We start from the raw sequence: 50,491 nt of genomic DNA on the forward strand, positions 1-50,491 counted from the left end.
CCCGCAGGTAGCACTCCGGGGCCGGCTTGAACGCGCCGAGCGTGTCCGGGGTCAGGACGACCTCCATGCGGTCCATCAGCCCCAGGCGGCGCAGTTTGGCCTCCTGCTGCACCGGATCGCCGTTGCTGAGCACGCCCAGCGTCAGCTCGTCGCCGAGCGCCGCGAGGGTCGCGGCCACGTCGGGGAAGGCGGCCCAGGCGTCCTCGTAGTGGGTCAGGAAACCGGCGAAGGCCGTGTCCGGATCGGCCGGCGCGGGCATGCCCAGCCGGTCGCAGAACTCCCGCAGCCGCCTGCGCCGCTGCTCGGCGAACGAGCACTCGCCGGCGTGCCAGGCCGGAAGATGCTTGTCCTCCAGGTCGAGCCACAGCGCCGGCGCCTCCGGCAGCAGCTCATGGCCGGGGCAGACCGTCTCCATCCAGCGGGTCGCGGCGAGGGCGACGGCCCGGCGGTGGTCGAAGAGGGTCTCGTCGAGGTCGAACAGAATGGCCCTGATCACGAGTCCCCATCCTCGGGGGGATGTGTTTCCGGTGCGTTTCGGAACCGTGAAAGCCTGGGTGAAGATCGCAGTCAAGTTCCGGCCTTTGGTGGATCGAGTAGGAAATTTCCTACTCGAAGATGACGGGTAGGATATTTCCTACGTATTATGCAGTGCGTGGACACCACTCCCGCCGCTCGGGCGGAAGACGCGATCTTCGCCGCGCTCGCCAGCCCGGTGCGGCGCGAGGTCCTGCGCCTGCTGCGCGAACGGGGCCCCCAGTCCGTGCAGGACCTGGCCTCCGGCTTCGCGATGGCCCGGCCCAGCTTCTCCGAGCACCTGCGGGTGCTGCGGGAGGCGGGCCTGGTGAGCGAACGCCGCGACGGCAGGCGCAGGCTCTACCGCCTGGAGGCCGTCCCGCTCGTCCGCGTCCGCGACTGGCTCGACCCGTACGAGCGGTTCTGGCGCGGCAGGATGACCGGTCTGCGCGACCTGCTCGACGACATGGAAGACGTGAACGACAGCCGGGACGCGGCCGCCCTTGGCCGCGCCGGAGACCAGGAGACGACATGAACGGCGCCGACGACCCGACCGTGCTGCGGCTCGACGAGTTCCTGGCACACCCGCCCGCCCGCGTGTGGCAGGCCCTGACCGACCCCGGGCTGCTCGCCCGGTGGTTCATGCCGGGAGACTTCCGCCTGACCGTGGGTCACCGGTACACCATGACCGGCATGGCGATGCCCGGCACCGGGTTCTCCGGCACCGTGCAGGCCGAGGTGCTGGCCTTCGAACCCGAGCGCATGCTGCGCCTCGGCTGGCGCGACGCCGACCCCGCCAGCCCCGCGGCCGCCGACTGGACGATCACCTGGACACTCGAACCCGAAGGCAGGGGCACCCGGCTTTTCCTCACCCACGAGGGCTTCGATCCGGGCAGCGAACTGCAGCGGCGGGCCCGCTCCATCATGGACGGCGGGTGGCGCCACCTGCTGACGGACCGCCTCCCCGCCGTCCTGTGACCACCGGTCCCGGCCCGGGTGGCGGAGGGACGGCCGGGTGAAACTTTCCGGCCCTGACCGCGGCCGAGCAGGGGCGACGCGGCGGCATTAGTTTGGACGGTTGACTTATTCCGGCCGGCGATCTTAACGTGCGGAGGCTCTCGCTCCGCGTGCGGTGCGAGCAGCGGCTTTCCGTCCACGATGGCCCGTCCCGAAGGAGCGCAGAATGCCCGACACCACGCCCGGGACGGCGGTTCCCGGACCGTACGGCGGCCGTCGCGGCGGCACCGCGGCTCTGGCGGCCGCGCTGGTCGTGGGCGGCCTCGTCGCCGGGGCCCCGGGAACGGCGACCGCAGCGACCGGCTGCGCCGTCACCTACACCACCAGCGACTGGCCGGGCGGCTTCAGCGCCGCCGTCACCGTGCAGAACCTGGGCAGCGCCATCGACGGATGGACGCTCGCGTTCACCTTCCCCAGCTCCGGCCAGAAGGTGACCACCGGCTGGTCGGCCACCTGGAGCCAGAGCGGACAGAACGTCACGGCCACGAACGTGGACTACAACGCCGCCCTCGCCACCGGCGGGTCGGTCTCGATCGGGTTCAACGGCTCGTGGTCGGGTTCCAACCCCAAACCGACGGCTTTCACGCTCAACGGCGTGACCTGCACCGGGTCCACCACCACCTCGTCACCCACCCCCTCGGTGACGCCCACCGTCACACCCACCATGACGCCCTCGGCGACTCCCACAGTGACGCCCACAGTGACGCCCACCATGACACCCACGGTGTCGCCTTCCGCGACGCCGACGGCGACGCCCACGACCGGGAAGCCCACCGTCGCCGCCGACGGCACCGGCACCTACCGGACGGTGCAGGCCGCGATCGACGCGGTGCCCACCGGCAACTCCAGCAGGAAAGTGATCACGATCAAGCCCGGCACCTACCGGGAGATCGTCACCATCCCGGCGAACAAGCCGTACATCACCCTGCAGGGACTCGGCACTTCGGCCAGGGACGTCCTGATCGTCAACAACCACGCGGCCGGTGCGTACGGCACGTTCAACAGCGCCACCGCGTTCGTCAACGGCCACGACTCCGCCCTGACCAACCTGACGGTCTCCAACGATTACGTCGAGGACGGCTCCACCGTCAACCAGCAGGCCGTCGCGCTGAACCTCAACGCCGACCGGGCGATCCTGTCGAACGTACGACTGCTGGGCGACCAGGACACCTTCCTGATCAACGCCTCCGCCCGCGCGTACGTCAGAAGCTCCTACATCGAGGGCACGGTCGACTTCGTCTTCGGCGACGGCACCGCCGTGCTGCACGACTGCGACATCTACGAGAAGCGCAGCAGCGGCGCCCCCATCACCGCGGCCAGGACCGACGCCGCCAAGCCCTACGGGTTCCTCATCTACAAGTCCCGGATCAGCGGCGCGACCGGCGACACCACCCAGCTGGGGCGCCCCTGGGGGCCCAACGCGCAGGTGCTCTACCGGGAGTCCACCCTCAGCTCGACCATCAAGACCTCCCAGCCCTGGACCGACATGTCCGGCAACTCCTGGAAGAACGCCCGCTTCTTCGAATACCGGAACACCGGCGCCGGGGCCACGGTCAACGCCAACCGCCCGCAGCTGAGCGACGCCCAGGCCGCCAACTACACCCCGCAGAAATACCTGGCCGGCTCCGACGGCTGGAACCCCGTGAGCTGACCCCCTGAGCTGACCCCCTGAGCTGAGTGTCGTGAGCTGAGTGTCGTGAGCTGAGCCTGCCCGGCCGACGCACGGCCCGGAGGGAGCGGCCCAGAAGAGCGAGCCGGGGGAGCGGCGCGCAGTTCAGCCCTCCCCGGGAACGCTCTCCCCGCCGTGGGCGGTGTGCCCGGCCGGGCCGCCGCCACGGCGGCGCAGCAGCGGGTGCGACCCCATCGCCACCTCCAGCTCCCCGGGCAGATCGTCGCGGTAACGACCGAGCGTCGACAGGTCGCTGTGCCCCAGCACCCGCCGCACCGCGTCCATGTCCGTGCCGTCGGCCAGCAGGTGCGTCGCCGTCGTGTGCCGCAACCCGTGCGGCGTCACCTCCCTGCTCCGCCCGGGCTCCACCCGCCGCCGCACCCGGTCGATCACCGCCTGCACGTCGCCCCGCGCCAGCCGCCTGCCCCGCCACGACAGCAGCAGCGCCTTCTCGCCGGCCCCGGCCGCGCGCACCGCGAGGTACGCGTCCAGCGCGGCGGCCACATCACGGGGGAGCGGAACGTCGCGGGTACGCCCGCCCTTGCCGAAGATCCGCCAGTAGCGCATCCCGTCGTTGGTGTAGAAGTCCTCCACGTTCGCCCGCACCAGCTCAGACACCCGCGGCCCCAACGCGGCCAGCAACATCACCACCAGCGCGTCACGTACCTCGGTCCGCTGGTCGGCCCGGCGGCGGCGCCCGTCCGAGCCGCCCGGCTCAGGCGGCGGAGCGGGGGAGCGGGCCGCCTCGATCAGGCCCTCGGCCTGCTCCCGCGTCAGCGCCCGGCGTTCCGGCCGCAGCCCGCCCCGCTCCCGCGCCCGCACCGACGAGGCGGCCATCGGGTCCAGATGCACCCACCCCGCCGACGCGGCATGCCGGAACAACGCCGACACCGATCGGCGGAACCTGGCCTGCGACGCCGCGCTCTGTCCCGGACCACCCCGTGGCGCCGGCCCGCGCGTCCCGCCTCCGCGGGGGACACCGGCACGAGCAACGCCGTCGCCCGCCACGCTTCTGCCGGCCGTGCCGTCTCCCGCCGCCGCGCCGCTCTCCCCGCTCCGCCGGCGTTCGTCCGGCTTGCGCGCGAACGCCAGCAGCACCGCGTCCACGTCCTCACCGGTGAGGTCGTCCAGGACCCGGTCGTCTCCCGCCAGCCGTACGAACGTGGCCACGTCCCGCGCGTACACCTCGGCGGTGGCGGGCGACAGTGCCCCGGTCACGGTCTTCGCGCGGACCAGCTCCACATAGCGGTCCGCGGCCTCCTGCACGGTCAGCCGGTTCACCTGCGGGGGCAGCATGATCGACACCGTACCGCCCGGGACCGACAACAATCACCCGGCCCGGCAGCGGCACGGAACCGGCGCGGCCGCCCCCCTCGACGCAGGCGCCGTTTCTACTCCACGACGAGCGAGTCGACGAACCGTTCCGCCTCGCTCTGGCTCATGCCGGTCTCACCGCGCACCAGGAAGACCGCCTGCTCCACCCGGCCGGCCGCCTTCATCTCCCGCGCCCGCGCGGCCAGGTCGTACCCGTGATGCGCCGTCGCCACGGGCAGCGACCGGCCCGCGCCGATCCCGTCGGCCAGATCCTTGGCCTCCTTCAGTCCCAGCCCGGTCTCCTCGCGGATCAGCTTGATCGCCTCGACCTTCTTGTTCTCCGCGTACAACTCCCGGACGCGCTGCTGCAGAGCGGCCGAAATCGGCGGCACCATGCCGGGACTACGCCAGGCGAGCGGCCCGGCGGGCCGCGCACCGGCCCGCGCGGCCGCGAAGACGACACCGAGCAGCGCGACCACGATGATGGCGAGGACCAGTAACTCGAACGGACCCACATCAGGCATGCGGTGATCGTAAAACGCGCGTCAACGCCACGGTGGTCTCAGCCGGAATTCCGGTACACATCGCCGCCGCGCGGAGCCCATGGTCGCGTCCGATGGTTCCGCGGCAGGCTGCCGACGTCCGGTTGGCCGGCCCTCCTCCCGCTTCACCGTACGAGAGGAGGGCCGGCCGTACGTTCAGCTGTAGGAGACAGACTGCACGGTGCAGTTGGTCTGCCACGGCCCAGGGTAGACCGGGGCGGTGGTGCAGGCCCAGGTGCCGGTGACGGTGGTCGTCCCCGCGGGGATGCTGGCATAAGCGGACGAGCCGAAGAAGTCGTACTGGTGTCCGCCGCTGCAGATGCCGCCGGCGCCGACGGCCGTGGTCCCGCTGGGCACCGTCTGGGTGAACCGCCACGAGTGCGTGGCAGGGACGGCGGTCGCGCTGCTGTAGGGCACCGACCCGCCGCCGGAAGGAATGGCGCCGAACCACAGGTCGGTGGCGTACCAGTCGGAGGTGTCCCCGAAATAGTTCACGTTGAGGCAGTCGACCGTGAACTGCACCGTGATGCCGGACGCCATGGCCGGCTGAGGTGCGGACACCAGAGCCAGCACCCCGGTCGTGACCAGCGCAGAACCGAGCGCCAGCGCCCGCCGAGCCGATTTCGCAGCGAACATGTCTATCCCTTCTCCGGCCACACCTGTGCCACCGCGAATTCATCATCGCCGCCGGGAACGGTCAATCACCGAGATTTTCGGCGCAGACCGAAAGTTCTCCCGAAACGGCGAGTGAAATTACCGCTGCGGAGAATACGGAGTCCGAAACTGCGGGGGTGCTCACCTGCGGGCGCAGTACATGCAGCAGCGATCAATTGGTCGCCTGTCGGCGCCCATCCGGAAACGTGATTTCTGGATGGGCGACCAGTCCGGAAAGATGACCTGTCGCCCTCGTGAAAAGTTCACTCCCGCAAGCGCGTGCTCACCTCGACAGGAGGCGACGGCGCAGCAGGAGCCCGGCGCCGGCCGCCAGGGAGATCGTGAGGCCGGCCAGCACGTACATCCGCCCGTCCGGCCCGGCCTCGCCGCCGCCTCCGGTCGCGGCCGCGCCGATCGGAGTCGCGACCGCGACCCGGGCCGCCGGGGCCACCTCGTCGTCTTCGTCGGGTACTGCGGCGGTCACCGTGGCCGTCACGGTCCGGGTCGGCCTGGGGCTGCTGCCGGTGCCGGCGGTGGCGCTCGCCGAGGAAGTCGAACTCGGGGAGGGAGTGGCGCTCGTCTGCCCGTCGCGGGTGACGGTGAGGGTGTAGGCGGTGAGCTCGTCCACGTTCCGCACCTCGCACTCGATCGTCGGCGAGGTCGGCAGGGGGCCGATGTTGACGGCGGCCGGCCGCACCGAGGCCGTGCCCGCGTTCGACGAGGTCGTCTTCATGTTCACCACGGCCGTCGGCAGCGGGATGATCTGCCCGCCGCCGACCGTGCTCAACGGCTCGCTCACGCCGGTGGCGGATGTCAGGTTAGCGATCCCGGTCAGGGCCGCGTACGCGTAAAGCTTGACGCCGGAGAGCCCATCGGCCGGCGCCCGCAGTTCGCGGCCGGTCACGTACGTCCCGCGCCAGCCGATGGACATCTGCCTGCCCGTCGTGGCGTCGTCCGGCATGGTCAGCTCGACATTGATCTGAACGTTCTGCTTCTCGGTCACGCCTTCGGTGGTGCACTCGTACTCGACGACCTCGGCGGCCAGGCGCAGGCCGCGCTCCGCGGCCGGCAGGGGAGCGGCCTGAACCGGGTGACACAGCAGCGCGAGGCAACCCGCGAAGACGAACGAGACCACCGCACGCATACGCAACGCCGGCTCCTGACGGGACTCATGGGACGTCGGGGACCTACATGAGACGTGGCACGGCGAAGATCGGTTGCCAGGCGATCAGCGGATCAGCGAACCGGATGATCGTGGGGGAGGGGACGCGCGGCCTCGGCGCGCAGACCGTCGAGGAAGAACGCCAGGAAGCGGCGCCACGTGTCCGGAGCGGTCTCCATCGACTCCCGGATGACCTGGGACATCGCCCAGACCAGGGTCACCAGGTCCCCAGCCTCGAAATCGGCGCGCAGGCGGCCCGCGGCCCTGGCCCGCTCGATGATGCGCTCGACGTCGAGGAAGCCGCGGTGGCACGCCTGGCTCATGTCCGTCGCCAACGAGAAGCTTTGCGTCAGGGCGTCGTTGAGGCCGTGGTCCTCGGCCTGCAGGGTGAACAGCCCTTCGAGGAAACCGGCGAAGCCCGCCCAGGGGTCGGGGTCGGCCAGGGCCGCCGCGGCGATCTCGTCGAGGGCGGCCATCCGCTGGGGGAGGATCGCGCCGAGCAGCGCCTCCCGGGTCGGGAAGTGGTTGTAGAGGGTCCCGATGCTGACGCCGGCACGGCGGGCGATGTGCTCCAGCGGAGCGTCGAGTCCGCGCTCGGCGAGGACCTGGGTGGCCGCGACCAGCAGTTTGTCGCGGTTGCGCGCGGCATCCGACCGCAGCGGTTTCGATCCGGCTGCCATGCCTCCCATCATACGAACATGAGGGCTGCCTCAAGTTTGTGGTAGCGTCCCGAACAAGTTGAGAAGACCCTCAACTTTTCTCGCCTGGAAAGGTGCCTCATGCCTGCAGCAGCGCGCAAGACCGTCGTCGTCCTCGGTGCCGGGCCCGGGCTCGGCATGTCCATAGCGCATCGGTTCGGGCGCGAGGGATACGCCGTGGCGCTGATCTCCCGGACGGACGCCCGGCACCCCGGATATCTGGCCGCCCTGGCCGAAGCGGGGATCGAGGCGGCGTCCTTCGCCGCCGACGTACGCGACCGCGACCGGCTCCTGTCCGCACTGGACGCGATCACCGAACGGTTCGGCACGATCGACGTGCTCTACTACGGCCCGGGAGCCGCTGACCTGGACGCCCCACGCCGGCCGATCACCCAGACGACCTCCGACGACGCCAGAGAGGCGATGAACATCCTGTATCCGGCCGTCGACGCGGTCGGCGCCGTACTGCCCGGCATGGTCGAGAGAGGGGAGGGCGGGCTGCTGTTCGCCGGCGGGCTGAGCGCCGTCATGCCGATGCCCGCGCTCGGCGACCTGGCGCTGTCGGCGGCGGCGCTGCGCAACTACGCCCTGACCCTCAACGCCGCGCTGGCGGGGGAGGGCGTGTACGCCGGGAGCCTGATCATCGGGGGACTGGTCGAACGGGGCGACATCTATCGGCTGGTGACCTCCCAGCCCGAGCGCTTCGGCGATGTGGGGAGCAGGTCCCTCGACCCGGACATGATCGCCGACACCGCCTGGGACCTCTACGCCAAGCGCGACCGCCCCGAGGCGACCTTCAGCGCCTTCCAGTAGGGCGGGGCGTTCTGGGGAGCTGCCAGGCGGTGCAGGTGATGGCCGAGGGCGGTTCGGCGGCGCGGCCGGGCAGGGCGGCCTGGAACCCCGACGTCAGGGAACGGGCGGGATCCGGATGATCCGGTCGGGCGGGAACGGCGTCCACGTGCCGTTTCCGGGGTTCGTCCCCGCGCCGTCGTGGTTGCTCGTCGTCACCCAGAGCCAGCCGTCCGGGCCGACGGCCACCGTGCGCAGGCGGCCGTACGTTCCCTGCAGCGCGGCCACAGGCGTGCCCGATCCGCCGGTCGCCGGCACCGCCCACAACCGCGTTCCGCTCCGCCGGCCGCCGCGCCTTCCAAGGCGGTTTCTTATACCCAACAGAATCCACCTTCTGTCCGGTATATGACGATTTGCGGCTTTCTGGAGAGAAGGGGTGACGGGGAGGCGAGGTGCGGGTTCGCCAATGGACGGGGCCCGGCGCGGGGCGAGGCGACGCTGTCCGGTGATTTCCGCCGGTCCCGTGGAGGGTCGAAGCCGGTGACGCCTCGGATCGGCGTCCGAGGGCGGAAATGCCGGCCAAGTGCCGTGGCCTGATCCGGCGTGATCATGGCGCGAGGCCGGCATGTCCACGACATTGGGCCGCGTAGTTCTCGCCCGATGTCGTGACGCATCACAGACGACGGTGAGACTCGTCGTGCCGGGTTCGGTGTTCCCGTTTGTGGCGAGTGTCGGCGTTCGCCTGACGTCGTGGAGACGGTGAACGGATGCGGCTGGCGCAACCGGCCCAATCAACCCCTTCCCGCACCGATGGTTCGTTGCTCGATAATGAACATTATGTCAAGTAATCGAGATCGGGCCGTCCCCCGAGAGGGACGACGACGATCAGGCGGCTCCCCTTGCCCGGCGCCGCCGGCGCGAGTCCGGCCTTCATGTCGGCTCCGAATCGACCATCTCTGCCTCCTTACCAGATGCGGAGCGATCCGAAGGCGCTTACAACACCATCCGCCTACGATCGATGTATGGATTGGGATGCCATAGGCGCCATTGCATCGATCGTTGGTATTCCCGTTGCGGTGGTCGCCGGTTTCATCCAGTTGCGCATCGAATCACCACGAAAACGTACCGAAAAAGCTGCCGCCGCCCCTGCCGAAAGAGATCACTCGGCTCATGTGGCGGAGCCTCCGGCGGCTTCGATCCACCCGCCCTTGGGCCGCCTGCCGTCGCACGTGCACGGACGCGCGGAAATCCTGGACCGACTGGGCCGCGCCATAACGCCGGGGTCCGGAAGAATCCAGGTGATCGTGGGATTGGGAGGTGTCGGAAAGACGACACTGGCTCTGAAGCTCGCCGAGGACTCGCGAAATCGGTTCTCAGCGGTCTGGTGGGTGAACGGTGCGGATCGCGTGACCTTCATGACCTCCATGCTGGGCATCGCGCAGCACGAGCTGAACGTGCCGGAACCGGCCGTTCGCGAGGCCATGTCCGGTCGCAGGAACGCCGCGGATCTCTTCTGGAACGCGATCGAGCGGACGCCGGTCGACGGCGGCCGTCTGCTGATAATCGACAATGCCGACGATCCCCAGTCGGTGCTGACCATGGCCGGAGACCAGGTCGCGGACGGGACCGGCTGGATTCGGGTCAGCCGGGACTGCTTCGTCGTCGTGACGTCCCGGGACAGGGCACCGGCAACATGGGGGCGACTGTGCGAGCTGCACCTTCTCGGTCCGCTCTCCCCCGATGCCGCCGCCGACCTTCTCATGGACCTCGTCCCAGGAGACGACGATCGTGCCGCCGCGCTGGCGGTGGGACATCGCCTGTTCGGACTGCCGCTGGCGCTGCACCTGGCCGGCATCCACATCAGCGCGAAGAGCAGCCGGCACCAGACCTTCAGCGCGTACCTCGACGCCTTGTACGGCGACTTCGCGTCCACAGTGCGCGAACAGCCCGTCACGCCGGTGCGGCAGGGGGCGAGCGACCGTCACATGATCACGCGCACGTGGGAGCTGTCCCTGAGTACCCTCGCTGACCAGGGGATCGAGCATGCCCGGGCGGCAGCGGGGACGCTGGCCGAGCTCGCCGGCGGTCAGGTGGTGCCGATGGAGATGCTCCGCGCGGAGCTCCCCGCCAGGGGCAGGCGAGGCTCGAGGACGCCTGCCATAGATGCCGCCGCGCTGGAAGGCCTGGACAGGACGGGGCTCGTCGACTGGTCCTCCCCTTCCGAACCCCGGGGCATCAGGATGCACGATCTGGTCGCGACGACCATACGCCGGCAGACCCCTGCGCCCCGGCGACGGAGCAGGTCTTCCTGGAACACGGCTCTGCACATGCTCACTGCGGCGGCCGAGGCGCTGGACTTCCGCCTCCCCGGCCACTGGCCCGTCTGGCGCCTGTTGGTCGCCCATTTCGAGGCGCTCCTCAGCACCTCGGCCACGCAACCGAAACGCGACCAACGGCGACTGCTCGAACTGGCGCCGCGGTTGGTCGCGATGCTGCGGCTGAGCAACGCCTGGCAGGAGGCCGAACGTTTGGGCGAGGTGGCCATCGCCGCCGCCGGCAAACTTGAGCGGAGCGGGGCCATCGTGGTCGGCGTGCAGCACAACCTGGCCACCATCTTGCAGTGCCGCGGCCTGTATCGGGAATCGGAGCACCTGCTCCGCGACGTCCTGCGCAAACGCGAGAAGATTCTCGGAAGGCACCATAGAGAGACCGCCCACACGAGAGGCAACCTGGCCATCGTCCTCTCCCTGCAAGGGCGCCACGGCGAAGCTCTGTCCATCATGAAGAGGGATTTCCGTGAGCGCACGAGACTTCTGGGTCCGGAACATCCCGACACCTTGCGCGCGGGCCTCAATCTGGCCGACATCTTGCGCGAAAGCGGAGACCTGGACGCGGCCGAATTGCTCATGCGTAGGACCTTGGTGGCGCAGGAACGCACCCTCGGCAGCACATATCCGGACACCTTGATCAGTCGCCACAACCTGGCGCGTCTCCTGCACGTACGCGGCGACTTCGCCGCTGCCGCCGACGCGTACCGCGACGTCCAGGGACCGTTGGAAGAAGTGCTCGGCGTGAGTCACGAGGTGACGCTGGGCAACCTGCATCACTGGGGCGTGCTGCTCTTCGATCAGGGACAGCAGGCCGCAGCGGTGCACCTGCTCGAACAGGTGCTGGACAGCCGGAGGCAGGCGTTGGGACCTGACCATCCCGACACCCAGGAGACGGCGGAGGCTCTGCTCGCGGCGAACGACCTGCCTCCCTGTGGAGACTCGGCTGGATCCCGGTGATCGAGCCGGGCCCGGGCCGGTCGCCCGCGGTGGGCCGCCTTCTCCCCCGGCTCGCGTGCGGAGCCGGGGCGCGGGTGACAGGGCTGTGCCGTCCCGGCCGTACGGGAAAGGTGGTGCGTGGTGACGGCCGGGACGGTGACTGGGTCGAAGCGCCGGGTCAGCCGGTGGTGTCGGGCAGGCAGAGGGTGACGGCCTCGGGCACCACCTTGACCGTGATGCGCTTGACCCGGTCGCGCGCTCCCCCATCGAGTTCGTACGCCATGGGGGTCTGCAGCTTGACCGACACCTTCCTGGCGCGGGTGATGCGGACGAAGGGCGATTTCTCGGCGTTGCCGGCGCTCATCCGGCCGAGCGTGCGCGCCCACTGGATGGGCCCTTCGGCCGTGGAGACGCCGACCTCCAGCCAGCCGTCGTCGTAGCGGGCGTCCTCGAAGACGTCGATGCCCCCGGTGACGGTGCCGACGTTGCCGACGAGCACGCAGCTGGCGTCGCCCTCGAACCAGTCGTTGCCGTCGACCTTGACCTTCATCGGGGTCACGGAGCCGCCGACGTGCCGCAGGCCGGTCCAGATGTAGGCGAGGCGGCCGAGGCGGTCCTTGAGGCCCCGGTCGGCGTCGGCGATCATCTCGGCGTCCAGGCCGACGCCCGCCATGACCGCGAAGTGCTCGCCGTTGATCTTGCCGAGGTCGAGCCTGGCGCGGCGGCCCTCGAAGCCGATCCGTACGGCCTCGGCCAGGTCCTCGGGGATTTCGAGGTTGCGGGCCAGCAGGTTGGCGGTCCCGGCGGGAACGATGGCGACGGCGGCGTCGCTGCCGGCCAGGGCGTCGACGCAGCGTTGCACGGTGCCGTCGCCGCCCCAGACGAAGAACAGCTCGGCGCCTTCCTTGAGCGCCTGGCGGACCTTCTTGGGGGCCTTCTTGCTCTTGGGGACCTCGTACCACAGCAGGTCCTCGACCTCGTAGCCCGTGATGAGCTTGCGCAGTTCGTCGAGGCCGCCGCCGATGGTCTTCTTGCGGTGCGCGATGACCGCGACGCGCGGGGCCTTGGTACGTGAGGCTTTGGTATCGAGGTCCTTGGTCGCGGGGGCCTCGGTTGCGGGGGCCTCGGTTGCGGGGGCCTCGGTGCGGGCGGCGCCCGGCTGCTCGGCGCGGGAGGTGTCTGTGCGGCGCGCCACGGTTCGGGGGGCGGCGGGCGCGGGGGCGGCCGGGTCCGGCGCGGCGACCGCGCCCGCGGGCTGCCGATCAGCGGATTTCACCATGGGTCCACGGCTACCCAGCCGGGGACCGATTAGGCCTCGGGCAGGGTGTAGTCGAGGGTGTAGTGGTGGCCGTTCTCGACGCGGATGGTGCCCTCCCCTGTGAGGCCGGTCAGTTCGCCGGTGCCGGTCGCGGGGACGATCTGCCACTTCATCCACTGTTCGCCGTTGTGGCTGGCGGCGCTGTGCTGCAGGACGAAGGTGCCCTTGCGTCCGTGCAGGGTGCCCTCGACGTGCTCGACGCCGACGTAGGCGGCTGGGCCGTCGGGGGTGACGACGGTCAGGATCTCGGTGGTGCTGGTGCCGGTGAGGTCGCCCTGGAAGGTCTTGGTGAGGCGGTTGCGGCCGAACGTGGCGCCCTGCTTCTCCTCGGTGGCCAGGTCGTTCCAGCTGGTGACGTCGAATGTGCCGGTGGCGTGCGCGTGCATGGGACCAGGGTGGCGGTTGTTCCTGTCATCTTCTGTCAGGTACGCGGCGAGTTCCTGGGGTGGCTTTCCGAGATGACTTTTCAGTGAGGAGTCGGAGAAAGTTCGACGAATGCGGTCAAGGCTCCCGCTTTACCGCCGGGCATGACGGATGATCGGAGACATGCCTACTCCCCCAGTGGCCGCGCCGTCCGCCGCAGACCGGTCCGTCCAGGGCCGCTCCGCGGGATGCTGACCTCCCCCTTCCCCGCGCGGGAAGGCCGCAGGGTCGCGTACCGGGTGTTCGGGTCGGTCGCGACCGCGCCGCGGCGGGCCCGCGCGTTCGTACGGTGCCAGCTGCGGGGGTGGCAGCTCGGGCATCTGGCGGACACGGCGGAGCTGGTCGTCTCGGAGCTGGTGACGAACGCGGTGCGGGCGACGGACGCCGTGGTGAGCCCGCCCGTGGCGTCGTCGATGTTCCCGGTCGCGCTGCGTACGGTGGCGTTGCGGGTGCGGGAGGCTCCCGGGCCGCGCAGTCTGTTCATCGAGGTGTGGGACGGCAGCGAGCACGAGCCGGTACCCGGCGGTGACGCGGGGGGCGAGCCGGGCGAGAGCGGCCGGGGGCTGGTGCTGGTGGGGAGCCTGGCGCGGCGCTGGGGGCACTACACGGCGCCGGACCGGGGGAAGATCGTGTGGTGCGAGCTGGCGATCGCGGCGGCCGATGCGGTGGCCTTCGGCCTGCCGGAGGACACTCCCCCGGCCGTGGTGCGGGGGCCGTCGTCCGGGATGTTCTCGGCGGTCGTGACGGGCCTCGCGTCCGGGGTGTCGTCGGCGCTGGCGCCGGTGGCGGGGTCCGCCGGGGCGCTGCCGCGGCGGGAGCGGCGTCATCCCGTGGGAGTGCTCGCGGACGGCCCGGACGAGGCGACGCTGCTGCGGGTGCTGGAGGGATTGCGCGCCCTCGACGTGTCCGGCCCGGATCACCGCTGAGCGGCGCTGAAATAATGGTTGCCGGGGCGGTCAGGGCACGACGGTGACGGGCCATCGGCCGGCGCGGACCAGGCGGAGCGCGACCGAGCCGATGAAGCGGTGCCCGGCCTGGGTCGAGGCGCCCACGACGACCGCGTCCGCCCTGATCTCGTCGGCGATCTTGGCGAGGGCTCCGGCGGCGTCGCCGTACTCAGTGCGGAAGGTGTAGCCGACGTGGGAGTGGAGGGTCCGGGCGTAGTGCTCCACCTGTTCGCGGAGCTCGGCGGCGACCTGCTCCCCTGCCTCGACGACGGACGCGGAGGCGGTGGGCATCATCGTGCTGATCATGCCGGGGTCGGTCACGTGGACGAGCACGACGTGGGAGCCCTGGCGGCGGGCCAGTCCCCAGGCGTAGGCGGCGGCGCGGAGCGAGGTGTCGGAGCCGTCGATGCCGACGAGGATGACCCGCGGGCCGTCGGTGCCCAGTTCGAACGTGCTCACGCACGTCAGCGTACGACCTGCGCGGAGCACGCGTGCGGGGGCCTGCGTCCCCGCTTGGGAGACCGCCTGGGAGACCGCCTGGGAGACCGCCTGGGAGACGGGGACGGCTCGGGGTGGTGGCGGGGGCGCCGATAACCTGTTGCGGAAATGTCGGGGCCGTTGGTTAGGGTCTCGGATCGTGGCTGACCAACCTCTGATCGTGGCGCGTGGCCTGGTCAAACGCTTCGGAGACTTCACCGCCGTCGACGGGATCGACCTGGAGGTGGCGCCGGGCGAGGCGTTCGGGTTCCTGGGTCCCAACGGGGCCGGGAAGTCCTCGACGATGCGCATGATCGGGTGCGTGTCGGTGCCGACCGCCGGGGAGCTGCGCATCCTGGGGATGGACGCGGTGCGGGACGGGCCGCGGATCCGGGCGCGGCTGGGGGTGTGCCCGCAGCTCGACAACCTCGATCCCGATCTGACGGTGCGGGAGAACCTGGTGACGTACGCCAGGTATTTCGGGTTGTCGCGGGCGGAGAGCCGCAGGCGGGCGGACGAGCTTCTGGAGTTCGTGCAGCTCTCGGATCGCGCGAACGGGAAGGTCGAGCCGCTGTCGGGGGGAATGAAGCGGCGGCTGACCATCGCGCGGGCGATGGTGAACGAGCCCGACCTGGTGCTGCTGGACGAGCCGACGACGGGGCTGGACCCGCAGGCGCGTCATCTGCTGTGGGAGCGGTTGTTCCGGCTGAAGCAGCGGGGCGCGACGCTGGTGCTCACCACGCACTACATGGACGAGGCCGAGCAGTTGTGCGACCGGCTGGTGGTGATGGACGGCGGGAGGATCGTGGCCGAGGGGTCGCCGCGGTCGCTGATCGAGACGTACTCGACCGCGGAGGTGGTGGAGCTGCGTTTCCCCGACGGACTGGAGGGCGTCGCGGGGCACGCCGCCGCGCTTGAGGGGGTCGGCAAGCGGGTGGATCCGCTGCCGGATCGGGTGCTGGTGTACGTGGACGACGGGGACGCGGCGCTTGCGGAGGTGCAGCGGCGCGGGCTGGAGCCGTCCAGCGTGCTGGTGCGGAGGTCGACGCTGGAGGATGTGTTCCTTCACCTGACGGGCCGGACGCTGGTCGACTGAGATGGCGCTCACGCGGTCCGTTCATCCGACCTTCGCGGTGCTGGAGCGGCACCTGACCCTGTATCGGCGGCTGTGGCAGGCGTCGGTGTTCTCGTCGTTCGTCATGCCGGTGCTGTTCCTGCTGAGCATCGGCATCGGGGTGGGCGGCTACGTCGGTTCCGTGCAGGGGGTCGACTACCTGTCGTGGATCGTGCCGGGTGTGCTCGCGTCGACGGCCTTCCAGATCGCGGTGGGCGAGTCGACCTACGCGGTGCTCGGGGACTTCAAGTGGGTCCGGGCGTACCACGCGATGCGGGCGACTCCGGTGAACGTGGCGGACATGGTCCGTGGTCACCTGCTCTACCTGGTCTTCCGGGTGACGGTGACGGTGCTGGCGTTCCTGGTCGTGGTGGTGTTCTTCGGGGGGCTGCACTCCCCGTGGGCGCCGGTGACCGTGCTGGTGTGCGCCCTGGTGACGGTGGCCGTGGCGGCGCCGGTGACCGCGTTCGCCGCCTCGATCGATCAGGACAGCTACTTCGCCCTGCTGTTCCGGTTGATCGTGCTGCCGGCGGCGCTGTTCTCGGGAGTGTTCTTCCCGGTGGGGCAGCTCGTGGTGGGGTTTCGGCTGCTGGCGTACGCCTCTCCCCTGTGGCATGCGGTGGAGCTGTGCCGGGCGGCGACGCTGGGGCGGGCTCCGGCCTGGCCGGTCTGGGCGCACGCAGGTTATCTGCTGGTGTGGGCGGTGGTGGGGGTCGTGCTGGCGGTGCGGGCGTTCCGCGGGAGGCTGGAGGACTGATGGTGACGACTCTGGTGGTCTCCCGGCTCTCCCCCGGCCGGGTGGGCGCTGTGATCAACCGCAATGTGGGGGCGCTGCGCTCGGGGCCGTCGTACTGGGTCGTGCTGCTGTCGGGTTTCTTCGAGCCGTTGCTGTATCTGCTGTCGATCGGTGTCGGTGTGGGGGCGCTGATCGGTGAGCTGACGGTGGACGGCCGGACCATGTCGTACGCGTCGTTCGTCGCCCCGGCGATGCTGGCGGTGTCGGCGATGTCGGGCGCGCTGGCCGAGACGACGTTCAACTTTTTCTTCAAGTTGAAGTACATGAAGACGTTCGAGGCGGTGCTGGCGACGCCGGTCCGGCCGGTGGAGGTCGCGGTCGGTGAGCTGGTGTGGGCGATCGTGCGGGGTTCGCTCTACACGGCGATCTTCCTCGTCGTGATGGTCGCGATGGGGCTGACCGAGGCGGGCTGGGCGGTGGCCGCCTTCCCGGCGACGGTGCTGGTGGGGCTGGCCTTCGGCGGGCTGGGGATGGCGGTCAGCACGCTGATGCGCGGCTGGCAGGACTTCGACCTGCTCAGCACGGGTCAGTTCGCCTTGTTCCTGTTCTCCGGGACGTTCTCGCCTGTGCGGGATTATCCCGTCGGTGTGGAGGTGCTGATCCAGGTCACTCCCCTGTATCACGCGGTCGAGCTGGTGCGCGGCCTGTGCATGGGGGTGCCGGGGTGGGGCCTGCTCGGTCACGCCCTGTATCTGGCGGTGCTGGCGGCCGTGGGGGTCTGGTTCGCGTCGCGGCGTCTGGAGCGCACGCTGTGCGCGTGAACAACGGGTCGGGGCCGGGGAACTCCCCCGGACGTCGACGTGGCAGGTGTGCTCCCCGTACGAGGGGTGCCGGTCAGGGGCCGCCTTGGTCGGTGGAGCGGGTGTGCTCGCCGGGATCGAGGGGCGGGGTGGGGCCGGTCATCTGGTCGATGATCTTTTGTAGTGCGCTGTGCAGGTGACGCCGTTCCTCATCGGTGAGGGTCGCCGTCGCGTGTTCGGCTAGCCGCCGTCTCGCTTCGGCTATCGGGCGTTCGGCCGCGCGGGCCCTGGGGGTCAGATGCAGTCGCACGAGGCGGCCGTCGGCGGGGTCACGGCGGCGTACCAGCAGGCCGGCGGCTTCCATCCGGGTCGCGGTGTTGACGACGGTCGGTGTGGTGACCTGAAGGCGGGCGGCCAGCTCCCCCGGTGTGAGGCCGTCGGTCTGCCAGAGGACCTCCAGCACGAGGTTCTGGCCGATCCGTACGCCGTGGCGGCTCATCGCCTCGTCGGCCGCGGCACGCAGCAGCTTCTGGGCTCGCGTGAGCAGCCTCAGCACTTCGGTCACGGGTCGATCCTACGATTTGTTTGCATGCTAACGACTTCGTCGCTACATTGATCGATAGCCTGCTAATGAGATTGGGGGATCGGCGTGATCCTGGTGACGGGGGGTCGGGGGTTCATCGGCGCGCACGTCGTACGAGCCCTGCTCGACCTGGGCGAACGGTGCGTGCTTGGGCAGCGGTCGGCGGGACCGCGGCCCGCCCTGCTGCGAGGGGTGCCGGACGGGCACGCCGTGATGGAGCCGCTCGACTGCGCCGACCCCGGCTGTGTGCTGGCGGTGGGCCGGCGGCACCGCATCACGGGCGTCGTGCACCTCGCCGCCTCGGGGCTGGGGGCGTCGCCGCCGCTGGAGGAGGTTCAGACGAACACCGCGGGGCTGTTCGCCGTGCTGCGTGCCGCGCTGGAGTGGGGCGTGGCCCGCGTCGTGGTCGCCAGCACGATCGGCGTGTACGCCGGGGCCGACGGCCCTTCCTACCGGGAGGGCGCGCCGTTGCCGGTCGCGAGTCCGCATCCGATCCCGGCGAGCAAGAAGATCGCCGAGATCGTGGCCGACGTCGCCGCCTCGTCCGGGCAGGAGGTGGTCAGCGTGCGGATCGGCGCGATCTGGGGTCCGCTGGGCAGGCCGTCCTCTCCCTTCTTCGCCGCGCCCGGTCTCGTCCATGCGGCCGTGCGCGCCGGGGCGAGGTCCGGCGCGGGAGACGCCGGGGCCGTGCGGGGCGGCCTCGCCCCGGCCTCCCCCGCCGGCGCCACTCCTGGAGGCTCGGCGGTTGACGGGGTGCCACCGGTTCACGCCGAGGACTCCGTCGACATGTGCTACGCGCGTGACTGCGGGCGGGCGATCGCGCTGTTGCAGACGACCCCGGCGTTGCGCCACCGCACCTACAACGTGGGCGGCGGCCGGGCCGTCGCCAACCACGAGGTGGCCGCCGCCGTCGACAGGGTCGTACCGGGGGGCGTGCCCGCCCTGCTGCCCGGGCGCTCCCCGGGATCACCCGCCGTCGACGCTCATCTGGATGTCACGCGGTTGCGGGAGGACACCGGATTCGTCCCCGAATACGGTCTGGACCGGGCCGTGGCCGACTACGTGAGCTGGCTGCGGGCCGGTCACCCCCGCTGACGGCACAAACCGGACCAAGCCGGACGGCGGCGGCGCGGCGGTTCCGCACGCGACGCCGCGCCGCAGACGGTGTGGGGCGCGGGAGGCACATGGCCTGATGGTTTTGCTCGGCATGGCCCCGATCCACATTGCATGTCCATGCACTGGGGTGTATATATTCTACTCATGTCCAAGGTCCTCACCTCCCTGCCTGCCGGCGAACGTGTCGGCATCGCCTTCTCCGGTGGTCTCGACACCTCGGTAGCGGTCGCGTGGATGCGCGAGAAGGGCGCGGTGCCCTGCACGTACACCGCCGACGTCGGCCAGTACGACGAGCCCGACATCGCCTCGGTGCCGGGGCGCGCCACCGCGTACGGCGCGGAGGTCGCCCGGCTGGTCGACTGCCGGGCCGCCCTCGTGGAGGAGGGGCTTGCGGCCCTGGCCTGCGGGGCGTTCCACATCCGCTCCGGCGGGCGCACCTACTTCAACACCACTCCGCTCGGGCGGGCGGTCACGGGCACCCTGCTGGTGCGGGCGATGCTCGAAGACGGGGTGCAGATCTGGGGTGACGGGTCCACCTTCAAGGGCAACGACATCGAGCGGTTCTACCGGTACGGCCTGCTCGCCAACCCGTCGCTGCGCATCTACAAGCCCTGGCTGGACGCCGACTTCGTCAACGAGCTCGGCGGCCGCAAGGAGATGTCCGAGTGGCTGGTGGCCCACGGGCTGCCCTACCGCGACAGCGTGGAGAAGGCCTACTCGACCGACGCCAACATCTGGGGCGCGACCCACGAGGCCAAGTCGCTGGAGCACCTGGACACGGGCGTCGAGATCGTCGAGCCCATCATGGGAGTGCGGTTCTGGGACCCGGACGTCGACATCGCTCCCGAGGACGTCACGATCGGCTTCGAGCAGGGGCGGCCGGTGACGATCAACGGCAAGGAGTTCACCTCCGCCGTCGATCTGGTGCTGGAGGCCAACGCCATCGGCGGCCGGCACGGCCTGGGCATGTCCGACCAGATAGAGAACCGGATCATCGAGGCCAAGAGCCGGGGCATCTACGAGGCGCCGGGCATGGCGCTGCTGCACGCGGCGTACGAGCGGCTGGTCAACGCGATCCACAACGAGGACACCCTGGCCAGCTACCACGTCGAGGGGCGGCGGCTGGGCAGGCTGCTGTACGAGGGCCGCTGGCTGGACCCGCAGGGGCTGATGCTGCGTGAGTCGCTGCAGCGCTGGGTCGGGACCGCGATCACCGGCGAGGTGACCCTGCGGCTGCGCCGTGGTGAGGACTACTCCGTCCTGGACACCTCCGGGCCGGCCTTCAGCTACCACCCGGACAAGCTGTCCATGGAGCGCACCGAGGACTCCGCGTTCGGCCCGGTCGACCGCATCGGCCAGCTGACCATGCGCAACCTGGACATCGCCGACTCGCGGGCGAAGCTGGAGCAGTACGCCAGGGTCGGGATGGTGGGCACCCCGCACCCGATGCTGACCGGCGCCACCCTCGTGGCCTCGACCGAGCTGATCGGTGCGATGCCGGAGGGCGGGGCCGAGGTCATCGCCTCGCGCGGCGAGGTCTCGGCCGACGAGGAACTGCTCGACCACGCCGCCATGGAGGCCGGCACCGACTGACCCTTCTCCGTCCCTGTCGCCCTCCCACTCCGCCCGGCCCTGGTGACAGCGCCGGGCGGGGTGAGGGCGATGATTACGGGGGGTTACGGAGGAGGCGGGTGTACGAGGAGAGGCGGGCGCGGGTTCCGGCGGCGGTGCTGTGGTGGCAGGACGCCCCCGGCTCCCCTCCGGGGTCAGGTTCCCCGCCGGTGCGGCGGGTGCTGCCCGACGGCTGCATGGATCTGATCTGGATGGACGGCGCGTTGGTGGTGGCCGGTCCGGACACGGCGGCGCACCTGGTGCGTGATCGTGCGGGCAGCCGATATGTGGGGTTGCGTTTCGGTCCCGGCACCGCACCGGGGATTCTTGGCGTGGCCGCCTGCGAGTTGCGTGACCGGCGGGTTCCGCTGGCCGAGGTGTGGCCGGAGGCCGAGGCGCGGCGGCTGTCGGAGCGGGCGGCCGAGGCCGCCGACCCCGGCGCGGTGCTCGAAGAGGCGGCGCTGGGCCGGATCCGCGCGGCCGGGGGCCCGGCCGACACCGCGCTCATCTCTGCCGTGGTGGGCGGCGTCCGCGCGGGCCTGCCTGTCGCGGAGGTCGCGGCCGGTGCGGGGCTCGGGGCGCGGCAACTGCACCGCCGGTGCCTGGACGCCTTCGGATACGGCCCGAAGACGCTGGGCCGGATCCTCCGGATGAACCACGCGCTGGCCCTGGCCCGCCGGGGGATGCCCTACGTCGCCGTGGCCGGTGCGGCCGGATACGCGGATCAGGCCCATCTCGCCCGGGAAGTGAAGTCGCTGACCGGTGCCACCCTGGGCGAGCTGACCCGCTGACCCGCTGACCCGCTGACCCGCGCCGCCGGGCCGCCGGGCCGGGACGACGGTCGCGTCGGCGGCTCGTTCTCAGGGGGCGTCTGGGCGGACGGGTGGTCAGCGCCGGGCGCGGCGCGTCGTCAGGTGCCGGGAAGCGGCGCGAAGAGATCCACCCCGTTGCCGTCAGGGTCGTGGACGACGGCGTAACGCTGCCCCCAGAAGGCGTCCCACGGCGGCAGGTGCCCCGGGTAGCCCGCCTGGACCAGGTCGCCGTACAGGCGGTCGACCTCCTCGGGCCCGTCGCATCGGAAGGCGAGGGACATCCGGGGGCCGCCCGTGGCGGGATTCCACGCGGGGTCGAAGGAGCGGATGGTGTCGACCGTGTCCCAGGCGAGGCGGAGTCCTCCGTCGAGGGTCACTTCGACATGGGGCTCGGTGTCCGCCGAGAGCGGGATGTTCAGGCCCAGCCGGCGGTAGAAGGCCAGGGACGCGGCCATGTCGGCCACGACGAGGCCGATGAGGTCGAACGAGGGTGTCATGGCGGTCACGTTAGGCGGCGGGCGGGCACGGCGTCTTGAACGAATCGGACACGCCGCCCCGGGAGCCGCCACCGCTTCAAGTGATCACGCCGCTCCGAGGCATGCCGCGCCGTATCGGGGCGAGGCCGGGCACCTTGGCGCGGACGTCGACCTGGCCTCGCCACCGCGCAGATCGCGGTGATGGGGGCGCGGTGAGAGGCGGGCTTATCGGGTGAAGGGCGTGACGGTGGTGACGGCGGTCACCGGGACCGGCCCGTAGATGTGGGGGAACGCCTCCTCCATGCCTTCGGGCACCTCCAGCCTGACCGGGCAGCCGAGCCGGTCCTCGTCGATCTCCAGCACCACCAGCGGTTCGGTGACCGCGCCGTAGTAGCGGCCGGCCACGCCACGCAGCTGGGTCAGGTCCGAGCAGGCGTGGACGAAACCCTCCTCCTCCAGGGTCAGGCCGAGGGTGGAGACGCGGTATTCGCCGGAGGCGACGGCCGCGTCCCAGTCGGCGGCCAGCGCGAGGTGAAGGATCATGGGTGGCTTCCGGGTGGTTCGAGTGTGGTCAGTGCGCGGGTGACGGCGTCCCGGGCGCGTTCCCGTGAGTCGGGGCGGGCCTCGACGACGTCCTCGACCCACAGGCCCGACAGCAGCCCGGCGACGAATCGGACCTCGGAACGACCGCAGGGATAGCCCGCGCCGCGAAGCGCGGAGGCGACGATCTCGTCGCAGCCGTCGGTCCAGGTGCGGGCGATGGCCTGCAACGCCGGGTCGCGGCCGGCCTGGAGGTACAGCTCCCACAGGCCGAGCTCGCGCAGCCGGTCCGCGGCGTACACGTCGGTGAGGGCCTCGGCCACCGCTGCGGCCGAACCGCCCGCCGGACGCCGTACGGCGGCGCGCATGCGGGTGAGCTCGCGCCGGACGAGCAGCGCGAACGCCTCGGCCAGCAACTGGTCGCGGGAGGAGAAGTAGTAGGAGGTGGCGGCGAGCGGGAGGCCGGCCCGTCCGGCCACCGCGCGGTGGGTCACCGCGGCGAAGCCGCCCTCGCCGAGCAGGTCGACCGCCGCGTCGAGCAGCGCCTCCCGGCGGCGTACGGCCCGCAGCTGCGGTCGCCGGGGCGCGACCTGGCGGGATTCGGGCACGCCGTGGTCCTCCCCTGGCTTGTCGGATGCGCGCATCGTCGGAATGCGAGGCTCGCCGGAATGTGCGGGCTCCGAGGAGCTCGGAACCCGTCCGGACCACCCTTACCGGCCCCCGGCGCCGGGGTCAAACGATCAGTGTGCGCCGGAGAGGTTGAGCACGGCCACCCCGGCGATGATCAGAGTGATTCCCGCGACCTTGACCAGGTTCATGTGCTCGCCGAGGAACAGCGCGCCGATCAGCGCGATCGCCGCGGTTCCGGTGCCCGCCCACACCGCGTACGCGATGCCGACGGGCATGCGGAGCTTGAGCGCCCAGGCGAGCAGGATGAACGACGCGAGGTATCCGGCGGCGACGACGATGGTCCAGCCCCAGCGGGTGAGGCCGTCGCTGAGTTTGAGCGCGGAGGTGGCCAGGACCTCCGAGGCGATCGCGGCGGCGAGCAGGAGCCAGGCCATGGAGGAACCTCACAGACAAAGCGGTACGCTTGTCCCAATTTTAGATGCGAGGGCTCTTCCTGGCCATGGGGTTGCCGGGCAGGTGCTCCAGCTATGCCGACCGAGGCCGGCTGTCCGCCTACAGGGCCACCGGCAGCGCGGTCAGGCGGCGGGTGCCGGGATCGACGGCCTGCAGCTCCTCCGCCGGGGCGGCCAGGGCCATGCGGGGGAACCGGCGCAGCAGCGCGGTGAGCGCGACCTGCGTCTGCACCCGGGCGATGGAGGCGCCGAGGCAGAAATGCGGGCCGTGGGAGAAGCCCAGATGACCGGTGGCCGGCACCCGGGCGAGGTCGAGCCGGTCGGGGTCGTCGAACGCCCGCGGGTCGCGGTTGGCCGCGGAGATCAGGGCGGTGACCTTCGCGCCGTGGGGCACCGTCGTGCCGTACAGCTCGACGTCTCCGCGGGCCTGACGCGGGACCGCCAGCTGCGCGGGGCCGCACCAGCGGGTGAGCTCCTCGACGGCGCGGGGCATGAGGGCGGGGTCGGCGCGCAGGGCGGCGAGCTGATCGGGGTGGGACAGCAGGGCGGCCACGGCGTTGGCGATGAGGTTGGTCGGGGTCTGTCCGGCGATGACCAGGTGCCACACCAGGGTGACGATCTCGGTGTCGCTCAGCCGGTCGCCGTCCTCGTCCTGGGCGCGGACGAGGTCGCCCACCAGCTCGCCCCCCGCGGAGTCGGGGTGGTCGCGGCGGGCGGCGACGGCTGCCTTGGCACCGGCCATGATGCCCGGGATGGCCCGCGCGAAGTCCGCGCCGGCGGCCCCGGCGACGGTGGCGCCGTACTCGCGCCAGCGGGGGCGGTCCTCCTCGGGGATGCCGACGAGGGCGCAGATGACGTCCATCGGCAGCGGGCGGGCGAAGTGGGGCAGCAGGTCGGTCTCCCCGCCCCCGGCGTGCGCGGGAAGCTCGTCGAGCAGCGCGTCGACGATGGCGGCGATCCGCGGCCGGAACTCGGCGGCCCGGCGGGGGGTGAAGGCCGGGGCGACCAGCTTGCGCAGCCGGGCGTGCTCCGCGCCGTTCATCTCGCTCATGGTCCGCATGTACGGCAGGCAGTCCTCGGGGACCTCGGGGCGCATGTAGCTGGTGGCGTCGAGCTCGAACCGGGCGTCGCCGAGCATCGCCCTGGCTCCGTCGTACCTGGTCAGGGCGTAGGTGGGGCCGAAGCCGGGGATCAGCAGCCGCGCGAGCGGGCCGCTTTCGCGGGCCTGCCCGTACGCCGTGAGGGGGTCGCGGAGGACCTCGGGGCGGGACAGGTCGATTTCGGGCAGGGTGTCGGTCATCGTCTACTCCAGATGCTTATTCCACATGTTCACGTCATCTGGATGGTGACGGTATCTTGGTGGGCGGCGGCCGGCAAGCGCGTGGCCGTCGCGGCGAGGAGGGTGATGGAACGCCTGTCCAGGGTGGAGCTTCAGGCGCGCAACCGGGCCAGGGTGCTGACCGCCGCGCGGGACGAGTTCGCCGAGCGAGGGTTCCGCGACGCCAAGATCGACGCCATCGCCGAGCGTGCCGGGCTGACGCGGGGCGCGGTCTACTCGAACTTCCCGGGCAAGCGGGCGCTGTACTTCGCGGTGCTGGCCGAACTCGCCGAGGGCGCCGCTCCCCCGGCCGCCGGCCCACGTGGCGGGGCCTTGGCCGGGGAGGGCGCTCCCCCGGACGGCGGGGTGCCCGGAGGGGTCTTCGGTGCCGGAGGCCCGGCCCGGGACGGCGCGCCGCAGGCCGCCGGGGCCCTCGCCGCGTTCGCCCGGGCCTGGGTGTCGCGGCTTCCCCTGGCGACCGACGGCCCGGGCAGGATCGGCATGGACCTGATGCCGGAGATCATGGCCGACGAGCGGATCAGGAAGCCGTTCGCGCAGCTCATGAAGCTGAGCGGGGTGTTGCTCGGGCTCGCCCTGGAGGAGGTGGCCGCCGGGGGCGGGCGCATGGTGCGGGTGGCGGAGGTCGCGCTGACGACGCTGCACGGCATGAGCCAGATGGCCGACGCCGCTCCCGGTTTCGTGGAGGAGTTCGACGTCGTCAGCGCGTGCGAGCGGCTGGCCGATCTCGACCTCGGCGACCGGTGGGACCCGCCGCATCTGCCCTGGGCGGCCCCTGCCCGGCCCGCGGACGCGCCGTGGGCGCCGCCGGCGGCGGCCGACGCGCTGCGCGGCGGCCCCGCGCCGCTCTCCGGCGACGGGGTGGTGGCGGTCGTCGGGCTGCACCGCCTGGGCGCGGTGGAGGAGGCGGTGCGGGCCGCGCGGGCCGGGGACGAGGTGACCGCCGTGCTGGTGACCGGTGACCCCGGTGAGCTGGGGCCGCTGGTGCGGCTGGTCGTCGCCGACCTGCGCGGCTGCCTGCGGGAGGCCTTCCCCCGGACGGCCTGGCCACGTCTCGGGGTGGTGTTCGACGAGCGGGGGGCCGTGGCGGCGGCGGCCGGGGTGCCCGCGGTGAGCGACGGGACCGAGACGGCGGTGCGGGTGCGGGCCGGGCGGGTGGTGGCCCGCGCCGACGGCCACGGCGCCTGCCACTCCGCCGCCTCCGCCGCGGGTCCCTGACGACGGCCTCGTCGTCGTGATCCCGCGCGCTCACCCACGATCGTCCGACATCGAACCGCGTTCGAGCGGAGGGAAAGTCGCGGCCGTCGGTCCTCCGCAATGAGGCGCCTGGTTCGCGATGGCCCACTGCCATTGTCCGCGCGTGGAAGACCGTCCTTCCGGCGGTTTCTCCTCGCCTGGGGTAGCGCCGCGGCCGGCCCGTGAGAATCGAAAAGCGGGGCGATTCCTCAGGCGCTTCCACCCTGGAATATCTCGGTCGGCACCAGCACTCCCGGGCGTCCGGTGGGCCCCGCGTCGATTTCGGCCTGGCATCGGTCGATCAGTTCGGCGGCGACCTTCTCCAGCGGAATCCGTACGCTCGTGATGGTCGGTTCGGTGATCAGTCCCATCGCCCCGCCGTCGAAGCCGGTGACCGCGATGTCGCGGCCGGCCCGCAGGCCGAGGGAATGACCGATGTTCACCACGACGGCGGCGATTGAGTCGCTGCTGGTGACGATGGCGTCGGGCCGCTGCCGCCGGCTCAGCATCCGGCGTACGTGGTCGCGGATCGCGTCGCCGGAGCCCTCGAAGACGTCGTCGTCGCTCACCTTGAGCCCATGGCGGTCGAGGCCCCGCCGGAAGCCGTGGAGCCGCTCGCGCTTCCAGTACTCGTCGCCCTCGGCCCCCACGTAGGCGAACCGGCCGTATGCCTTCGCGACCAGGTGGTCCATGAGCATGGCCATGCCGTGGGCGTTGTCGATGTCGACCCACTGCTGGGGAAGGCCGGGGGCGAGGCGGCCGAAGGACACGAAGGGCAGCGTGCCTCGCGCCAGCAGCCGGACGCGGGGGTCGTCCACCTGTGACTCGGAGATGATCAGCGCGTCGATGTTGCCCCGGGTGGTCAGCTCGGTGAACACGGACAAGGGGTCCTCGTCGGTATGGGTGAACACCAGAATCTGGTAACCGCGACGGGCCGCGGCCTTTATCAGCGCCTGGAGGAAACTCAGGGTGAAGCCTTTGACCGTCTCCAGTTCCTCACCGGACATGTGGTAGCCGATTTGCATGCTCCGCCGGGAGCGCAGGGTCTGGGCCGCGCGGTTCGGCTTGTATGAAAGCGCTTCCATCGCGGCCACGACGCGGGTCTGCGTCTGTGTCGAGAAGTAATCCTTGCGGCCGTTCAGGACGTTGGAGACCGTCTGCCGTGATACGCCGGCGAGTTTTGCGACATCGTCGATGCTGGGGCGGCGGACTGAGTGACGATCGTTCGCGCCGGCCATTTTCCCCCGATCGGCTGTGTCTGACATTCGCACCACTCATGGTGTCACGGGCGCCCGGACCATCGAATGCCTCCGGACTCTAACACGCACCGCACGCCCCGGAGAGGGTCGCGCGGACCGGTGCGCGTGCCGCCCCGTAAGCACCCGAACGGGCCGCGGACGGACACCTTGACGTAACACGGACGGCGTGTCACTCTCGGCTCCATTGAACGATACATGTGAGCGCAAACACACTCCACCACCCCATCGAGACATGTAGCCGGGCCCAGGCTCTCGGCGGCTGATGCACGCCTGATTCGGGATGAAAAGGACGTAGGTGTGGCAATCGTGGAAGCTGTCGCGGGAGATCCGCACTCCCCCGGTGCGGGCGACGAGGTCACGGCGCGGCCGGCCGGGCGCGGAGCCGACGGCTTCGTCCACCTCCAGGCGTCCGGGGTGAGCCTCGTGCTCGACTGCCGCGGCCCCCGGCTGCCACGGGTGCTGCACTGGGGACGCCCGTTGCCGCACGCGTCGGACGCCGACCTTCCGGCGCTGGCGCTGGCCTCGCTCCCGGCGACGGTGCCGAACTCGCTCGACACGCCCGCTTCGGTGGCGGTGGTGCCGGAGCCGGCGACGGGGTGGTTCGGCCTTCCCGGTGTCCTGGGCCACCGCGACGGCCGGCACTGGTCGCCGCTGTTCGAGACGGAGCACGTCGGCGTCCACGACCGCGGCGCCGGTGAGGGCGGCGAGGTGGCCGTCCTGGCGTCGGACGCCGGCTGCGGGCTGTCCCTCGAACTCCGCCTCGACCTGACGGCCGTCGGCGTGCTCCGCATGCGAGCCGTGCTCCGCAACACCGCGTCCCGCTGGTACACGCTCGACGGCCTGGTGATGGCTCTGCCGGTGCCGGCGGAGGCGACCGAGCTGCTCGACTTCACCGGCCGCTGGAGCCGGGAGCGGGACCCCCAGCGACGCGCGTTCTCGGCCGGCGCCCATGTTCGCGACGGGCGGCGCGGGCGCACCGGTTCGGACGCGTCGTTCGTCCTGGTCGCGGGCGAGAAGGGGTTCGGGTTCCGGTCCGGCCAGGTGTGGGGCGTCCACGTCGGATGGAGCGGCAACCACCGGACGTACGCCGAGCGGCTGCCCACCGGGGATTCGGTCGTCGGGGGCGGCGAGCTGCTGCAGAGCGGCGAGGTCCGGCTCGCGCCCGGCGCGTCGTACGAGACCCCGTGGGTGTACGCCGCCCACGGCGACGGCCTCGACGAGATGGCCGCCCGATTCCATCGCCTGGTGCGGAGCGGGCGGGGCGGCCGGCGACCGGTCATCGTCAACACCTGGGAGGCGGTCTACTTCGACCACGACCTGGGCCGGCTCACGGCGCTGGTCGACGCGGCCGCCGAGGTCGGGGCCGAGCGGTTCGTGCTCGACGACGGCTGGTTCCGGGGCCGCCGCGACGATCGGGCCGGGCTGGGCGACTGGTTCGTCGACGAGGCGCGCTGGCCGGAGGGGCTGCACCCGCTCGTCGAGCGCGTACGGGCGCGGGGCATGGACTTCGGCCTGTGGGTCGAGCCCGAGATGGTCAACCCCGACTCGGACCTGGCCCGCGCGCACCCCGACTGGATCATGGCGACCGAATGCCGGCAGCCCCCGCCGTCCCGTCATCAGCAGGTGCTCGACCTGCGCCGGCGGGAGGCCTACGAGTACATCCTGGAGCGGCTGGACGCGCTCGTGCGCGAGTACCGGATCGCGTTCCTGAAGTGGGACCACAACCGCGATCTCGTCGACGCGGGAGTGCACGAGCAGACCAGGGCGGTCTACCGCCTCATGGACGAGCTGCGGGCGCGCCACCCCGGGCTGGAGATCGAGTCGTGCTCGTCGGGCGGCGCCCGGGTGGACCTCGGCATCCTCGAGCGCACCGATCGCGTCTGGGCCAGCGACTGCATCGACGGCATAGAGCGGCAGGCGATCCAGCGGTGGACGGCGTTGCTCCTGCCGCCCGAGCTGATCGGTTCCCACGTGGGGTCGGCGCGCGCGCACACCACCGGACGTACGCAGAGCCTCGCGCTGCGGGCCGGCACCGCGCTGTTCGGCCACTTCGGCATCGAGTGGGACCTGACCGCGGCCTCCGGGGAGGAACGCGCGGAGCTGCGGCGGTGGGTGCAGCTCTACAAGCGGATGCGCGGCTGGCTGCACCGCGGGTTCGTCGTACGGGCCGACCATCCCGACCCGGCGCTGTGGCTGCACGGAATCGTGTCGGCGGACCGCGACCAGGCGCTGTTCTCGGTGGTGGCGATGACCACCGGCGCCCGCACCCAGCCCGGACGGGTCCGCATCCCCGGACTCGACCCGCATCGGCGTTACCGCGTGCGTCCGCTGGCCCCGGGCGACAGTCCGGGCACCACCGCGGTGGCCCCGAACCCGTGGCTGGCCGAGGGCGTCGTGGTCACCGGCCGGATGCTGGCGGAGGTCGGCCTGTCCGCCCCGCCGCTCCACCCCGAGCAGCTGCTCCTGCTGCACGTCACGAAGGCGTGACCGTCATGAGGACCGGCATCGGACGGCAGAGCGGCACGGCGGAGCCGCGGCCCGGCGCGCCCGCGCCGCGGCCCCGGCGCCGCGCGGGCGACCTGCCCGTCGCGATGGTCTTCCTCCTGCCCGCGGCGGTCGGCTTCGCCGCCTTCTACCTGTGGCCGGCGCTGCGGACCGCGTACCTCAGCTTCACCGACTACAGCCTGCTCGCGCCACCCGAATGGGCCGGGCTCGGCAACTACCGGCGCCTGCTCGGCGACCGCCTGTTCTGGAACGCGCTCAAGGTCACGGTCGAGTACGTCGTCGTCAACATCGGGGTGCAGACGATCGCCGCCCTCGGCCTGGCCGTGCTGATGCACCGGCTGACCCGCTCCGGGCTGATCCGGGGCGTGCTGCTGCTGCCGTACCTGGTCGCCAACGTGGTGGTCGCACTGATCTGGTACACGATGCTCGACGCTCAGCTCGGCATCGTGAACCAGGCGCTGGAGTGGATCGGCCTCGACCCGGTGGCCTTCTTCGGGGAGACGAGCACGGCGATCCCGACCATCGCGCTGGTCAACGTCTGGCGGCACGTGGGCTACACCGCGCTGCTGATCTTCGCGGGCCTGCAGGCCATCCCGAAGACCGTGTACGAGGCGGCGGCGACCGACGGCGCCTCCGAGGCGACGATGTTCTGGCGGATCACGATGCCGCTGCTGCGTCCCGTCCTGGCGCTGGTGCTCGTGCTGACCGTCATCGGATCGTTCCAGATCTTCGACACGGTGGCGGTCACCACCAAGGGCGGGCCGATCAACGCGACCCGGGTCATCTACTACTACATCTACGAGCAGGCGTTCCAGCGCTTCAACTTCGGTTACGCCGCCGCCGTCTGCGTCGCCCTGTTCGCGATTCTCGCCGGCCTCGCGCTGCTCCAGCTCAAGCTGCTCCGCGCCGGCGACTCGGACCTGGACTGAGAGGCGGGCCATGAGCCACACACTGAGACGGCCGAGCCCGCGGCGGACGGCGGCCTGGGCGATCCTCGTGCTGTTCATCCTGATCACGCTGCTGCCGTTCTACTGGATGCTGCGCATCTCCCTGTCCAACAACCGGACCCTCTTCGCGAACCCGGGTTCGCTCATGCCGACGGACTTCACGTTCGGCGCGTTCAAGCGGGTCCTGGGCATCGCGACGCTGGCGGAGGCCACCGCGGAGGGCGGCTCCGGCGCGAAGATCGACTTCTGGCGGTACCTGGCGAACTCGGTGGTCACCTCGGCCGTCATCACGGTCTGCCAGGTGTTCTTCAGCGCCATGGCGGCGTACGCGTTCGCCCGGCTGCGCTGGCCCGGACGGGAGAAGGTCTTCTTCGTCTTCCTCACCGCGCTGATGATCCCGCCGATCTTCACCGCGCTGCCCAACTTCGTGACCGTCAAGCAGCTCGGGCTGCTCAACACGTACGCGGGGATCGTGCTGCCGTACCTGTTCATGACGCCCTTCGCGGTGTTCTTCCTGCGGCAGTTCTTCCTCAACATCAGCAGGGAGGTGGAGGAGGCGGCGATCGTGGACGGCGCGGGACACGCGCACATCTTCTTCCGGCTGATCGTGCCGATGAGTTCGGCGCCGATCGCCACCATCTCCCTGCTGGTCTACATCGGAGCCTGGAACGAGTACTTCTGGCCACTGCTCGTAGGACAGGAGGACGACGTCCGGGTGCTCACCGTGGCCCTGGGCATCTTCCGCGCCCAGAGCCCGCAGGCCGGACCGGACTGGTCCGGGCTCATGGCCGCGACGCTGCTGGCCGCGTTGCCGGTCATCGCGCTCTTCACCGTTTTCGGACGATGGATCGTCAACTCCATCCAGTTCTCCGGGATCAAGTGATCCCTCCCTGAACCACCCTCATCCCCCCACCGCAGCAAGGAGATCTGGCATGAGACGGATAACGCGCCTCGCCGCTGTCGCGACGATACTTCCGCTGGCCCTGGCCGGGTGCGGCAGCGGGGACGACAGCGGCGGCGGGAGCGGGAGCGCCCAGGCCCCGGAGAAGACCGAGATCAGCTACTGGCTGTGGGACTCCAACCAGTTGCCGGCCTACCAGGCCTGCGCCGACGCGTTCCACGCCGCGAACCCCGAGATCACCGTGAAGATCTCACAGTTCGGCTGGGCCGACTACTGGACCGGCCTCACGACCAACCTCGTGTCCGGCAACGCGCCGGACGTCTTCACCAACCACCTGAACTACTATCCCGAGTTCGCGGCGAAGCAGCAGATCCTGCCGCTGGACGAGTTCGTCGCGGCCGACGGCACCAAGACCGACGTCTACGCCCCCGGCCTCGCCGACCTGTGGGTGTCGGCCGACGGCAAGCGGTACGGCCTGCCGAAGGACTTCGACACGGTGGCGATCTTCTACAACAAGAAGATGCTCGACGACGCCGGCATCACCGAGGACCAGATGAAGTCGCTCACCTGGAACCCCGACGACGGCGGCACCTACGAGAAGATCATCGCCCACCTCACCGTCGACAAGAACGGCAAACGCGGCGACGAGGCGGGCTTCGACAAGAAGAACGTCAAGGTCTACGGCCTGGGCCTGGACGAGAACAACGGCGCCGGTGTCGGCCAGCAGATGTGGAGCATGTACGCGCTGTCCACCGGCTGGCAGTTCACGGACAAGAACCCGTGGGGCACGAAGTTCCAGTACGACGACCCGCGTTTCCAGAAGACCATCGCGTGGTGGCGCGGGCTGATCGACAAGGGGTACATGCCGAGCCTGGCCATCGCCCGGTCGGGCACCAGCGTCAACGACGGCTTCGGCGCCGGAAAGTACGCGCTGTCCACGAACGGCTCGTGGATGATCAACACCTACTACGGCTACGACAAGGTCGAGGTGGGCACCGCGCCGACGCCCGTCGGCCCCTCCGGGAAGCGCGCCACCATCTACAACGGCCTGGCCGACTCCATCTACGCCGGGACCAAGCACAAGGACCAGGCCTGGCGGTGGGTCAAGTACCTGGCGTCCGCGGACTGCCAGAAGACGGTCGGCGACAAGGCCGTCGTCTTCCCGGCGATCCCTGAGGCGCTCACCGTCGCCGAGGAGAAGTTCAAGGCCAAGGGCATCGACATCAGCGCCTTCACCGTGCAGATCCACGAGAACACGACGTCGCTGTTCCCGATCACCGACCACGCCAGCGACATCGGTGCGGTGATGGGCCCGGCGATGGACGCGGTGCTGAGCTTCGAGGCGGAGCCGTCCTCGCTCAGCAAGGCCAACGACGAGGTCAACGCCCTGTTCCAGTAGCCCCGGCGTTCCAGTAGCCCCGGCGTTCCAGTAGTCCCGGCGCGCCCCATGCCGACACGGACGCCCGTGGGCGGTAGATCTCCGCCCGCGGCGGAGCCGGAAACGCCGGACCACATCGGAAATCGCGGTGAACCGGCCGAGAAACGCCTGTGCAAGGGCTCGGCCGGCCACCTTCGATCCGTGAATCCCCCCTACCCCATCGGCCATCGACTGGAGAGCCAGAGGAGAGGCATGTCCAAATTACCAACTGATCGGCGAGCACGGCGAATCATCGCCGCGGTGACAACCACGTTCGCGCTCGTGACGGCAGGGGTGACGGCGGCGGTCCCCGCACAGGGAGACGAGCCGGCGGCCACGCAGCTGGTCGTCGACCTCGGCACGAGGACCGGCGCGTTCCGCGGCGCCGCCGGCGGAGCGCTGTACGGGCTGAGCGACGAGGGCGTGCCCAGCGACAACACGCTGGAGCCGCTGCGGCTGACCACCGTCAACCAGAAGCCGCCCGCGGGCGCCCAGCACCCCAACGGCGACGCGTTGTCGGTGGCGCCCTCGTTCTTCCGCAACGGCGGCAAGTACATCCAGGTCAACGTCCAGGACATGTACGCGCAGTGGACGTACGAGAACGCGGGCGGCGTGATCCCCTGCAACCAGGTCTGCTTCGACAACTACATGCAGAAGCTCGCCTGGGTCGTCGACCAGGTCAAGAACAGCCCGTACGCCGACCGCATCGTCTACGTGCCGTTCAACGAGCCCGACGGCATCTGGTACAACACCTCCACCGGCAACGCCGCGCAGTACCAGACCCGGATGGCCGCCCTGATGGCGCACTGGAAGGCGGCCGTGGAGTACATCCGCGCCAACCACCCGGGCGCGCGGGTCATGGGCCTCAACGACGCCACCTTCCGGGCCCGCAACTACGGTGACTTCCTCACCTACGCCCGCGACAACAACGTGCTGCCCGACTTCGTGTCCTGGCACCAGTTGGAGTCCGGCAGCCTCAACCCCGCGGGCGGCAACTACTACCGCACCAACTACCGGACCTACCGGAACCTGGAGCAGGAACGGGGCATCTCCCCCATCCCGATCAACATCAACGAGTACGGCGGCAACCGCGACCTGACGGTGCCCGGCCAGCTCATCCAGTATGTCGCCATGTTCGAGGACACCAAGGTCGACGCGGGCGGCAAGGCGTACTGGACCGCGGCCGGTCTGCTCGGCGGCGACGTCGTGGAGACCAACAAGCCCGGCGGCGGCTGGTGGTTCTACAAGATGTACGCCGACATGGCCGGCGGCGACACGGTCAAGGTCACTCCCCCGGCCCCGGCCACCCTCGACAAGCTCGAAGGCATCGCGGTCATCGACGACGACCGCAGGCAGGCGCGCATCCTGGCCGGCGGCGGCCCCTCGGCCGACTTCGACGTGGTCGTCGGCAACGTCGACGGCGAGCTGTTCGGCGACAAGGTCAACGTGACCGTGTCGGCGACCACGTGGAGCGGCCAGAACTCCGACGCCCCGCCGCCGGTCGTGCTGCGCGACGCCGACCTCGTCCCCGAGAACGGGTCGCTGACGATCCCGATCCGCGGGCTGGGCGTCGAAGGCGACGGCGGGCCGAACGTCGACCAGATGTCGGTGTACGAGATCGTGCTGTCGCCCGGCGGCGCCGGCACCCGCCAGTCCGTGGACCTGCCCTGGCGGGCCTCGTACGAGGCGGAGCTGGCCACCGTCACGGCCGGGACGGTTCAGACCTTCGGCACCCCGTTGAACTGGAACGCGGCCGCCACCTCCGGCACGCGTCACGTCGGCAACCTCACCCAGAACAACAGCGCGGTGACGTTCGGCGTGAACGTGCCGAAGGCCGGCGCCTACAAGCTGGGCATCCTGTACGCCAACCAGACCGGCCAGCCCGCCCAGCAGGTGCTCACGGTCAACGGCGCTCAGGCGCAGATGGTCGACTACCAGGCCACGCTCAACTTCCAGTGGCGCACCCGCAAGGACGTGGTGGTCCAGCTCCAGGCGGGCGCGAACCAGATCCGGCTGGCCAAGTCCCACCCCGAGCTGGGCACCGCGACCGGCCAGGCGACGCTGGACCGCATCGACCTGGAACCGGCCTCCACCGGCCCGGTCACCCGGGACTACGAGGCCGAGCGGTCGCAGACCGAGGGCGACGTGACCTACGAGTACGACCAGCCGAAGCAGTCGGAGGCGGGCTTCCTCACCCTCAAGCGCGGCGGCGAGGCCATGTTCACCGTGTACGCCGAGGAGGACGGGTACTACGACCTGGAGTTCCGGCACAACAGCCCCGGCAAGCCGGGGTCGGTCACCGCGAACATCGGTCTCGACCGGCGCGCGGTCGACGGTGCGGTGCTCCGCGCCAACCCGGGCGGCGGCACCTTCTGGAAGACCGACCGGCACCGGCTGTTCCTGTCGGCGGGCGTCAACCGGGTGACGGTGGAGCCTTCCGGCCCCACGCCGGTGCGCCTCGACAAGGTGAGCGTGACCCGGGCGACGTCCGGCCCCCGCCCGGTGCAGGTGATCGAGGCCGAGTCCGCCGCCCGGTCCGGCTCAACCGCGGTCGACAACCACGGCTACGCCTCCGGAGGCAAGTTCGTCGGCTGGATCGGACAGGGGCCGCAGAACCGGCTGACCCTCCAGGTCGACGCGGACAAGGCGGGCGACTACCTGCTCGTCGTGCGCTACGCCAACGACGAGAGGAAGTCCGGCCACGTCTACAACGCCGACATCATCTCGCGGCCCCTCGACATCTCCGTCAACGACGGGGACGCGAAGCGGTACTGGTTCAAGAACACCTGGTCCTGGGGCAACTGGTGGGCTCGCGGCGTGCCGGTGACCCTGAAGGCCGGCACGAACACGATCAGCCTGTACAACGATCCCGCCAACGGCGCGAAGGCCCAGGGATGCCCGGCACCGTGCATCTCCGAGCTCGACAGCCAGTGGGCGCCCAACCTCGACAGGTTCGACATCGCGCCGATCAAGGTCGGCTGACGCGGTGACCCGGGGCGGGAGCGGCGGCAGGACAGCCGTTCCCGCCCCGGGCTCACCGATCTCCCAGGTGCCGGCGGGTACAGTGAGCCGGCGGAGCCGGCGGCGGCCGGTTCAGGCGGCGAACAGCAGGAGCAGGCCCACCACGGTGTAGACCACCATCAGCACGAGCAGGGGGACCTGCCCGAGGACGGCGGTCCGCCGGGGGAACAGGGCGAGCGCGCGGTCGTGGGCCAGCACGGTGCCCAGCACGTGACCGACGACGATCACCGTCACCTGGAGGGTGGCGACTCCGGCGGGGGTGGTGCCGAGCGCCTGGATCTTCCAGTCGGCGGTGCCCAGCCAATCGGCGCCGGTGTCCAGCGGGTCGGACAGCAGCGCGATGGTCCGCTGCCCCTCCAGGAGGAACAGCGTGTAGTAGTGGGCGATCACGTACCCGACGGCGATCGGCACGATCGAGTGGGCGATCTCCCCCGCCGTCCCCCCGGCCGTCGCACCGGGAACGGCCGCGCCCCACCGGCCGGCGAGCGCGGTCGCGATCCGATACGCCGCGAGCACCAGGCCGATGACGGCCAGCAGCCCGGCGGTGCCGGTGACCGGCGCCGGAATCGGGCTCTCCTGGGTGAACCGCACCCAGATCGGCGCGTTGGACAGGCTGTCGTACATGGTGGAGCCGAGGAGGACGACCACCAGCGTCGTCAGTCCCGGCGCCGGCCGCAGCCCGGCCATGCCGTCGAGCGAGTTGCGCCAGGCGACGACGCCGTCGTCGCGCCGGTGCACCGGGGCGAGCCGGCCCACGAGGCCGCTGTAGGCCTCGAACGGGTCGGCGTGGCCGAACCACCGGGCGCCGAAGACGACCGCTCCGCCGAGCATGATCACGGCGTACGCCGCGAGCCAGGTGCCGATCACCGGCAGGGTGGCCCGTTCGGGGGCGACGAGTTCCAGCCAGACGAAGGCGAACAGCCCGGCGCAGGCCGGCCAGTAGCCGACGCCCGGGGGCAGCGGGCGCAGGCCGGCGTCCGGGTCGCGCCGCAGAGCCGCGCAGGCCAGCAGGTGGAGCGTCCGCAGCGGGTTCAGCGCGCGCCACACCGGGCCGAACAGCAGCGACAGCGGCACCAGGCCGACCCAGAACAGGACGTAGAACGCGCCCGCCGTGGGGTTGTCGGCCTTGTCGGGGCCGAAGACCAGTCCGACGCAGAAGTAGGCGGCGGCGAGGAGCCCGGCGATCCGCCAGGCCCAGCCCCAGGCCGGTGTGGCCATGGCCCGCTGGAGCGCGCCGGGCAGGGTGCGGGCGTGCGGGTTGCCGCCGCCCAGCCGCGGCTCCTTCCACAGCGCGCCGAGTGCCACGAACGACACCAGCAACGCCAGCGCCGCGCCGGTCAGCGCGGCCGGGAACGGGATCGGCAGGTCCTGGCGTCCGCCGACCCCGTGCGCGAGGAGCATGAGACGGGCCTACCGCACCACGAGCTGGAACAGCTGAAGTCCCGACTCGTGGGTCTCCATCTCGAACAGACCGGTCTCGTCGGCCGTGAACTCGATGGTGGCGGGGGTGCCGGGCTTCAGCTCCGCCTCCTTGTCGTACCCGTGCAGGTGCGCCTCGTCGGCCGCGTCGCCGGTGACGGTGATGCGCACCCGCTGCCCCTTGTCCACCTCGATGCGTCCCGGAGGCGGCGTCACCTTGCGGCCGCTGATCGTGACGTCGATCTCCTTCACGTCCGCGTCGGCGGGCGCGTCGGTGGCGGACCCGGCCGGCTCCGTCGCCGCGTCGGTCGCCGCGTCCGTGGCCGCCGGGGCGGGCACTTCTGTGGACGACGCGGTGGTGGGTGCGGCGGCGGGCTCGGTGGTGCCCGACTCGCCGCAGGCCGACACCGTCATCGGCAGCGTCACGCCGATCAGGAGCGCGGCGAGCAGCGGGCGTCGCCGGGCGCGGTGGTGCCGGGCAGGGGTGAACGTCACGACATTTCTCCGGGGGTGTGGGTGGTTCAGCGCCGCTTGGCGGACCTGGGGCGGTTCGCCGTCCGCGACTGGGACGAACTCGTGGGGGTCTTCGGCCGGGGGCGCCCGGAAGGCCGCTTGGCCGCCGGGCCCTTCGCGGCCGCCGTACGCGCGGGGGCGGCGCCGGTGGACGGGGCGGGCCGCCGCGCCGCGCGCAGCACCAGGGCGCCCGCTCCCACGACGAGGAGCGCGGGCACCAGCCACACCGACAGGCCGGCGCCGGAGTCGTCCTGGCCCGCCGCCGTCCGCGCGGCGGGGGCCGTGGCGGAGCCGGTCTCGGGTACGGCGGCAGGGCCCGCGGCGGAGCCGGTGCTCGCCTGTGAGGGGGCCACGGGGCCCAGCGCGCCGTCGCCGCTCTGGGGCGTCGCGTCGGCGGTGGCGCCGCTTCCGGGCTCGGCCGAGGCGAGCAGGATGGCGTCGGGCTCGTTGGTGGGGGCCTGCCAGCCCTTGGGCGGCGATGAGGTCCTGCCCTTGTAGGTGAAGCGCAGTTCTCCCTTGACGGGCTCCCCGTCGGAGGCGATCGAGAGGTAGTGGACGACGTACTCGCCCTGCTCGGGCCAGTAGGCGACGGGGATCACCGCCGGGAACCCGGTGTTGTAGACGCTCGGCTCCCACACGCCGTTGACGAGGTTGTACTCCTGGACCGGCTTGTCGAGCCGTTCCGGCTGCCCGTGTGTCCAGGTCTGGTCGACGCGGGCGCCGTTGGGCGCGGTGACGGTGAAGTAGGCGTTCGGGGCGGGCGCCTCGGTGAAGTAGAGCCGCAGCGACTCCAGCGGCGTCTTCACCGTGCTGTCCTTGGCCGGGGTGGACATCGCGAGCTGGCCGTGGGCCGAGGCGGGAACGGACAGGGCGGCGAGGGTGAGCACGCCGACGACGACCGGCAGGAGCAACCGGCCCAACCACCGTGCCATCGTCACGTCCGCTCTCCATGGGTGTGGCCCCCGGGCTGGGGCGATGCGACGAGATTAGCCACTTATGACGTGGATGAACAGAACTTCATGCGTTCGCAACGAAAGTGGATCGATGCACGCCCGGCCCTCCCCCGATGCCGCGCCTGGGCCGGGCGTGGGTACTTGGCGTGAGGGTCGAATGCGTGTTCTACTGATCCTCATGCGTCGCGACGCCACTTCCCGCCCCGGCACCGGCTCCGGGGACCAGGGCACGGCGCGGCCCGCCGAGCAGCATGCGACCGTCAGTGCCGAGCCGCAGGCGATCATCGGCGCCGAGCCGCAGGCGACCGTCAGCGCCGAGCAGCAGTCGATCGTCGGCGCGGGCCCCGCCCGCCCGCGCATCGAGCGGCAGGCCGTCACGCGTGTGTTCGACGGCATCACCTGCTACGAGGTGCCCGCGCGCGCCGCGCTGGAGCGTGTGCCCGACGCCGCCGAGCTGCCCTTCACCTGGGCCGCGAGCCCCTACCGCGGGTGCGAGGCGGGCTGCGGCTACTGCGCGGCCCGGCGCGGGCACCGCTACCTCGGCCTGGATCCGGGCCGGGACTTCTCCACCCGCATCGTCGTCAAGACCGACCTGGCCCGCCGGCTGCGCCGTGAGCTCGCCTCCCCGCGCTGGAGCGGCGAGCCGATCGCGCTCGGCCTCACCGGCGACTGCTACCAGCCGGCGGAGGAGATCTACCGCCTGATGCCGGGCGTCGTGCGGGCCCTGGCCGACGCGGCCAACCCGTTCACCGTACTGACCAAGAGCCCTCTGATCCTGCGCGACCTGGACCTGTTACGCGACGCCGCGAAGGTGACCCAGGTCGGTGTGATGGTGTCGGTCGGCTTCGTCGACGACCGGGTGCGGCGGGCCGTGGAGCCCGGGGCCGCGACGCCGCAGCGGAGGCTGGAGGTCTGCGCCGCGCTGAACGACGCCGGCATCCCCTGCGGGGTGCTGATGGCGCCGATCCTGCCGCTCGTGACCGACTCCAGCGATCATCTGCTGGCCACGGTCAGGCGCGCGGCGGAGGCGGGGGCGGTCAGCGTGACGCCGGTCGTGCTGCGCCTGCCGTCCGGGGTGCGTGAGGGATACCTGGGCTGGCTGGAGCGCGAGCACCCCGGCCTGGTGCCGCGCTACCAGGCGTTGTACGGCAAGGGCCAGGTCGCCGAGGAGGGCTACCGCCGCCGGATCGCCGAGCAGGTGCGGGCGCTGGCCGAGACCTACGGCGTCGGCGGCCAGGCCCGGCGCTGGCGCCGGCGCCGGTCTCCCGACCGCCAGCTCGCCCTCGTCTGAGCACGCGTCACTCCGCGCCTCGCCGCCGGTTCGTCCCCGTCCGCCCCTGCCCTCGCCTCGGCGCGGCCCGGCCCCGGGCCGCGCTCCTCCCCGGCGGTCGTCGGCGCCGGCTCCCCTTATCTCTGCTCCGGAGTCAGGACGTGTCGGGTCCGGTCCCCGGTCCAGGCCGCTTCGAGGATCGCGGTCAGGCTGGCGGTGTCGGTCGGGCCCGGATGGTTCTGGATCAGGCGGGTGACGCCGGTGGCCATCTCCGCGAAGCGCGGGAGGTCGGCGCGTGCCACGCCGATGTCCGCGAGGGTGGCAGGGATGCCGATGTCGGCAAGGAGCCCGTGGAGCCAGGTGAGGAACATGTCTGCGGCCTCGGCATCCGAGGCGTCGGTCACGTCGAGCCCGCACACCCTGGCGAGGACGGCCAACCGGTCGCTGATGGCATCCCTGGCCGCGTCCAGCGCGTAGGGCAGCAGCAGTCCGACGCCCAGGCCGTGCGGCGTGTGGGTGGCTGCGCCGATGGGGTACTGGAGGGCGTGCGGAGCCGCGTTGCCCGCGTGGGAGAACGCGATCCCGGCCAGCATGGAGGCATAGGACATGTCCGCGCGCGCGTCCTTGTCGCCTCCGTCTTTGACGGCACGGGGCAGGCTGCGGGCGATCCGCTCCGCGGCCAGGAGCGCGTAGTGATCGGTGATCGGGTTGCGGCCGAGGAAGACCTGTTCCACCGGGTCGCGCGGTCCGTGGGGCCGGGGTCGCGCGGTGTAGCTCTCCACCGCGTGGCAGAACGCGTCGATGCCGGAGTGGGCGGTGACGGTCGCGGGGCAGGTGTAGGTGAGCTCGGGGTCGACGATGGCGAAGTCGGGCACGATGTGGACGCTGGAGACCCCCACCTTCAGCTCGCGGTCCGGGTCGGTCAGCACCGAGACGGGGGTGAGCTCGGAGCCGGTGCCTGACGTCGTCGGGACCGCGACGAGAGGAATCGTCGGCCCCGGCACCTTCGACTCGCCGTAGAAGTCGCGCGGAGTCCCACCGTGGCGCCGGATGACGCCGACGATCTTGGCGAGGTCGATCACCGTGCCACCCCCGATGGCGAGGATCACGTCGGCGTCCACCTCTGCGGCGGCCGAGACGCCCAGGGCGACGTCGGTGAGCGGCACGTCCGGAGTCGCGTCGGCGAACACCCCGACGACTGCGACCTTCTCCCGCACGGCGGCCACGATCTCGGCCACGCCCGGCTGCCCCAGAAGAACCCGGTCGGTCACGATGAGGACCCGCGAGCCACACTCGGCCACCACTCGTGGGATGTTCTGCGCGACCCCTTCGCCCACTATCAGCTGGCGTGGTCCGCGGACGGTCTCAAGCATGTCAGTGCCTCTCTGGAACGTCGGCGGTGATGTGCTGGGCGGACGTCCAGGTCACCTGCGAGACCGGGACGGCGTCGGCAAGGCTGGCTGCCGGGTGGCGCAGGCGCGGGCCGGGCTCCCGGGCTCGGACGGGGCCGGTCACGGCAGGTCGATCGCCGCGTAGGTGACGTCGAGGTACTCGAGGATGCCCTCGTGCGACCCCTCCTTGCCGATCCCCGACTGCTTCACGCCTCCGAACGGAGCTGACGGGTCCGAGATGAGGCCACGGTTGATGCCGATCATCCCCGTCTCCAGCCCCTCGGTGAACCGGAGCGCCCGCTGGAGGTCACGGGTGAAGACGTATCCGACCAGGCCGTGCTCGGTGTCGTTGGCCTTCGCGATCACTTCGTCGTCGGACGTGAACGAGATGATCGGCGCCACCGGGCCGAAGATCTCCTCCTCCAGGATCCGCGCGTCTTCGGGCACGTCGACGAGGACCGTGGGCGGGTAGAAGTGGCCCGGCCCATCGGGACGCTCGCCGCCCAGCAGGACACGGGCGCCGCGGTCGACCGCGTCGGCGACGAGCTCGTCGATCTTGGTGACCGAGGCGTCGTCGATCAACGCCCCGACGTCCACGCCGTCGTCGAGGCCATGGCCCACCGAGAGCGCGCCCATCCGCTGGGCGAAGCGCGCCGTGAACTCCTCGCGTACCGGCTCCTCGACGTAGATCCGGTTGGCCGCGATGCAGGACTCCCCGATGTTGCGCATCTTGGCCACCATGGCACCGTCGACCGCGACGTCCAGGTCGGCGTCGGCACACACGATCAAGGCCGCGTTGCCGCCCAGTTCCATGGAGGTGCGCAGCACGTTGTCCGCCGCCTGTCGTAGCAGCACGCGCCCGACCTCGGTCGACCCGGTGAACGAAAGCTTGCGGGTCCGGCGGTCGGCCAGCAGTGCCGAGACCACCTGGCCGGAACGCTTGGTCGTCACGACGTTGACGACGCCCGGGGGAACGCCGACCTCCTCCATGATGCGGGCCAGGAACAGCATGGTGAGTGGCGTCTGGGCGGCCGGCTTGGTGATCGTCGTGCAGCCCGCCGCCAGCGCAGGAGCGATCTTGCGGGCGCCCATCGCCAACGGAAAGTTCCAGGGCGTCACGAAGACGCACGGGCCGACCGGCTTCGGCACGGTGAGGATGCGATATCCACCATTGGGAGCGGTGTTGTAGCGCCCCTCGACACGCACCGCCTCCTCGGCGAACCAACGGAAGAACTCGGCGCCGTAGGCCACCTCTGCCCGAGCCTCGGCGAGCGGCTTGCCCATCTCGAGCGTTATCAGCCGGGCGACCTCCTCGGATCGCTCGGTCAGTGCCCGGTACGTCGCGGTCAGCAACTCTGACCGTTTTCGCGGCGGGGTCGCCGCCCACTCCGCCATCGCCTTGCTCGCCGCGTCCAGAGCGGCGAGTCCGTCGGCGACGCCGGCGTCCGCCACCTCGGCGATGGTCTTGCCGGTGGCCGGGTCCTCGACGGCAAAGGTGGCTCCGCCGGCGGCGTCGCGCCAGGCGTCGCCGATCCGGAGCCGCCGGTGCTCGGGGGCCAGGACGTTCATCGGGTCACTCATTGCGTCGCCTCCTGTGATGTTCTTGGTGATGTCCGGTGTGACCTGGGCGATCGCGCCACGCGCGTTGACGAACGGGTCGCACGACCTCGTCGGGGCCGGGGTTGCCGGGCGGGTCGAACGTGGCCCTGGCCCCGGCCGCAGGGCGACGCCCCGCGCCACCGATCGCCTTCTCGGGCCATGGCCGCTTCGGCGTCGTCGGGCCGTGCTCATCCGTGGCGCCGAGGCTCGATCGCCACGTGCGGGGGATGGTGACGTCGCCGCCCTGTGCTGTTACCTCCCGGGCGGTTACCTCCCGGTCTCGGACAGCGCCAGCCCGGTGCCCGCGTCGAACAGGTGCGCGCGGTCCAGGTCGACCGTGACGTGCAGCCGCTCGCCCGGCGTAGCGGTGAAGGTGGGTCGTGCCTTGACCTTGAGCATCTCCGTCCCCACCTGGACGTCGACCACCGTTCGGTCACCGAGCGGCTCAAGGCCGTAGAGCTCACCCGGCAACGACGTGTCCCCACGCCGCTCGACGGACAGGTCCTCCGCGCGCAGGCCCAGCAGCAGCGGACGACGGTCCTCAGCCGTGGTCCAGCGGGGCCGCGGCAGCGTCCAGCCTTCCGCCCCGACCAGACGATCTCCCTCGGCGTGGCAGGCGAGCAGGCTGATCGACGGGCTCCCGACGAAGCCTGCGACCCACTGGTTGGCCGGGCGCTCGTACACCTCGGTCGGCGTTCCGACCTGTTGCACCTTCCCCTCCTTGAGGACCGCGACCTGGTCGGCCATGGACAGGGCCTCGACCTGGTCGTTGGTCACGTAGACGAAGGTTCCGCCGAGGCTCCGGTGGATGCGGGTGAGCTCGGTGCGCATCTCGACGCGGAGCTTGAGGTCGAGGTTCGTCAGCGGCTCGTCCATGAGAAACGCGCGCGGGCGACGGACCAGAGCCCGGGCCAGGGCGACACGCTGCATCTCACCGCCCGACATCTGCGCGGGACGACGCTGCAGCAGACGTTCGATGTGCAGCAGGCTCGACATCTGCTCGACGGCAGCGGCGATCTCGCTCGAAGAACAGCGGCGGGCCCGCAGCGGCGAAGCGATGTTCTCGTACGCCGTGCGTCGCGGATAGAGGGCGTAGCTCTGGAAGACCATGGCCAGGTCGCGAGCGGCCGGGGTGTCACCGGTCGCGTCCCTCCCGTCCAGGTGCACCGACCCGGCGTCAAGCTTCTCAAGGCCGGCGATCGCTCGCAGGGTCGTCGTCTTGCCTGCCCCGGAGGGCCCGAGCACGACGAAGAACGAGCCGTCCGGCACGTCCAGCGTCACCCCGTCCAGGGCCTGGACTTTGCCGAAGGACTTGCGCAGCCCGTGTACTGCCACGGTTCCCATCAGGCCACCAGCTCTTCCGTGTCCACGTCGTAGACCGGCGGGGGCCCGCCGGTGTGCCGCAGCCCGACCGGTGCGTCAGCAGCGAAACGGACGGTCGGCGCCATCCGAACTCGTACGTCGCGCTGGCCGCCGTGGTCGACCACGTAGATGATTTCGTCACCCAGCCACTCCGCCGAGACCACGCGGGCCGGGACCGAACCTTCCGCCCCTGGTTCTGTGACTTCCAGCGCCTCCGGACGGACGCCCGCGACCAGGCGACGGTCGCGCGGCAGGCCTGGCGGTGGCGTGAGGACCAGTCCGCCCTGACTGCGCAGCTTCCCGTCGGCCACCTCCACCTCGATCAGGTTCATCGGCGGGGAGCCGATGAACGCGGCGCAGAAAAGACTCGCCGGACGGTCGTAGACCTCCAGCGGGGTGCCGATCTGCTCGACGCGGCCCTTGTTGAGGATGGCGATTCTGTGACCGAGCGACATCGCCTCGACCTGGTCGTGGGTGACGTAGACCATCGTCGTCCCCAGTTCCCCCTGCAGGTGCTTGATCTCCGTGCGCATGTCCGCCCTCAGCTCCGCGTCCAGATTGGTGAGGGGTTCGTCCATGAGGAACGCGCGCGGTCGTCGCACCAGGGCGCGAGCAAGCGCGACGCGCTGCTGCTCCCCGCCGGACAGCCGGTGCGGTCGCCGGTCCAGGAGCGGACCGAGCCGCATCAGCCGGGCGGCCTCGTCGACCCGCTCCTGCACCTCCGCCTTGGGCAGTCCCTCGGCCCGCAGTGGGAACGCCAGGTTGTCGCGGGTTCTCAGATGCGGGTAGAGAGCGTAGAACTGGAACACCATGGCGATGTCGCGCTCGGCGGGCGGCAGGTCGTTGACCAGCGTGTCGCCGATGCGGATGTCGCCCGACGTCTGCCTCTCCAGGCCGGCTATGGCCCGCAGCGTGGTCGTCTTGCCGCAACCCGAAGGGCCGAGCATCACGAACAGCTCGCCGTCGCCGATGGACAGGTCCACGTGCTCGACTGCGACCGTCCCATCCGGGTAGCGCTTGTGCAGGGTGGTCACCTCGATGCCCGCCATCAGCGTCGCACCGCCCCGAGCGTCACACCGGCGACGAGGTGCTTGCGCACCAGGTAGGCGAAGACGAGCACCGGTAGGGCGAAGACCACGGAGGCGGCGGCCACGAGACCCCAGTCCACGGTGGTTCCACCGATGAGGCCGGCGATGGCGGGTGGGGCCGTCCGCACGCTGTCGCTGGAGGTGAGGAAGATGGCGAACACGAACTCGTTCCACGAGAAGATGAGTGCGAAGACCGCCGTCGCGGCGATACCGGGCAGGAGCAGGGGAAGGGTGAATTTCCAGAACGCCTGCAGGCGGGTGTAGCCGTCGAGCATGGCGGCATCCTCGTACTCTGCGGGCACCTCGTCGACGAACCCCTTCATCATCCAGATCGTGAACGGGACGTTGAACGCGGTGTAGATGAGGATCAGGCCGAGCTTGTTGTCGATGAGCCCGAGCTGGCGGTACATGAGGAAGATCGGGATCACGACCACCACGGGCGGCATGAAGCGGGTGGACAGGATGAAGAACAGTTGGTCCTTCTTGGCCTTCACGGAGAAGCGTGAGTAGGCCCAGGCCGCCGGGACCCCCAGCACGGTGGCCAGCGCCGTGGAGACCCCGGCGACCACGACGGAGTTGAGGAACGAGACGGACAAGGCCGAGCGACCGCCGCCGGAGCCGGCGAACACGTCCTTGAAATGGTCCAGAGTGACCTTGAAGTCGAAGAACTTGGCCGGGATGGCGTAGACGTCCCGGTTCTCCTTGATGGACGTCTCGATCATCCACAGCACCGGAAAGAGCATCACGACGGCCAGCACGGTCAGCAGCGCGACCTCCAGCACGGAGCGGCCCCGGCCACCACGGCGCCGCGTGGGTGGTGCGTCATCCCGGCCAGGACCTGCGGACACGGCCTCGTCAACGGAGACGGCCATCAGTCCTCCTTGAGCTTGTTCAAGTAGCGCAGGTAGAGCTGCGTGAGGACGAGGACGATGAGGACCATGAGGATCCCGTACGCCGAGGCGGTTCCGGTGTTGAAGCCCAGGAACGCGACCTTGTAGACGTGGAACGACAACGTCTCGGTGGAAACCCCCGGACCTCCGCTGGTGAGGATGTAGACGAGGTCGAACAGCCGGAAGGCCTCGATGGCCCTGAACAACACGGCGATGAGGAGCAGCGGCCACACCAGCGGAAGAGTGATGGTGCGGAACCGGAACCACTCGGACGCCCGGTCGATCGAGGCGGCCTCGTACAGGTACTTGGGGACCGCGGTAAGGCCCGCAAGTGCGATGAGCATGATGAACGGCGTCCATTGCCAGGTGTCGACCACGATCAGGGAAAGCAGTGCCGTTCCCTGCTGGGTGAGCCACTCCACCTGCCCCAGGCCGAGCGAGCCGAGCATGCTGTTGATCACGCCGAACTGCGCGTCGAGCATGAATCGCCAGAACAGCCCGACCACGACCGGCGACAGCATCATCGGAACCAGGAACAGAGTGGTCAGCAGTCCCCGCCCGTGCGTGCGCCGTGAGATCAGGTAGGCGATGGTGAAACCGAGCACGGTCTGCAGGGCGACCGCGCCGACCACGTAGATCAACGTCGTGAAGGCCCTCAGGTGGACCTGCGCCGACGTCAGGATGGCGGTGTAGTTCTCGAACCAAACGAAATGGGCGGGCCCCCCGCGGGTGGCCGAGTAGTCGGTGAAAGACAGGTACAACGCCCACAGCAACGGGAACACCGACATCGCGAGCAACAGCAGCAACGCGGGGGAGATGAAGGCCCCGGCGAGCCAGCGGTCGCTCAGGCGGCGGGACCGGCCCGGTGCAGGCGGCGTCGCGGACGCCGCCTGCCCGGGCTGGTCGATCGTCAGAGGAGCGGACTCACTCACAGTCCGCCGCCGCCCTTGCGGCCGCTGGAGTCGAGCACGGCCTGCTGCTCCTTGGCGATGTCGTCGAGCGCGTCCTTCGGCTTCTTCGCGCCGTTCAGAGCCGCGTTCACGTTGGTGTTCTCGATGTCGATGAGGCGCGCGTACTCGGGCACATTCCACATGTCCCGCATCCGCGAAACCGAGTCGGTGTACACCTTGTTGAACGGCCCGGCGTTGAGGAACTCGGGCGACTCCAGGGCGTCCGTACGCGACGGCACGCCACCGGCGGCGGCCCACTTCTTCTGGATGTCAGCCCGCTCGAACCACTTCATGAAGTTCAGGGCCTCCGCCTGGTTCGCCTTCGGGGAGTAGGCCGACACGTGCATCCCCATGCCGCCGAGAGGCACCAGGTTCGTCTTCTGGCTCGGCAGGGGGGCGAAACCCAGCTTGTCGAGAATCTGCTCCCGCGTGGTGCCGAGCGTGGACTGCTTCGGGTCGAGCAGGCCGCCGCTCGCGGCGATCCAGTTGAACGCGATGCATGCCTTGCCCTGGGCGACCGCCGCGTTCACCTCGTCGATGAACCAGTTGCCGGAGCCCTTGGCGGTCAGCGGCTTCATCTTGTTGACCAGGACGTCCATCGCCTCCTGGCCCGCGGCGTCGTTGACGACGCCGTCGATCTTGCGCGACTTGGCGTCCCAGAGGTTGCCGCCGTAGACGCCGTTGACCGTGTTGTAGGTCACGGCCGCGGCGTCGGAGCCGTTGGCCTGGTGGAAAGCCAGCCCGCTGACGCCGGGGTTGTCCGCCTGGCACTTCTCGGCGACCGAGATCATCTCGTCCCAGGTCTGCGGCGGCTTGTCGCCGATCAGGTCCTTGCGGTAGATCATCGTCCAGGTGTCGCCGAGCAGCGGCAGTCCGTACAGGCTGGCGTTCTCGTCGCGCTTCCCGGTCTCCGCCTGGGGGTACTGGCCGTAGGCCGCCAGGAGGTACGGGTTGTAGGCCTTGACATCGATGTTCTTCTTGACGAAGTCGGTGATGTCGAGGATGTTGCCGTTCGTCACGGCCTCGCCGATGTGCTGCGAGTCCAGGATCGGGATGTCGAAGTCGGTCTTGCGCGCGGCGAACTGGGTGAACATCGCGTCGTGCCAGTTCGCGTTCGGCACGGTCTTGACCTTGATGGTCACGTTCGACCGCTCCTTGGTGTACTCCGCGTTCGCGAAGTCCTCCAGCGCGTGGGCGGGGGGCCAGTCGAACCAGATGAAGCTGAGGGTCAGCGGGTCCTTGGTGAGCTCCGGGATGGTCGCCGGCGCCTTGGGGGCGCTCGCGTTCGCGCCGTCGTCCTCGCCGCCGCCGCAAGCCGCCATGGTCGTGACCACCAACATGGCCGCCGTCGCCAGCCGCGCCGTTCGACCGGGCACGGACAGTCGTCCTATTCGCCTTGGATACCGCATCTTCTTGCCTGCTTTCTGGGTGGGGAGGTTCTGGAGCCCTGCTGCGTGGTTCGCCGAGCAGTTGCTGGGGGGTGTTCAGGCGTGTTGCCGGCTGTCGCAGGGCTGACCCGCAGACCGGCGTCACGGGTACGCCGCGACGTAATGGGGCTTCAAGCAGTCGAGAAGTCCTCTGGTCCTTATCGGCCTGGGGGCGAACCGAGCAGGACGTCGAACATGCTCATTGGAGCTCCAACTGATCGAAGCGGAGCGATGACGGGGGGATTTCGTGAGGGTGAAGGATGGCTGGCATCCGCCACCTTTCCTATACGATCCGAGTGGGGGCGTCAACATCCCGCAGCGTTGCGACCGAATTCAACAGGTTTCCGAAAACGTAAGAAAGGCCTCACGTCACGATGGACGACGAAGTGATGACCGCGCGGCGCCGTGGGGCCATGACGGGCGGAACGCCGCCGCGAAGATCTCGCGGCCGGCTTGCCGACGAGGTGTACGACACGCTGCTCGGACAGCTGATGTCGCTACGGATCGAGCCTGGCTCCCGCGTCACGATCGACGTCCTGGCGCGAGAACTGGGGGTCTCGCAGACGCCGATCCGAGACGCTCTGAACCGCATGGAGGCCGAGGGCCTGGTCGTGCGTGTGCCCCACGCCGGCTATCGCATTCCCCCCCAGATCACCCGTCAGCGATTCGAGGACATGCTTGAGGTCCGCCTTCTCCTCGAGCCGGCGGCGGCGCGCAGATCCGCCGAGCGCGCATCCTCCAAGCAGGTGGCCGGCCTGCGACGAATGCTGGAGGAGATGGCGGAGCTGGAGGGGGGTGGCGACGGGCTCATGGCCTATGGCGCCTTCGGGCTGCGCGACGCCGCTTTTCACGATCTCGTCGCCCTGAGCGCGGAGAACCAGGTCATCCGCGAGGCGCTCGCTCGCCTGCACACGCACGTGCACCTGTTCCGGCTTCTCCACGACACCCAGGTCACTCACCTGGCCATGGCCGAGCACGAAGAGGTTCTGGCCGCGATCGCCGCGCGTGACCCCGACGCCGCCGCCTACGCCATGCGCCGGCACATCCTGCTGTCCGGCGAGCGGTTCCGGCGGTTGTTCGACGAAGTCAAGGGTTCGGACGGAATGGCGGTAAAGGCTTGACGGGCGGGCCGGGCCAGGGAATGCTGACTCCGGATCAGATCGGATCGGATCTGATCTCCTCACCCGCCTCAGATGCGAGGAGAAGCAGGTGCCTAGAGCACTGCTCCTTACCGGCGACGCCGCCGAGGAGCTCGACACCATGTATCCCTACTATCGCGTGCAGGAGGGCGGCTGGGACGTCGACGTCTCGTCACGGACGCTGCGTGACGTTCAGCTGGTCATCCACG

General features: G+C 70.6%; 48 protein-coding genes (1 of these 48 cut by a window edge). 21 read left to right on the plus strand and 27 right to left on the minus strand.

What is annotated here, in order from left to right:
* Positions 1-496 carry the 5' portion of an HAD family hydrolase gene (locus HHX33_RS25280; RefSeq protein ID WP_182876787.1) on the minus strand. 245 nt of this gene lie to the left of the window's left edge, so 496 of the gene's 741 nt are visible here — the first part of the coding sequence; the start codon lies at positions 494-496; the stop codon falls past the left edge of the window.
* Positions 497-652: 156 nt separating this feature from the next.
* Between HHX33_RS25280 and HHX33_RS25285 the strand changes: the two genes are divergently transcribed.
* The 3 genes from HHX33_RS25285 to HHX33_RS25295 all read left to right on the plus strand — a co-directional run bounded on the left by HHX33_RS25285 (position 653) and on the right by HHX33_RS25295 (position 3,181).
* Entirely contained in the window at positions 653-1,048 is a 396-nt protein-coding gene (locus HHX33_RS25285) for a metalloregulator ArsR/SmtB family transcription factor (protein WP_310741522.1), read from the plus strand.
* Positions 1,045-1,491 (plus strand): SRPBCC family protein, encoded by a 447-nt coding sequence (locus HHX33_RS25290; protein WP_182876789.1) that lies wholly within the window; start codon positions 1,045-1,047, stop codon positions 1,489-1,491. The genes HHX33_RS25285 and HHX33_RS25290 overlap by 4 nt, the downstream gene beginning before the upstream one ends.
* Positions 1,492-1,696: 205 nt before the next feature.
* Positions 1,697-3,181, plus strand: coding sequence for a pectinesterase family protein (locus tag HHX33_RS25295; protein WP_182876790.1), 1,485 nt, complete (start codon positions 1,697-1,699; stop codon positions 3,179-3,181).
* A gap of 123 nt (positions 3,182-3,304) precedes the next feature.
* Here the strand turns inward: HHX33_RS25295 and HHX33_RS25300 are convergent, their stop codons facing one another.
* The 5 genes from HHX33_RS25300 to HHX33_RS25320 form a co-directional block, all read right to left on the minus strand.
* Positions 3,305-4,495 (minus strand): tyrosine-type recombinase/integrase, encoded by a 1,191-nt coding sequence (locus HHX33_RS25300; protein ID WP_182876791.1) that lies wholly within the window; start codon positions 4,493-4,495, stop codon positions 3,305-3,307.
* Between the two features lie 95 nt (positions 4,496-4,590).
* Positions 4,591-5,037, minus strand: a complete 447-nt coding sequence (locus HHX33_RS36470) for a ribosomal protein L7/L12 (protein WP_182876792.1) — start codon at positions 5,035-5,037, stop codon at positions 4,591-4,593.
* A 174-nt stretch (positions 5,038-5,211) separates the two neighbouring features.
* Positions 5,212-5,691 (minus strand): hypothetical protein, encoded by a 480-nt coding sequence (locus tag HHX33_RS25310; RefSeq protein ID WP_182876793.1) that lies wholly within the window; start codon positions 5,689-5,691, stop codon positions 5,212-5,214.
* Between the two features lie 301 nt (positions 5,692-5,992).
* On the minus strand, positions 5,993-6,853 hold the full coding sequence (locus HHX33_RS25315; protein WP_182876794.1) for a hypothetical protein: 861 nt from the start codon (positions 6,851-6,853) through the stop codon (positions 5,993-5,995).
* Positions 6,854-6,945: 92 nt separating this feature from the next.
* Positions 6,946-7,551 carry a TetR/AcrR family transcriptional regulator gene (locus tag HHX33_RS25320; protein WP_182876795.1) on the minus strand — a complete coding sequence of 202 codons (606 nt, stop codon included), beginning with the start codon at positions 7,549-7,551 and terminating at the stop codon, positions 6,946-6,948.
* A gap of 99 nt (positions 7,552-7,650) precedes the next feature.
* On the opposite strand from HHX33_RS25320, the gene HHX33_RS25325 reads away from it, so the two are divergent.
* Positions 7,651-8,382 (plus strand): SDR family NAD(P)-dependent oxidoreductase, encoded by a 732-nt coding sequence (locus HHX33_RS25325; RefSeq protein ID WP_182876796.1) that lies wholly within the window; start codon positions 7,651-7,653, stop codon positions 8,380-8,382.
* Positions 8,383-8,475: 93 nt separating this feature from the next.
* On the opposite strand, the gene HHX33_RS25330 is transcribed toward HHX33_RS25325, so the two are convergent.
* On the minus strand, positions 8,476-8,676 hold the full coding sequence (locus HHX33_RS25330) for a PQQ-dependent sugar dehydrogenase (protein WP_220502175.1): 201 nt from the start codon (positions 8,674-8,676) through the stop codon (positions 8,476-8,478).
* Positions 8,677-9,380: 704 nt separating this feature from the next.
* Here HHX33_RS25330 and HHX33_RS25335 point away from each other — a divergent pair.
* Positions 9,381-11,645, plus strand: a complete 2,265-nt coding sequence (locus HHX33_RS25335) for a tetratricopeptide repeat protein (protein ID WP_182876797.1) — start codon at positions 9,381-9,383, stop codon at positions 11,643-11,645.
* Positions 11,646-11,802: 157 nt separating this feature from the next.
* Here HHX33_RS25335 and HHX33_RS25340 read toward each other — a convergent pair whose 3' ends face one another.
* Both HHX33_RS25340 and HHX33_RS25345 read right to left on the minus strand, forming a co-directional pair.
* Entirely contained in the window at positions 11,803-12,903 is a 1,101-nt protein-coding gene (locus HHX33_RS25340; RefSeq protein WP_182876798.1) for a diacylglycerol/lipid kinase family protein, read from the minus strand.
* A 29-nt stretch (positions 12,904-12,932) separates the two neighbouring features.
* Entirely contained in the window at positions 12,933-13,328 is a 396-nt protein-coding gene (locus tag HHX33_RS25345; RefSeq protein ID WP_138460674.1) for a DUF3224 domain-containing protein, read from the minus strand.
* Positions 13,329-13,553: 225 nt separating this feature from the next.
* On the opposite strand from HHX33_RS25345, the gene HHX33_RS25350 reads away from it, so the two are divergent.
* Entirely contained in the window at positions 13,554-14,291 is a 738-nt protein-coding gene (locus tag HHX33_RS25350; protein WP_117409628.1) for an ATP-binding protein, read from the plus strand.
* A 30-nt stretch (positions 14,292-14,321) separates the two neighbouring features.
* Here the strand turns inward: HHX33_RS25350 and HHX33_RS25355 are convergent, their stop codons facing one another.
* Positions 14,322-14,771 (minus strand): universal stress protein, encoded by a 450-nt coding sequence (locus tag HHX33_RS25355; RefSeq protein WP_138460676.1) that lies wholly within the window; start codon positions 14,769-14,771, stop codon positions 14,322-14,324.
* Positions 14,772-14,949: 178 nt separating this feature from the next.
* On the opposite strand from HHX33_RS25355, the gene HHX33_RS25360 reads away from it, so the two are divergent.
* From HHX33_RS25360 to HHX33_RS25370, 3 genes are read left to right on the plus strand one after another with little or no spacing between them, the layout of a single operon-like run.
* Complete coding sequence (locus HHX33_RS25360) at positions 14,950-15,885, plus strand: ABC transporter ATP-binding protein (protein WP_310738092.1); 936 nt, start codon at positions 14,950-14,952, stop codon at positions 15,883-15,885.
* Between the two features lies 1 nt (position 15,886).
* Positions 15,887-16,660: an ABC transporter permease gene (locus tag HHX33_RS25365; RefSeq protein WP_182876799.1), complete on the plus strand. Its 774-nt coding sequence runs from the start codon at positions 15,887-15,889 to the stop codon at positions 16,658-16,660.
* Entirely contained in the window at positions 16,660-17,460 is an 801-nt protein-coding gene (locus tag HHX33_RS25370; RefSeq protein WP_117409625.1) for an ABC transporter permease, read from the plus strand. The genes HHX33_RS25365 and HHX33_RS25370 overlap by 1 nt, the downstream gene beginning before the upstream one ends.
* Before the next feature lie 73 nt (positions 17,461-17,533).
* On the opposite strand, the gene HHX33_RS25375 is transcribed toward HHX33_RS25370, so the two are convergent.
* Positions 17,534-18,004, minus strand: a complete 471-nt coding sequence (locus HHX33_RS25375) for a MarR family winged helix-turn-helix transcriptional regulator (protein WP_117409624.1) — start codon at positions 18,002-18,004, stop codon at positions 17,534-17,536.
* An 84-nt stretch (positions 18,005-18,088) separates the two neighbouring features.
* Between HHX33_RS25375 and HHX33_RS25380 the strand changes: the two genes are divergently transcribed.
* The 3 genes from HHX33_RS25380 (at position 18,089) to HHX33_RS25390 (ending at position 21,540) form a co-directional block, all read left to right on the plus strand.
* Complete coding sequence (locus tag HHX33_RS25380) at positions 18,089-19,117, plus strand: NAD-dependent epimerase/dehydratase family protein (RefSeq protein WP_182876800.1); 1,029 nt, start codon at positions 18,089-18,091, stop codon at positions 19,115-19,117.
* Positions 19,118-19,282: 165 nt separating this feature from the next.
* Complete coding sequence (gene argG / locus HHX33_RS25385) at positions 19,283-20,731, plus strand: argininosuccinate synthase (RefSeq protein ID WP_117409622.1); 1,449 nt, start codon at positions 19,283-19,285, stop codon at positions 20,729-20,731.
* A 98-nt stretch (positions 20,732-20,829) separates the two neighbouring features.
* On the plus strand, positions 20,830-21,540 hold the full coding sequence (locus tag HHX33_RS25390; RefSeq protein WP_182876801.1) for a helix-turn-helix domain-containing protein: 711 nt from the start codon (positions 20,830-20,832) through the stop codon (positions 21,538-21,540).
* Between the two features lie 119 nt (positions 21,541-21,659).
* Here the strand turns inward: HHX33_RS25390 and HHX33_RS25395 are convergent, their stop codons facing one another.
* From HHX33_RS25395 to HHX33_RS25415, 5 genes are all read right to left on the minus strand, one after another.
* Positions 21,660-22,058, minus strand: coding sequence for a VOC family protein (locus HHX33_RS25395; RefSeq protein ID WP_117409620.1), 399 nt, complete (start codon positions 22,056-22,058; stop codon positions 21,660-21,662).
* Positions 22,059-22,262: 204 nt separating this feature from the next.
* On the minus strand, positions 22,263-22,580 hold the full coding sequence (locus HHX33_RS25400) for a DUF952 domain-containing protein (RefSeq protein ID WP_182876802.1): 318 nt from the start codon (positions 22,578-22,580) through the stop codon (positions 22,263-22,265).
* Positions 22,577-23,221: a TetR/AcrR family transcriptional regulator gene (locus HHX33_RS25405; RefSeq protein WP_117409618.1), complete on the minus strand. Its 645-nt coding sequence runs from the start codon at positions 23,219-23,221 to the stop codon at positions 22,577-22,579. The genes HHX33_RS25400 and HHX33_RS25405 overlap by 4 nt, the downstream gene beginning before the upstream one ends.
* Positions 23,222-23,317: 96 nt before the next feature.
* Positions 23,318-23,641, minus strand: coding sequence for a DMT family transporter (locus HHX33_RS25410; RefSeq protein ID WP_138460682.1), 324 nt, complete (start codon positions 23,639-23,641; stop codon positions 23,318-23,320).
* Positions 23,642-23,759: 118 nt separating this feature from the next.
* The gene (locus HHX33_RS25415) at positions 23,760-24,959 is read right to left on the minus strand and encodes a cytochrome P450 family protein (RefSeq protein ID WP_182876803.1); all 1,200 of its coding nucleotides are present in this window, start codon (positions 24,957-24,959) and stop codon (positions 23,760-23,762) included.
* 105 nt (positions 24,960-25,064) lie between these two features.
* Here HHX33_RS25415 and HHX33_RS25420 point away from each other — a divergent pair, with 105 nt between their 5' ends.
* Entirely contained in the window at positions 25,065-26,213 is a 1,149-nt protein-coding gene (locus tag HHX33_RS25420) for a TetR/AcrR family transcriptional regulator (protein WP_182876827.1), read from the plus strand.
* A 227-nt stretch (positions 26,214-26,440) separates the two neighbouring features.
* On the opposite strand, the gene HHX33_RS25425 is transcribed toward HHX33_RS25420, so the two are convergent.
* Positions 26,441-27,496: a LacI family DNA-binding transcriptional regulator gene (locus HHX33_RS25425; protein ID WP_310741523.1), complete on the minus strand. Its 1,056-nt coding sequence runs from the start codon at positions 27,494-27,496 to the stop codon at positions 26,441-26,443.
* Between the two features lie 408 nt (positions 27,497-27,904).
* On the opposite strand from HHX33_RS25425, the gene HHX33_RS25430 reads away from it, so the two are divergent.
* The 5 genes from HHX33_RS25430 (at position 27,905) to HHX33_RS37380 (ending at position 36,242) form a co-directional block, all read left to right on the plus strand.
* Positions 27,905-29,977, plus strand: a complete 2,073-nt coding sequence (locus HHX33_RS25430) for an alpha-galactosidase (RefSeq protein ID WP_310741524.1) — start codon at positions 27,905-27,907, stop codon at positions 29,975-29,977.
* 5 nt (positions 29,978-29,982) lie between these two features.
* Positions 29,983-30,924 carry a carbohydrate ABC transporter permease gene (locus tag HHX33_RS25435; RefSeq protein ID WP_220502176.1) on the plus strand — a complete coding sequence of 314 codons (942 nt, stop codon included), beginning with the start codon at positions 29,983-29,985 and terminating at the stop codon, positions 30,922-30,924.
* A 10-nt stretch (positions 30,925-30,934) separates the two neighbouring features.
* A complete protein-coding gene (locus HHX33_RS25440; RefSeq protein ID WP_182876805.1) occupies positions 30,935-31,825 on the plus strand; it encodes a carbohydrate ABC transporter permease in 891 nt (296 codons plus the stop codon).
* 49 nt (positions 31,826-31,874) lie between these two features.
* Positions 31,875-33,242: an ABC transporter substrate-binding protein gene (locus HHX33_RS25445; RefSeq protein ID WP_117408971.1), complete on the plus strand. Its 1,368-nt coding sequence runs from the start codon at positions 31,875-31,877 to the stop codon at positions 33,240-33,242.
* 279 nt (positions 33,243-33,521) lie between these two features.
* Positions 33,522-36,242, plus strand: coding sequence for a CBM35 domain-containing protein (locus tag HHX33_RS37380; RefSeq protein ID WP_182876806.1), 2,721 nt, complete (start codon positions 33,522-33,524; stop codon positions 36,240-36,242).
* Between the two features lie 111 nt (positions 36,243-36,353).
* Here HHX33_RS37380 and HHX33_RS25455 read toward each other — a convergent pair whose 3' ends face one another.
* Genes HHX33_RS25455 through HHX33_RS25465 form a run of 3 tightly spaced genes read right to left on the minus strand, consistent with a single transcriptional unit; the run spans position 36,354 to position 39,145 of the window.
* The gene (locus HHX33_RS25455; RefSeq protein ID WP_182876807.1) at positions 36,354-37,682 is read right to left on the minus strand and encodes a hypothetical protein; all 1,329 of its coding nucleotides are present in this window, start codon (positions 37,680-37,682) and stop codon (positions 36,354-36,356) included.
* A 9-nt stretch (positions 37,683-37,691) separates the two neighbouring features.
* Positions 37,692-38,195 carry a hypothetical protein gene (locus HHX33_RS25460; protein WP_182876808.1) on the minus strand — a complete coding sequence of 168 codons (504 nt, stop codon included), beginning with the start codon at positions 38,193-38,195 and terminating at the stop codon, positions 37,692-37,694.
* A gap of 26 nt (positions 38,196-38,221) precedes the next feature.
* A complete protein-coding gene (locus HHX33_RS25465) occupies positions 38,222-39,145 on the minus strand; it encodes a copper resistance CopC family protein (RefSeq protein ID WP_259402853.1) in 924 nt (307 codons plus the stop codon).
* Positions 39,146-39,344: 199 nt separating this feature from the next.
* Between HHX33_RS25465 and HHX33_RS25470 the strand changes: the two genes are divergently transcribed.
* Positions 39,345-40,457 (plus strand): radical SAM protein, encoded by a 1,113-nt coding sequence (locus HHX33_RS25470; protein ID WP_182876810.1) that lies wholly within the window; start codon positions 39,345-39,347, stop codon positions 40,455-40,457.
* 116 nt (positions 40,458-40,573) lie between these two features.
* Here the strand turns inward: HHX33_RS25470 and HHX33_RS25475 are convergent, their stop codons facing one another.
* The gene (locus tag HHX33_RS25475) at positions 40,574-41,809 is read right to left on the minus strand and encodes an iron-containing alcohol dehydrogenase (protein WP_182876811.1); all 1,236 of its coding nucleotides are present in this window, start codon (positions 41,807-41,809) and stop codon (positions 40,574-40,576) included.
* On the opposite strand from HHX33_RS25475, the gene HHX33_RS25480 reads away from it, so the two are divergent.
* On the plus strand, positions 41,808-41,972 hold the full coding sequence (locus tag HHX33_RS25480; protein ID WP_182876812.1) for a hypothetical protein: 165 nt from the start codon (positions 41,808-41,810) through the stop codon (positions 41,970-41,972). The two genes, HHX33_RS25475 and HHX33_RS25480, sit on opposite strands and share 2 nt — an antisense overlap.
* On the opposite strand, the gene HHX33_RS25485 is transcribed toward HHX33_RS25480, so the two are convergent.
* From HHX33_RS25485 to HHX33_RS25510, 6 genes are all read right to left on the minus strand, one after another.
* Positions 41,948-43,408: an NAD-dependent succinate-semialdehyde dehydrogenase gene (locus HHX33_RS25485; RefSeq protein WP_182876813.1), complete on the minus strand. Its 1,461-nt coding sequence runs from the start codon at positions 43,406-43,408 to the stop codon at positions 41,948-41,950. The two genes, HHX33_RS25480 and HHX33_RS25485, sit on opposite strands and share 25 nt — an antisense overlap.
* A gap of 285 nt (positions 43,409-43,693) precedes the next feature.
* A complete protein-coding gene (locus tag HHX33_RS25490; RefSeq protein ID WP_182876814.1) occupies positions 43,694-44,770 on the minus strand; it encodes an ABC transporter ATP-binding protein in 1,077 nt (358 codons plus the stop codon).
* On the minus strand, positions 44,770-45,837 hold the full coding sequence (locus HHX33_RS25495; RefSeq protein ID WP_111697793.1) for an ABC transporter ATP-binding protein: 1,068 nt from the start codon (positions 45,835-45,837) through the stop codon (positions 44,770-44,772). The genes HHX33_RS25490 and HHX33_RS25495 overlap by 1 nt, the downstream gene beginning before the upstream one ends.
* A complete protein-coding gene (locus tag HHX33_RS25500; RefSeq protein WP_182876815.1) occupies positions 45,837-46,748 on the minus strand; it encodes a carbohydrate ABC transporter permease in 912 nt (303 codons plus the stop codon). Before HHX33_RS25500 ends, HHX33_RS25495 begins: the two co-directional genes overlap by 1 nt.
* Complete coding sequence (locus tag HHX33_RS25505; protein ID WP_182876816.1) at positions 46,748-47,698, minus strand: carbohydrate ABC transporter permease; 951 nt, start codon at positions 47,696-47,698, stop codon at positions 46,748-46,750. Before HHX33_RS25505 ends, HHX33_RS25500 begins: the two co-directional genes overlap by 1 nt.
* Positions 47,695-49,092 carry a sugar ABC transporter substrate-binding protein gene (locus tag HHX33_RS25510; protein WP_208758935.1) on the minus strand — a complete coding sequence of 466 codons (1,398 nt, stop codon included), beginning with the start codon at positions 49,090-49,092 and terminating at the stop codon, positions 47,695-47,697. The genes HHX33_RS25505 and HHX33_RS25510 overlap by 4 nt, the downstream gene beginning before the upstream one ends.
* Before the next feature lie 425 nt (positions 49,093-49,517).
* Here HHX33_RS25510 and HHX33_RS25515 point away from each other — a divergent pair, with 425 nt between their 5' ends.
* Positions 49,518-50,264, plus strand: a complete 747-nt coding sequence (locus tag HHX33_RS25515) for a GntR family transcriptional regulator (protein WP_138460689.1) — start codon at positions 49,518-49,520, stop codon at positions 50,262-50,264.
* Positions 50,265-50,491 lie beyond the last annotated feature (227 nt).

This window comes from Microbispora sp. H10670, from assembly GCF_014161385.1.
GTDB lineage: Bacteria > Actinomycetota > Actinomycetes > Streptosporangiales > Streptosporangiaceae > Microbispora > Microbispora triticiradicis.

Excerpts from the sequence above, each read along its gene's own strand:
- HHX33_RS25290 (WP_182876789.1), top strand. The coding sequence starts at position 1,045 with ATGAACGGCGCCGACGACCCGACCGTGCTGCGGCTCGACGAGTTCCTG.
- HHX33_RS25295 (WP_182876790.1), top strand. The coding sequence starts at position 1,697 with ATGCCCGACACCACGCCCGGGACGGCGGTTCCCGGACCGTACGGCGGC.
- HHX33_RS25300 (WP_182876791.1), bottom strand. The coding sequence starts at position 4,495 with ATGCTGCCCCCGCAGGTGAACCGGCTGACCGTGCAGGAGGCCGCGGAC.
- HHX33_RS36470 (WP_182876792.1), bottom strand. The coding sequence starts at position 5,037 with ATGCCTGATGTGGGTCCGTTCGAGTTACTGGTCCTCGCCATCATCGTG.
- HHX33_RS25310 (WP_182876793.1), bottom strand. The coding sequence starts at position 5,691 with ATGTTCGCTGCGAAATCGGCTCGGCGGGCGCTGGCGCTCGGTTCTGCG.
- HHX33_RS25315 (WP_182876794.1), bottom strand. The coding sequence starts at position 6,853 with ATGCGTGCGGTGGTCTCGTTCGTCTTCGCGGGTTGCCTCGCGCTGCTG.
- HHX33_RS25320 (WP_182876795.1), bottom strand. The coding sequence starts at position 7,551 with ATGGCAGCCGGATCGAAACCGCTGCGGTCGGATGCCGCGCGCAACCGC.
- HHX33_RS25325 (WP_182876796.1), top strand. The coding sequence starts at position 7,651 with ATGCCTGCAGCAGCGCGCAAGACCGTCGTCGTCCTCGGTGCCGGGCCC.
- HHX33_RS25335 (WP_182876797.1), top strand. The coding sequence starts at position 9,381 with ATGGATTGGGATGCCATAGGCGCCATTGCATCGATCGTTGGTATTCCC.
- HHX33_RS25340 (WP_182876798.1), bottom strand. The coding sequence starts at position 12,903 with ATGGTGAAATCCGCTGATCGGCAGCCCGCGGGCGCGGTCGCCGCGCCG.
- HHX33_RS25345 (WP_138460674.1), bottom strand. The coding sequence starts at position 13,328 with ATGCACGCGCACGCCACCGGCACATTCGACGTCACCAGCTGGAACGAC.
- HHX33_RS25350 (WP_117409628.1), top strand. The coding sequence starts at position 13,554 with ATGCTGACCTCCCCCTTCCCCGCGCGGGAAGGCCGCAGGGTCGCGTAC.
- HHX33_RS25365 (WP_182876799.1), top strand. The coding sequence starts at position 15,887 with ATGGCGCTCACGCGGTCCGTTCATCCGACCTTCGCGGTGCTGGAGCGG.
- HHX33_RS25370 (WP_117409625.1), top strand. The coding sequence starts at position 16,660 with ATGGTGACGACTCTGGTGGTCTCCCGGCTCTCCCCCGGCCGGGTGGGC.
- argG (WP_117409622.1), top strand. The coding sequence starts at position 19,283 with ATGTCCAAGGTCCTCACCTCCCTGCCTGCCGGCGAACGTGTCGGCATC.
- HHX33_RS25395 (WP_117409620.1), bottom strand. The coding sequence starts at position 22,058 with ATGACACCCTCGTTCGACCTCATCGGCCTCGTCGTGGCCGACATGGCC.
- HHX33_RS25400 (WP_182876802.1), bottom strand. The coding sequence starts at position 22,580 with ATGATCCTTCACCTCGCGCTGGCCGCCGACTGGGACGCGGCCGTCGCC.
- HHX33_RS25405 (WP_117409618.1), bottom strand. The coding sequence starts at position 23,221 with ATGCGCGCATCCGACAAGCCAGGGGAGGACCACGGCGTGCCCGAATCC.
- HHX33_RS25410 (WP_138460682.1), bottom strand. The coding sequence starts at position 23,641 with ATGGCCTGGCTCCTGCTCGCCGCCGCGATCGCCTCGGAGGTCCTGGCC.
- HHX33_RS25415 (WP_182876803.1), bottom strand. The coding sequence starts at position 24,959 with ATGACCGACACCCTGCCCGAAATCGACCTGTCCCGCCCCGAGGTCCTC.
- HHX33_RS25420 (WP_182876827.1), top strand. The coding sequence starts at position 25,065 with ATGGAACGCCTGTCCAGGGTGGAGCTTCAGGCGCGCAACCGGGCCAGG.
- HHX33_RS25425 (WP_310741523.1), bottom strand. The coding sequence starts at position 27,496 with ATGTCAGACACAGCCGATCGGGGGAAAATGGCCGGCGCGAACGATCGT.
- HHX33_RS25435 (WP_220502176.1), top strand. The coding sequence starts at position 29,983 with ATGAGGACCGGCATCGGACGGCAGAGCGGCACGGCGGAGCCGCGGCCC.
- HHX33_RS25440 (WP_182876805.1), top strand. The coding sequence starts at position 30,935 with ATGAGCCACACACTGAGACGGCCGAGCCCGCGGCGGACGGCGGCCTGG.
- HHX33_RS25445 (WP_117408971.1), top strand. The coding sequence starts at position 31,875 with ATGAGACGGATAACGCGCCTCGCCGCTGTCGCGACGATACTTCCGCTG.
- HHX33_RS25455 (WP_182876807.1), bottom strand. The coding sequence starts at position 37,682 with ATGCTCCTCGCGCACGGGGTCGGCGGACGCCAGGACCTGCCGATCCCG.
- HHX33_RS25465 (WP_259402853.1), bottom strand. The coding sequence starts at position 39,145 with ATGGCACGGTGGTTGGGCCGGTTGCTCCTGCCGGTCGTCGTCGGCGTG.
- HHX33_RS25470 (WP_182876810.1), top strand. The coding sequence starts at position 39,345 with ATGCGTCGCGACGCCACTTCCCGCCCCGGCACCGGCTCCGGGGACCAG.
- HHX33_RS25480 (WP_182876812.1), top strand. The coding sequence starts at position 41,808 with ATGTCAGTGCCTCTCTGGAACGTCGGCGGTGATGTGCTGGGCGGACGT.
- HHX33_RS25475 (WP_182876811.1), bottom strand. The coding sequence starts at position 41,809 with ATGCTTGAGACCGTCCGCGGACCACGCCAGCTGATAGTGGGCGAAGGG.
- HHX33_RS25485 (WP_182876813.1), bottom strand. The coding sequence starts at position 43,408 with ATGAGTGACCCGATGAACGTCCTGGCCCCCGAGCACCGGCGGCTCCGG.
- HHX33_RS25490 (WP_182876814.1), bottom strand. The coding sequence starts at position 44,770 with ATGGGAACCGTGGCAGTACACGGGCTGCGCAAGTCCTTCGGCAAAGTC.
- HHX33_RS25495 (WP_111697793.1), bottom strand. The coding sequence starts at position 45,837 with ATGGCGGGCATCGAGGTGACCACCCTGCACAAGCGCTACCCGGATGGG.
- HHX33_RS25500 (WP_182876815.1), bottom strand. The coding sequence starts at position 46,748 with ATGGCCGTCTCCGTTGACGAGGCCGTGTCCGCAGGTCCTGGCCGGGAT.
- HHX33_RS25515 (WP_138460689.1), top strand. The coding sequence starts at position 49,518 with ATGGACGACGAAGTGATGACCGCGCGGCGCCGTGGGGCCATGACGGGC.